The organism is Achromobacter sp. (genome assembly GCF_050285585.1).
In the GTDB taxonomy this organism is placed as follows: Bacteria; Pseudomonadota; Gammaproteobacteria; order Burkholderiales; family Burkholderiaceae_B; genus Achromobacter.
Genome location: NZ_JBLZXF010000002.1, coordinates 165,903 through 221,813 on the forward strand (window position 1 = coordinate 165,903; position 55,911 = coordinate 221,813).

Genomic DNA, 55,911 nt, shown 5'->3' on the forward strand with positions numbered 1-55,911 from the left:
GGAAGCTCTTCGACGGCTGGATCGCGCCGGTTTCCGACGCATTGCTGCAAGGAGTGCGCACGCATTTCGCGGCATTCGGCGCCAATCGGGACCAGGACGTATTGAATGAAACCGTGGCGCCCGCGCTGATGCGCGCCGGCATGCCGGTGATCCCCATGGAGGCCGCGCCTCCCGAACAGGACGCCCGCTCCATCGCGGGCGGCAAGGCCTTCCAGGCCTGGTTGCTGGACCTGCTGGAATGGAGCCTGGACGTGCCGCCGGCCCTGCCCTCGGCCGATGGCCAGCCCATCGCGAACGGCACGCCCAGCGACGCGGCGCCCGAACCCGCGATCCGGCTGGAAGGCGGCGTGGCGGGCCCCAGCGTCCGCCCCACGATCATTCCCATGCTCGCGCCCGAGCCCGATCCCGAACGCCTGCGCAGGCAACTGGCCCGGCGGCTCCATCGCTGGCACAGCAAGGTCGCCGACCAGGGCACGCAGTTCGCGGCGCTGGACATTCCCGCAAGACATGAATTGCGCAAGCGCGGCAAGCGGCTGCGCTACGGCCTGGCCTTCGCGGAATCCCTCCTGCCCGCCAACAAATTGCGCGGCTACCGCAAGCTGCTGTCGCGCGTGCAGGACATACTGGGCGAGATCAACGACCTCGCGGTCGCCAAAGACTACTACGAGTCGTGTACCGCCACCCACCCGCAGGCGTGGTTCGCGCTGGGCTGGATCAGCGCCCGCCTGCAGGAACTGGCGGAAGAGGCGCAGCAGGCGTTCGACGACCTGGCCGCAAGCAAGCCTTTCTGGAAGTGAACCGCTACGCCCGGCGCCTGGCGCCGGGCGTAGATCATTCCGCCAGCAACGCCCCGGCGAACTCGTCCGCGACGAAGGGCTGCAGGTCCTCCAGGCTCTCGCCCACGCCGATCCAGTACACGGGGATCGGGCGCACACCCTGGCTGCCCGCCGCCACCGCGGCCAGCGTGCCGCCCTTGGCGGTGCCGTCCAGCTTGGTCACGACCAGCCCCGTCAGGTTGATGGCCGCGTCGAAGGCGCGGATCTGCGTCAACACGTTCTGCCCCGTATTGCCGTCGACCACCAGCAGCACCTCGTGAGGCGCCGCAGCGTCCGCCTTGCCGATCACGCGGCGGATTTTCTTCAGTTCTTCCATCAGGTGCAGCTGCGTGGGCAGGCGGCCGGCGGTATCCACCATCACCACGCCCATGCCGCGCGCGCGCCCCGCATTGACGGCGTCGAACGCCACCGCCGCCGGATCGCCGCCATCCTGGGAGATCACCGTAACGTTGTTGCGGCTGCCCCATTCGATGAGCTGCTCGCGGGCCGCGGCGCGGAACGTGTCGCCCGCGGCCAGCAGCACGCTGGCGCCCTGGCGCTGGAACGTATGCGCCAGCTTGCCGATGGAGGTGGTCTTGCCCGCGCCGTTGACGCCGGCGATCATGACGACCAGCGGCTGCGTGCGCTTGAGATCGAATGACCGTTCCAGCGGGCGCAGGTGGTCGGCGAGCAATTGGCGCAGGGCGGCCTTCACCTTGGCCGGGTCCTCGATGCGTTCCTTCTTGACCCTGGCGCGCAGCGCGGTCAGCAGCTTCTCGGTGGCCTCCAGGCCGGCATCGGCCATAATGAGCGCCGATTCCAGTTCCTCGAACAGGTTCTCGTCGACCTTGACGCCGACGAAGATGCCGCCAATGCTTTGCCCCGTGCGCGACAGGCCCTGCTTCAGCCGCGCCAGCCACGACGCCTTTTTGGGCGCCTCGGCGGCCGGCGCCGGCATGGGCTCCGGTTCCTGCGCAGGCGCGGGAGCGGGCTCCTGAACCTGGGCCGCGGCCGCCGGTTCGGGCTCGGCAGGCGGGGCGGGTTCGGGCTCGCGCGCGGTATCGATGGCCGGCGCGGGCGCCGCGGCAGGCTCGGCGACGCGTTCGACGGGGGCCGGCGCGGGCGCCTCGGGTTGGGGTTGCGGCGCAGGCGGAGCCGGAATGGGCTCCGCGGCGGCGGGCTCCGCCGGCGCGGGAATGGGGTCTACTGCCTCCGGCGGCGGCGCGGGCTGGGCCGGCGCGGCGGGCGGAGGGGATTTTTTCTTGAAGAAGCGGCTGAACATGGGTAACAAGTATATTCGTATCGTAGGGGGCCAATACAGGCGCACCCCCATTGCCGTGCCCGACGTGGAATCGTTGCGCCCCACGCCCGACCGGGTCCGCGAAACGCTGTTCAATTGGCTGACTCATCTGTGGGGCGGCGAATTCGCCGACAAGCAGGTGCTGGACCTGTTCGCCGGCAGCGGCGCCCTGGGCTTCGAGGCAGCCTCGCGCGGGGTGGCGCATGTGCAGATGGTCGAGCGCGACAGAACCGCGGCGTCCGCGCTACGGACACTGCGCGACAAGCTCAAAGCCGACATGATACGCATCCATGTGGGCGACGCCATGCAGGTCACCGAGCGCATGGATGCGTCCCGATTCGACCTCATCCTATTGGACCCTCCTTTCGGCCAGGGCTGGCTGCCTCGCCTGTGGCCCCTGCTTCCGGGTATCCTGACCGAGCACGGACTGGTCTACGTCGAAGCGGAATCCCCCATCGAGGCCCCCGAAGGATTCACGATTTTGCGGCAGGACAAGGCCGGCGCGGTCCACTACCATCTTCTCGAATTTGCTGCATTGCGCAAATAGATCAATAATCCGAGCTTCGGAGGATGGTGTACACCACTTATAACGGTACGGAGCTCGCATGATCACCGCTGTATATCCCGGCACTTTCGACCCGCTGACCCGAGGCCACGAAGACCTGGTCCGCCGTGCGGCCACGCTTTTCGACAAAGTCGTGGTAGGGATCGCCATTAGCCGCAACAAGAAGCCTTTCTTCAGCATCGAGGAGCGCGTCGAGATCGCGCGCGAGGTGCTCGGCCACTATCCCAACGTGGAAGTGCAAAGCTTCGGCGGCCTGCTCAAGGACTTCGTGCGCGACCAGGGCGGCCGCGTCATCGTGCGCGGCCTGCGCGCCGTGTCCGACTTCGAATACGAATTCCAGATGGCCGGCATGAACCGCCACCTGTTGCCCGACGTCGAAACGCTGTTCATGACGCCCTCGGACCAGTACCAGTTCATTTCGGGCACCATCGTGCGCGAAATCGCCCAGCTGGGCGGCGACGTGAGCAAGTTCGTCTTCCCGTCCGTCGAACGCTGGTTGCAGGAAAAGGCCAAGGAACGCCGCGAGCAATCCTGGCCGGGCTGAGGGCCGGCGCCCGTTCTTCCCGGGGCGCTTGACGCGCCCTTTGCGCGCGGCATGGGCCGGGCGGGCGGCGGCGGTACAATGAAGACCGCCCCATCGCCCTACCGCAGCCCTGCCATGGCCCTGACCATCACCGAAGAATGCATCAATTGCGACGTTTGCGAGCCCCAGTGCCCGAACGAAGCGATTTCCATGGGCGAAGACTATTACGTGATCGACCCTGACCGCTGCACTGAATGCGTGGGCCACCACGACGAGCCGCAGTGCAAGGTGGTTTGCCCCGTGGAATGCATCGAGCTGCACCCGCAATGGCATGAAGGCCAGGAGCAGCTCATGGCCAAGTACCGCCGCCTCACCGGTGCCGCATGAGCGACGCGGCGCAATCCAGCATCGAACTCCCTCCCGCCCGCCACCACGCCCGCCGCGATATTTCCGCCTCGGCCGTCGCGGCCGGCCTGGTCGCCGTCCTGGTCAGCTTCGGCGGGACCGCCGTGCTGATGGTGCAGGCGGGCCACACCGCGGGCCTGGACTCGGCCCGGATCGGCTCCTGGATCGGCTCCCTTAGCCTGGCGTTCGGTTTCGGCGGCGCCCTGTACAGCCTGCGCACCGGCCTGCCCATCGTGATGGCGTGGTCCACCCCCGGCGCCGCGCTGCTCGTCACCGCGCTGGCCGGTGTCCCCTTCAACGAAGCCATCGGCGCCTTCGTGCTGGCGGCGGCGCTTACGCTGGCCTGCGGCCTGTTCGGCTGGATCGATCCCATCCTGCGACGGATTCCCGGCGAAATCGCCGCAGCCATGCTGGCCGGGGTGCTGCTCAATTTCGGCATGGGCATCTTCGGCAGCATCAACCAGCAGCCCGCGCTGGTGCTGGCGATGTGCGCCTCGTACCTCGTCTGCCGGCGCCTGGCGCCGCGCTATGCGGTGCTGGTGGTCATGCTGGTGGCGATCGCCATCGCATTCGCGCTCGGCCTGATACGGCTGGACCTGCTGGACTGGCGCTTCACCGAATTCGTCTGGACCACGCCGGCCTTCAGCACCCAGGCGGCGGTCAGCCTGGGCATTCCGCTGTTCGTCGTCGCCATGGCCTCCCAGAACCTGCCTGGGCTGGCCATTCTGCAGGCCGCCGGCTACCGGCCGCCCGCGTCCCGCCTAGTGGCGGCCACCGGGCTGCTGGGCCTGCTGGCCGCGCCCTTCGGCGCGCACAGCGTCACGATGGGCGCGATCAGCGCGGCCATCTGCACGGGTCCCGAGGCCCATCCGGACCCCAGCAAGCGTTATATCGCCGCCGCCACCTACGGCCTGGGCTACGTCGCGCTGAGCGTCGTGGCGGGCGCCGTCGCGGTGTTCTTCCAGGCCCTGCCGCCCGCCCTGCTGGCGGCCCTGGCCGGCCTGGCCCTGCTGGGCACCATCATGGGCGGCATGGCCGCGGCCATGGCGAATCCCCAACGCCGCGAGGCCGCGCTCATCACGCTGCTGGCCACGGCTTCGGGCTTCAGTTTCTGGGGGATCGGGTCGGCCTTCTGGGGCCTGGTGGCGGGCCTGCTTGCCCACGCGGCGTTCGAATACCGGCGCGCCGGCGCTCAAGTCTGACGGCGCCCCAGCCCATTGCCCGCTAGGCGGGCCAGGCGGCCACGGGCGTGTCCGGATGCACCTTCATGATGCGGCACGGCACCTGGATGAAGTTGGAGATCCAGGCCGCGGCCAATTCCCCTTCGTCGATCACGTCGATGGCCTGTTCGCCGACCTTCATGCCGTAGCGCACGCTGTCGTCGTCTTCGATGACGTCCAGGGGGATGTCCATGCGCAGCATGCCGGGCGCCTTCAGCACCAGGTAGCCCAGCCGCAACTCGACCGACACCTCGGCCAGCCGGGGGCACAACTCTCGGTTCAGCCACTGCCCCGAATCGTTGGCGACCAGCCATTGGCGATGGTAGCCGGCGGCCTCGGGCTGCGGCGTGAGGCCGCATTCGGCGATGGGTTGGAAGTGTCCGGCGTTCATCTGCCCAGCAGCCCCTTGAGCGCCTTGTCCACGGCGGTGCCGTTCTTGCCCTTGCCGGTAACGGCTTCGCGCAGCTTGTTTTCCAGGCTGCGCTTCAGGATGTCGCCAACGGCATTCTTCCAGAGCAGGGTGTAGGTCGGCTTCTGGAACGGCCCCTTGACGTGCACGGGAATGGTCACGTCCTTCAGGTCGATCAGTTCCTTGCCTTCGGGATCGGCGGCCGGATTCACGACGCGCGCGCGCGCCACCAGGTCCAGCTCGCTCTTCACGAAATCGATCGTGGCCGGCTCGCCCTGCGTCACGCGCAGCAGCGGGGACACGACGTTCAGGCGCTTCACGGCGGCGACGCCCTTGGTGAACGCCAGGTCCGCGTCCATTTCGGAGAACGCCGTCTGCTTGCTGGTGTCGGCGGGAACGGTCTCGTCCTGCGACTCCGGCTTGAACGCGGCCTTCAGTTCGCGCAGCGTCTGGGTAAGGTTGATGCCCTTGACGGCGCCATCGCGCAGGCGCAGCTGCATGGTGCCGCCCAGGCCGCTCTTCATGGCATAGGCGTTGGCGCCCGCCGTCTTCAGGTCCAGCGCCAGGCTGCCCGTGCCGCTCAGCACGTTCTGGTTCGCCAGATCCATCAGGAACGGCTCGATCGCGATGCCCGCCAGCGACATCTTGGTAGCCAGCTGGTTGCCCTGCGCGGCATCGATCGTCAGGGCGCCCGCCAGCTTGCCGCCGTAGAGGCCTGCCGTCAGGCTGGTGACTTCCAGCTTGCCCTTGTCCAGCTTCACCGACGCGCCAACATCGTCGGCCTTCAGGCCGCGCACCACCAGCTTGCCGACCTTCAGCGTGCCGTTGACGCTCGGGCCGATCAGCGCCGAGAGATTGATCGAATCATCGGGAGGCGCCGGCGCCGGCGCGGGTTGGGCGGGCTTGTTTTCGTCCTTCTTGCCTTCGGCGGGCGGCTTGGCGGCAGGCGGCGCCGCGGGCGGCACGAGCTTGTCCAGGTCCAGCGTATCCACGGCCAGCGCGAAATTCACGCGAGGCGCGTCGCTCAGCCGGGTGATGTCGGCGCTCAGGTCGAATTTGCCGCCCTCGAGCACCGCGTTGATCTTGCTGGTGGCCTGGTCCTTCAGCAGGTCGGCCGTCACGCTGCCGATCACGGGGATCTGCAGGCTGCCCTTGGGCAGCCCCGGATCGGTGATGTTCACGTCGCCGCGCAGGCCGGACAGGCCGCCGCTGCGCTGCAGGAGGTTCAGCGACAGCGGCGAGGCGAAGTTCAGCTTCACCACCCGCTCGCCGTTCTTGGACGTGCTGTCGAGCTTGGCTTCCTTGATGTCGAGCTCGCCGGCGTTGCCGCTGATGCCGTTCAGGCCGAAGCTGGCGTCCAGGCCGCTGATGCGCACGCGGCCGGTCAGGGCCTCGCCGGTGGCCGAGGCGGGAGAGATATTGAGCGCGGGCGCGTCCACGGCGAATTCGAACGGGCCGTCGGCCACGCCGCCCTTGGCGCGGATGGCCAGCTTCTCGATCTGCAGCTGGCTCTTGTGCGGATCGATCGACAGCTTGGGCATCGCCACGCTGGCGTCCACATTGGTGGCGCGCGCGGCGGGGTCGGTGATGTCGCCCTGGAACACGACTTCAAGGCCGGCCACGTCCAGCGCCGATTTCTGGCCGTCGAACGCCAGGTTGCCCCGCATGGCCAGGCTCTTGGCCTCGGCGCCAGGCAGCTTGCCGTCCATGCGCAGGTCGAGCTTTTGCGCCGCATAGCGCTTGACGGACGGATCCAGCGTCAGCAGGGCCTGGCCGGTCAGGTTGGCGTCCACGCGCGGATTGCCGCCCTCGACGCGGGCCGTCAGGCGCACGTCGAACGGCTGGTTGAAGGTAACCCGGCCGGTGTTGGCGTTGATCTTGGTGACGGCGACCGCCATGCCGCTGATCGCGTCCTGCAATTGCACCTCGCCGTCCTTCAGGTCCAGGCCGGCGATGTCGATCTGCATGTTGTTGCGGGGCTGCGGCAGGCTGCCGTTGGTGATTGCCTGCGCCGCGGTCTGGGCCGCGCCCACCAGCGCTTCCGCCGGATTGGACGGCACGGCCGTGACCGGCGACGTCCCGCCCACGAGATTGCTGAAATTGAACTGGCCCTGCTTGTCCCGGATCACGCGGGCCTTGAAACCGCTGATGGCCACGTGGTCCACCACGAAGCTGTTGGACAGCAAGGGCCAGACGGCGACCGCAAGACGGGTGCTGTCGATGGAAGCGAAGGTTTCGGAGCTATTCGGCTCGGACAACGACACGCCCTGCACCGACAGCCCGATGCGCGGAAACAGCGACAGCTCGATCTCGCCGTCGATCGTCAGCGTGCGGTGGTAGCGTTGCTGGACAAGCTCTTCCAGCTTGTACTTGTACGCGTTCGGGTCGAATGTCAGCAAGAAGATGGCCAGGCCAACGACGGCCACGACAACCAACACCACCAGGCCTATCAAAATGCGCTTGAACCACGTTTTCATTGCTGCCCCGTCGGTACCTCGACTGGAAATCCTCGAATGCCGCCCTCCGCGCCGCAACGCGGGGATGGTGCTTTACCGGTGGAAAAGACCGCCCGGCAAGTCGCGCCGTTGGCCTTTTGAGAGGTGAAGACGCTGGCCGGGCCAGCGTACAGATACCGCTATCGTAACAAATCAGGCCGGCTTCGCGCCGCCGCCGGACGATTCGCCCCTGGCAGGCCGCCGAACCGCGGGCGGACAGCCCCCGAACCGGCCGCGAAATCCTGACGGTTTTCTGTCTGGCGGATTGTAGGGCTAGAATAATTGATACATCAATCATTGATCTATCCAACAATGTCCGCCCCCGCTTCCGGCACCCCGCATTCCCCCGGCCAGGTGCTTCCCTTTCGACAAACCCTGCTCGCCATGCTCGGCATGTGCTTCGTCATGATGATGGTCGCGATCGACCAGACCGTGGTGGGGACCGCGCTGCCGACCATTGTGGCGGAACTGAAGGGCTTCGAACTGTATGCATGGGTAGCGACGTCTTACCTGCTGACCTCCGTCATCACGGTTCCCATCTTCGGGCGGCTGGGCGACTACTACGGGCGCAAGCCGTTCGTGGTGACGGCGATCGTGCTGTTCACCCTGGCCTCGGCGCTGTGCGGCGCGGCCGACAGCATGCTCGGCCTGGTGCTGGCGCGGGCGCTGCAGGGGATCGGCGGCGGCATGCTGGTAGGCACCGCGTTCGCCACCATTCCCGACCTGTTCCCCGATCCGCACGTGCGGCTGCGCTGGCAGGTGATGCTCAGTTCGGCCTTCGGCATCGCCAACGCCGTGGGCCCCACCCTGGGCGGCGCGCTGACCGAACACTACGGCTGGCGCTCGGTCTTCTACGTGAACCTGCCCATCGGCGCCCTCGGCCTCTGGTTCGTCGCGCGCTACCTGCCGCACCTGCGCAACCACACGTCCGGCCCCGTGCGGCTGGACTGGCAGGGCGCGCTGCTGATCGCGCTGGGCCTGGGCTCGCTGCAGCTGCTCGTCGAACTGCTGCCCAAGGAAGGACTCAGCGCGCCCATCCTGCTGCTCGGCGCGGGCAGCGCGGCGGCCTTCGCCTTGCTGTACTGGTGGGAAAGGCGCTGCCCGCACCCGCTGCTGCCCCTGGACATGTTCCGCAATCGCGGCCTGGCCATGCTGTTCACGCTGGCGCTGCTGGTCGGCGTCACCATGTATTCGCTGCTGTTCTACGCGCCGCTGCTATTGCAAGGCGGCTTCGGCCTGTCGCCCCAGGACGCGGGCATGCTGATCACGCCGATGGTCGTCTTCATTACCGTGGGCAGCATCGTGAACGGCCGCATCATCACCCGCATCCGCCACCCCAACCGCATGCTGTACGCGGGCTTCATCCTGATGGCCCTGTCGTGCCTGGGCATCGTCACCACCCACAACGACACCTCGCACGCCATCATCGCCGTTTACATGCTGATGGCCGGCCTGGGCATGGGCTTCATCATGCCCAACCTGACCGTCTTCGCCCAGCAGACCGCGGGCCGCAGCCACCTGGGCATCGCCACCGCGCTGCTGCAATCCCTGCGCATGATCGGCGGCATGGTGGGCACGGCCATTGTCGGCACCATGGTCAGCCACAGCTATTTCAGCGGCGTCGAATCCACGCTGCGCGGGGCCTCGGCCCGCTGGCTGCCGGAACTGAACGATCCGCAGATGCTGGTCAATCCCGAGGCGCAGACCCAGTTCCTGGCACAATTGGCGCACCAGGGCCAGGATGGGACATCGTTGATCGAGATTGCGCGCGTTGCGCTCGTCAGCGCCATCCACGAAGGGCAGCTCATCGCCCTGGCCGTCGCCGTCTTCGCACTATGGTGCGTGCGGCGCGTGCCCCCGGTTCAATTGGTCCGCCCCTCCAAGCCGGAGCCGGCCAGCGTCGGAGAATAGCTTTTGCCCAAACAGCAACAAGGCTTGCAGGTCATCCAGCACATGGGGCTGACCTATCGTGTCATGCAAAGCGCATTCAGCAGCAGGGTTGGCCACGCCCTGCCTCGCTGGCGCATCCTCCTGGCCCTGCATGAATGCGGCCAGTGCTCGCAGAAGCACCTGGCGGAGCGCTGCCGGCTGGACCCGGCCTCGCTCACGCGCCAACTGCAGGCGATGCAGAAGCTGGGCTGGATTTCCCGCGCCGTGGACCCTCAGGACAACAGGCTGACCAACGCCAGCCTGACGCCGGCCGGGCAGGCGGTCGTGAACGACGCCCTGCCCAGGCGGGCCGCCTTCTTCGAAGAATCGCTCAAGGGCCTGACGGCGGCCGACATCGACACCCTCAACCGCGTCCTCAGCGTGCTGGAACAGAATTTCCTGCATGCCGCCGGGGACAGACCCGCGCAGACCTGACGCGGCCCGGCTCACTCGGGCGGATTGCGGCGCTCGAACTGCGCGATGGCATGCAAGAGGAAGGGCGCGAACTTCGCCGCGTATGCCTCCCCCGTCCAGGCATTGGATGAACCCGACAGGTGCAGGGCCCCGTAGGGCGCGCCCTGCGCGTTCGTCACGGCCGCGGCCAGGCTGACCTCCCCCACGATGAACTCGTCGACGATCAGGGCATAGCCCTGCTCGCGGGCCTTTTTCACTTCGCTCTTGACCGCCTTCACCGTGGTCTGGGTCTTGGGCGTATAGGCCGCCAGCTCGGTGGACGCCAAGCGGGACGACGCATCGGCCTCATCGAGGCGGGACAGCACGGCCCGCCCGCCCGCCGTGCAATAGAGCGGCACGCGGCGCCCGACCAGCGATGCGTGATAGTGCTCGGTCTGGGTCTGGTGCCGCATGACGTGGACCAGTTCGTTGCCATCGAGCAATGACAGACTGATCTTCTCGCCCGTGGACTTCGACAGCTCCAGCATGATGGGGTTGAGCGCCTCGACCAGCGCATGCATGCGCAGGAAATGGAAGGTCAGGTTGAGCATGCCCGTGCCCAGCCGGTAGCGCCGCGTCTGCGCGTTCTGCTCGAGGTAACCCTCGGCGCACAAGGTGTAGGCGTAACGCTGGGCGGCGCTCTTGTCCAGGCCGCTCATGGCCATGATCTCCATCAGGCCGAGGTCGCCCGATGCGTTCTTGAAACAGTCCAGGACCCGGAAGGCCTTGCCCACGGACCCGACATACAGCGCGTTGGTCGTCATCGTTTTACCTAATGTACGGGTTTTCTCAAGTAGCACATAATAATACTAAGTATTAAATAACAATACCTGAGGAACGAACAATGAATCTCGAGGCCGGACTCACCGCTGCGCAATGGCTCGAAAGCCAACAGCCGGAAATGCTTGCGCTACTGGAGGATATCGTCAATATCGACTCCGGCAGTTTCGACAAACCCGGCGTGGCGCGCGTGTTCCGGCGGCTGGAGTCGTTCTTCGCGTCGCATGGGCTGGAAATCACCTCGCACTACGCCGGCGAGGTCGAGGCCGCGATCTCGGTCACCGTGAACCGCGGCAGCGCCGTGGGCAAGCCCGTGCTGTTGATGGGGCATTGCGATACGGTCTTCCCGGCGGGCGAAGCCGCGCGCCGGCCCTTCCGCATCGATGGCCCCCGCGCCTATGGCCCGGGCGTGGCCGACATGAAATCGGGCATCGTGATGAACGCCTTCCTGCTGGCCGCCTTTGCCCGCACCGGCGAAGCGGCGCCGGAAGTCACCGGCCTGTTCACCTGCGACGAGGAAATCGGATCGCCGCTCAGCAAGGACGTCATCGCGCATTTCGGCAAGCAGGCGGGCTTCGTGTTCAATGCCGAGCCGGGCCGTCCGTCGGGCAACGTCGTGACCGGACGCAAGGGCGGCGTGTTCTTCAACATGGAGATTGAAGGCAAGGCCGCGCACTCGGGCGCGAACTTCGCCGAAGGCATCAGCGCGATCTCGGAACTGGCCCACAAGGTGGTGGCGCTGGACGCCCTGACCGACCTCGACGCGGGCGTCACCGTCAACGTCGGCCTGGTAAACGGCGGCCTGTCCGTCAATACCTCCGCGCCCTCCGCCAGCGCCGCGATCGACCTGCGCATCTTCGACCTGGAGCAGCGCGAATCCCTGGTCGGCAAGATCCGCTGCATCTGCGACAAGTCCTTCATTACCGGCACCTTGTCGAAACTGGACATCACCGGCGAATTCAAGCCCTTCGTGCCCACCGCGCAATCCCGCAAGCTGTTCGAGCTGTACCAGGCCGAACTGGGCGCGATCGGCCACAAGGCGGAAGCCGAATTCAGCGGCGGCTGCGCGGACTCCGGCGTGACCTCCAGCCTGGGCGCCATCACGCTGTGCGGCACCGGTCCGGTCGGCGGCAAATTCCATACGCAGGATGAATATTGCGAGATCGGCACCATCGTTCCCCGCGGACAGGCCGTGCTCAACACGATACTGCGGCTTGCCCACACCCTGTGGTAAGCGGCGCAAACGTCGCGGCCCTTCCGCCCGGCATTCTCATCAGGTGCTTTTCATGACTACACACGCATTGCAGACACGCCGCGCCCTCCTCAAGGCCGGCACGGCGCTGGCGTTGGCCCCCGCCGCATGGATGAAGACCGCGTACGCGCAGGCCTATCCGTCAGGACCGGTCAGCATGATGGTCCCCTACCCCGCCGGCGGCCCCAGCGACGTCAGCGCCCGCATCCTGAGCGGCCCGATCGGCGACAGCCTGGGCGCGCGTGTCGTGGTCGAAAACCTGGGCGGGGCAACCGGCACGATCGCCGCGTCCAAAGTGCTGAACGGCAAGGCCGACGGCAGCGTGTTCTTCCAGGGCACGCAGAACGAACTGATTCTTCCGCCCCTGACCAACCGCGCCGTGCGCTACCAGCCGGATGCCTTCGAAAGCATCCAGCCCATCACCGTGACGCACCTGGTGCTGCTGGTGCGCTCCGGCCTGCCCGCCGGCAACGTGGATGAATTCCTGAAGCTGGCCGGCGAACGCGACGCGTCGAATTCGCTGACCTACGGAACGGTGGGCGTCGGCTCGCTCTACCACCTGATCACCGAATACCTGGGCAAGACCGTGAAGGTGCCCTTCACGCACGTGCCCTACAGCGGCACGGCGCCGGTCATCCAGGACCTGGCCGGCGGCCAGATCGATTTCAGCATCATGCCCTTCCAGGCCTCGATGCTGGAAATGATCCAGGGCGGCCGTTTCAAGGCGCTTGCGGTGCTGTCGCGGAACAAGCCGGCGGTGCTGGCCAAGGTCGCCAGCATCACCGAAACGCCGGCCCTGGCCAACTTTGAATACGCCAGCTACGCCGGCTACTTCGTGAAGAAGGGAACCCCGGCTCCGATCAAGCAAGCGCTGAACAAGGCGATCGGCGACGCCCTGGAAGACCGCGGCGTGGTCGCCAAACTGGAGGCGGACGGCCGCAACGTCTCGCGCCGCATGACCCTGGACGAGGCGGCGGCGGCCTATGCGGCCGAAATCGCGAAGCACAAGGAAATGATCCGCGCCACCGGCTACGTTCAGGCGGGCTGACGCGCCTCCTCGTTGAGCCACTCCACGAAGGCCGCGACTTCCGGGCGCCGCCCGGTGTCCGGCAGCATGACCACGTAGTAGGCGAACCGCGTGGGCCAGGGCCTGTCCAGCGCCAGCGCCAGGCGCCCCGCGGCGATCTCCTCCCGCGCATACATCTCCGGCACCAGGGCCAATCCCTGGCCGGCCTCGGCCGCGCGTATCAGCAGGTAGTCGTCCTCGAACGCGGTGCCGCGCCCGGCGCGCGGATCCTCCGCCACGCCATGCGCGGATAGCCACAGCCCCCAGTCCGCGCGACCGCCGTCCTGCAGCAGCGGATAGTCCAGGCAGTCGGCCGGCCCCCGGATGGGCGGACCCGACGCAAGCAGCGCCGGACTGGCGACGGGCAGCAGCACCGGGGCCATCAGCGGTTCCGACAACAGGCCGGGATAGCTGCCCAGCCCGTGGCGTATGGCGATATCGACCCGGTCGCGGCGCAGGTCCGCCAGGCTTGCCGCCGCCTCGACACGGATTTCGATGTCCGGATGCAGACGGGTGAAGCGCCCCAGCCTGGGCACCAGCCACGTCGCCGCGAAGGAAGCGATGGTGCTGATGGTGAGCGCCTTGCGCGCGCGGGCGGCTTCCAGGGTCCGCATCGCGCCTTCGATCTGGTCGAACGCCAGCAGCAGGCTTGGATGCACGCTGGCGCCGGCCTCGGTCAGCGTCATGCTGCGGGATCCGCGCACGAACAAAGGCAGGCCTGCCCGCTCTTCCAGCAACCGGACCTGCTGGCTGACGGCGCCCGAGGTCACCCCCAGCGCGGCGGCCGCGCGCTTGATGCTGCCATGGCGGCCGACCTCCGCGAACGCACGCAGGGCCAGCAGGGGAAAAACAGGATTCATGGTTTAGCCCAGCTAAACATAGCCGATAGATCAAATCGTTTCTTTTCCCGCCGCGCAACGTGCAGAATTTCCAGCAGGACACTCTCCAAGTTTAGCCGCGCTGCCACGCCAACGCATGCCGGCACTGCCGAATGGAAGCTGCGATGATCGACCTCTATACCGAAAGTTCGCCCAATGGCTTCAAGGCCACGATCGCCCTGGAAGAATTGGCGCTGCCCTACCGCCTGCACCACGTGCGCATCGGAGCGGGCGAGCACCGGCGCCCGGACTTCCTGGCGTTGAACCCGCATGGCCGCATCCCGGTCATCACCGACGACGAGACCGGCATCACGCTGTTCGAGTCGGCCGCCATCCTGCTTTACCTGGCCGAAAAAACCGGCCGGCTCCTGCCCGCCCCGGCCGCCGCGCGCTGGGAAGCGATCAAGTGGCTGCAATTCCACGCCTCCAGCGTGGGACCCATCATCGGGCAGCGCGTGCATTTCGAGCGCTTCGCCGACACGCGCATCCCCGCCGCCGTCGAGCGCTACCAGCGGCTGACGGAGGACGTCTTCGCCGTGCTCGACCAACGCCTGTCCGGACACGAATATCTGGCCGGAGACGAGTATTCCATCGCCGACATCGCGCACTTCGGCTGGACCCACATCGCGCGCATCATCGACTTCGGCTTCAGCAGGCACCGCCACTTGAGCGCCTGGCATGAACGCGTGGCGGCGCGGCCCGCCGTGCGCAAGGGCGTCACGCTGCCTGCGCCCGCCACGGACGCATGAAGCACCGGGACGGACACGCCATGGACAACATGCATTCCCTCCCGCACCCGACGGGCGCCTCGCACACCGCGTTCCAGGCGCATCCCGGCTACCGGCGCATGTTCGCCCCGGACCGGCTGACCTTGGGCATGTTCCTGCCGCTGCGCTTCTATGCCGGCGACATGCGCGTGCTGGCTGGGCAAGCGGAGCTGGTCGGCGAGATCGACCGGCGCGGCTTCGCCGCCGTCTGGGTGCGCGACGTGCCGCTATTCGACCCCTCGTTCGGCGATGCCGGGCAGGTCTTCGATCCCTTCACCTATCTGGCCTTTCTCGCCGCCCGGACCAAAACGGCCGCGCTGGCGACGGGCAGCGCCATTTTTTCGCTGCGCCATCCCATCGACCTCGCGAAGGCCGCGGCCACCATCGACCAGTTGTCGGGCGGCCGCCTGGTGCTGGGCATCGCCTCCGGCGACCGCCCCATCGAATTTCCCGCGTATGGCCTGGCGCACGGAGAACGCGGCGAGCGCTTCGCGCAGGCGGTGGCGTACTTCCGCCAGCTCATGCGGCCGGGTCCTCTTGCCGTGGATTCTCCGCTGGGACGCTTCGAGCGCGCCAGCTTCCTGCCACAGCCGGCAGCCGGTTCCGTCCCGTTGATCGTCACGGGCGCGTCCGGCCAATCGCTGGCCTGGATCGCCGAGCACGCGGACGGCTGGTTGACCTATCCCGACGCGACCCACACGGCTGAAGGACCGCGGCGCCTGGCCGACAAGATCCGCGCCTGGCGCCACCGGATTCCCGATGGCGGCTTCCGGCCGCACATGACCAATGAGTGGCTGGACCTGACGGACGACCCCGGGCATCCGCCCACGCCGCTGCAGGGCGGGTTCGTGCTGCGCACCGGACGCAAGGGCCTCATCGACCTGCTGCACGCCTGGCAGGCGGCGGGCGTCAACCATGCCGCGCTGGGCATCCAGTTCGCGCGGCGGCCCGCGGCCGAACTCATCCAGGAGCTGGCCGAAGACGTGCTGCCGCACTTTCCATCGCACCCGGGGCCGGCCGCGGCGCCCGTTTCATGGTGACCCCGGGACGCCCGCCCATCCACCCCTATTGCAAGAGGAAAGCGACATGAATCCCGAGACCCCGCGAAGCGCGGACGCCTTCACGATCAGGAACGTCGATCCGGCCGACCAGGACCAGTGGGCGGCGCTGTACCGGCAATACGCCGCCTTCTACCGCGCCGCCATGGATGACGAGATCCTGAGACGCACCTGGTCGTGGCTGATGCGGCCCGAGCATCCCGAGGAGGGCATCGTCGCCCAAACGGAAAGCGGCGAACTGGTGGGACTGGCGCACTACCGCTCCTTTCCCAAGCCGCTGCTCGGACGGGACGCAGGGTTTCTCGACGACCTCTACGTCGCGGACAAGCACCGCGGGCAAGGACTCGGCCGCGGCCTGATCGCCGCGGTAGCGTCCATCGCGCACGCCCGCGGCTGGCCCCTGGTGCGCTGGATCACCGCCCATGACAACCGCCCTGCGCGCCGGCTTTACGACGGCGTTTCGCAGGCAACGGAATGGATCACCTATGACCTCAAGCCGGGCGGATACCGCAAGCCCGGCGGCCTGGCCTAGGCCGCCTGCGCGCGCTGCCAGTCGCCGCGATGCCGTTCGATATGCTCGCGCAGATGATCCACTAGCGTGCGCGTCGCCACGGACGGAAAGCGATTGGGCGCGGTCAGCAGATAGATCGCATCGCCCACGCCTTCGGGCTCGAGTTCGGGCAGCACCTCAACCAGCGTCCCCTCGCGCAGCTGGCTCCACACGGCATAGCGCGGCAGCAACGCCACCCCCAGGCCCGCAAGCACGGCATCGCGCAGGAACGGATAGTCGCCGGATTGCAGCCGCGGCGCCACGCGCAGCAGCAGCGGGTCGCCATGGTCGCGCTTGCAGCGCAGATCGAACCGCCGTCCCAGCGATTGCGGCGCGATTAGCGTGCAGCCGCCCAATTGCTCCAGCTGCGAGATCGCCCCGTGTCCTTCCAAGAAAGCGGGAGTGGCGCACAAGCACCATTGCACGTCGCAGATGCGGCGCGCGACGTGGTCCTCCGGCGGCGCGGACGTGATCTTCAGCGCCATGTCGACCTCGGCCGACACCAGATCGCCGATGGCGTCGTTGATATGCACGCGCAATGAAATATCCGGGTAGCGGCGCGTGAAATCGAGCAGCACGGGCGCCAGGTACAGATGCCCCAGGCCCGTCGGCAGACGGATGCGGACATCGCCGCGCACGCTGCCGTCCAGGCTGTGGATGGAAGCCTGCGCCGCGCGCATTTCATCCAGCAGGCGCACGCCGTGCTGGTAGAGCAGCTGGCCGGCCTGCGTCAGTTCGACATGCCGGGTCGTACGCCGCAGCAGCTGCGAGCCCATCGCCAGCTCCAGCCGTTTCAACCGGTGCGACATGTTCGAACGGGTCATGCCGCAACGCTCGGCGGCGGCGCTGAGATTGCGCGATTCGACCATCGCGACGAACAGCCTGACGAGGTTCAGATCCAGCTCTTTGTCAATCATTGTTCACCATTCAAGGCACAACTACGCAGATTGTCCAGCTGATGGGCCGAGTCTACCATCGGCTCATCGACTTCCTTCCCTTGGATGCCATGGACGCCGCCGTTGCCGCCGATGTGAACTGTGGTCCCTTTTCCGGCCTGCGCGTGCTCGATATCAGCCAGGGCATCGCCGGCCCGTATTGCGCGCAGATGTTCTGGCAACAGGGCGCCGAGGTCGTCAAGGTGGAACCTCCCGCGGGCGACTGGGGCCGTCACGTGGGCACCGTGGCCGGCGCGCACAGCGCGCTGTCCGTAGCCTACAACGCGGGCAAGCGCGGCGTCTGCCTGGACGCCCGCCATCCGGCGGGGCGCGAGGCGCTGCGCCGCCTGGCGAACGGCGCCGACGTGCTGATCCAGAACTTCCGCCCCGGCGTGGCCGCGCGCATGGGCGTGGGCTACCAGGACCTGGCGTCCGCCAAGCCCGGGCTGGTCTACGTATCGATCAGCGGCTACGGCGAGGACGGCCCCTATGCCAGCGCCCCCGCCTCGGACTCCGTGATGCAGGCCGACAGCGGCCTGATGTACGCCAACCAGGACGAGGCCGGCGTGCCTCGCCGCATCGGCGTGCTGATGGCCGACATCGCCACCGCGCTCTACGCGGCGCAAGCGGCCATGGCCGCGCTGTACAGGCAGGCGCGGACGGGCCTGGGCGAACACGTCCGGCTGAGCCTGTTCCAGGCTTGCGCCGCGCTGCAGGTCAACGACATCCTGGCCCACGGCATGGCGGGCGCGCGCCGCGCGGGGCCGGTCAGCGCGCCCAACGGCGTATTCGACACCGCCGATGGGCGCCTGTCGGTGCTGGCGCTGAACAACGATCAGTTCGCCCGCCTCTGCCGCGCCCTGGATCGCCCGGCGTGGCTGCGAGAACCCGCTTATGCCGACAACGCCGGCCGCATGGCTCGGCGCGATGAATTGCACCGCGAGCTGGCCGCGCAACTCGCCACCCGGCCGTCTTCCCACTGGATCGAACGGCTGACACGAGAGGACGTGCTGCATGCCCGCGTGCGCGACTACGACGGTCTGGCCGCTCACGCGCAGGCCGGGCACGTGGACCTGCTGCAAACGCTGGTCCAGCCCGGCGTCGGCAGCCTGCCTTATGCGCCGCTGCCCGGCCTGGCGCGACGCCGCCCCGCCACCGCCTCGCCCGCTATCGGCCAGCACTCCTGCGAGGTGCTGCGCGATTGGGGCTGGAACGCATCCGACATCCAGGCACTGCTGGCGGCCGGCACACTGGTGCAGGACGGCGCCCACAAGGAGTCCCCCTGATGCGCGCCCTGCTCTGCGAACGATTCGGCCCCGTGAGCGACGTGGCCCTGGTCGATGCGCCCGATGCGCCGCCTCCCGGCCCTACCGAGGTCACCATCGCGGTGCAGTACGCAAGCGTCAGCCATGCCACCAAACTCCTGATCGAAGGCCGCTACCAGACCCGTCCGCCCATGCCTTTCGTGCCGGGCACCGAAGCGGTCGGCGTCGTGCTGGCCTGCGGCGGCGCGGTAACGCGGCTGCGCCCCGGCGACCGGGTCGTGGCGCTGGCGCGCTGGGGCTGCTATGCCGAACGGCTCACGCTGCCCGAATACACCGTCTATGCCGTGCCGGATGGCCTCGACCCGCTGCAGGCGCTACCCGTGCCCATCTCCTACGGCACCGCGTACGGCGGCCTGCTGTGGCGCGCGGCCATGCAGCCCGGCGAAAACGTGCTGGTGCTGGGCGCGGGTTCCGGCGTCGGCCTTGCCGCAGTGGAACTGGCCGCCCTGCTGGGCGCGCGGGTCATCGCCTGCGCCAGCACCGAGGCCAAGCGCCAGGCCGCGCGGGACGCCGGCGCCCTCCACGCGATGCCAGCCGACGACGGCATGGCGGCCGCCGTCAAGGCGCTGACCACAGGCCGCGGCGCAGACATCGTGTTCGACCCGGTGGGCGGCGCGGCATTCGGCCACGCCGTGCGGGCCGCGGCCGCCAACGCGCGCATGCTGTCGGTGGGGTTCGCCAGCGGCGACGTGCCGCCGGTCCCCTTGAACCTGCTGCTGGTCAAGAACATCGCATTGCACGGCTTCTTCTTCGGGCGCTACCTCGGCTGGACGCCAGCCGACGAGCGCGTGGTCCACGCCCCCGCCATGCAGCGGGCCATGGCCACCCTGTTCGACTGGACGCGCAGCCAGCGCATCCATCCTGCAGTAACGGCGGTCTATCCGATCGCCGAACTCGCCGCCGCGCTCCAGGCGTTGGAAAGCCGTCAGGTCGTGGGCAAAGTGGCGCTCAAAATAATATCGGAGACTCGCCCATGCAACCCCTCATCGCCCATCGCGGCAGCAGCACCGGACACAACATCCTGAACCTGCGCGCGGCGCTTGCGCTGGCCCTTGCATGCGCAAGCGCGCTGGCCGCCGCCCCCGCCCGCGCTGCGGACGACTATCCCAACCGCCCGATCACGATGGTGGTGCCCTACCCCCCGGGCGGCCCCACCGACATCGTCTCCCGGCTGGTTGCGGCCGAGATGTCCAAGACCATCGGCCAGAACATCGTCGTCGACAACAAACCCGGCGCCAGCGGCATGATAGGCGCCGACCTGGTGGCCCGCGCCGCGCCGGACGGCTACACCTTCCTGGCTAACGCCTCGCTGCACGTCATCAACCCGTACATCTACCGCTCCATGCGCTATGACGCATTCAAGGACTTCGCGCCGATCACGCAACTGGCCGACGTGCCGCTGGTGCTGGTGGTGCCCCAGACCAGCGCCGTCAAAACCCCGCAGGACCTGGTGGCGCAGGCGAAGTCCCAGCAACTGAATTTCGGCTCGGCCGGCAGCGCCTCGGCCCAGCAGCTTGCGGGCGAATCCTTCAAGGCGCGCACCGGCCTGCCGATGCAGCACGTGCCCTACAAGGGCAGCGCGCCCGCGCTCACCGACCTCGTCGGCGGACAGATCCAGTTCATGTTCGACTCCATGCCGTCCGCCACCCCGTTCATCAAATCGGGCAAGCTGCGCGCCGTGGCCGTCACCGTGTCGCAGCGCGTCGCGGAATTCCCCGACGTGCCCACCATGGCCGAGTCCGGCTTCCCCGGCTTCGACATCAGCACCTGGTACGGCCTCTGGGCCCCAAAAGGCACGCCGCCCGCCATCGTCGCCAAGCTCGCCGAGCACGCGGCCATGGCCCTGCGCCAGCCCAACGTGATCAGCCAGTATGCATCCATGGGCGCCAAGCCCGTCGGATCCACGCCCGCCGACTTCGCGCGGTTCAACGAAACGGAAGGCAAGAAGTGGCGGGAGATCGTGACGGCCGCGGGCATCTCGCCACAATAGCCGCAGTCATGGTCTGGCAGGACGAATGTCTCGCATGGACGAGCCTTCGTTGCTCGACAAGGCCGCCAAAAAAAATCCACGCGAGCAGCGGCGGCTTGCGTGGATTTTTCGCGGGACGCTACGGCATGTCCCGAAAGTGCGGTGGATGGATCAGACGTTGAACAGGAAATTCATCACATCGCCATCCTGCACGATGTATTCCTTGCCTTCGGCGCGCATCTTGCCCGCTTCCTTGGCGCCCTGTTCGCCCTTGTAGGTGATGAAGTCTTCGTAGGCGATGGTCTGGGCGCGGATGAAGCCGCGCTCGAAGTCGGTGTGGATGACGCCAGCGGCCTGGGGCGCGGTGGCGCCGATCGGCACGGTCCAGGCGCGCACTTCCTTCACGCCGGCGGTGAAGTAGGTTTGCAGGCCCAGCAGCTTGAAGGCGGCGCGGATCAGGCGGTTCAGGCCGGGTTCTTCCATGCCCATGTCGGACAGGAAGGCCTGGCGGTCGGCGTCGTCCAGGTCGACGATCTCGGATTCGATGGCGGCGCAGATGGCGACCACGGGCGCGTTGCGCTTGGCGGCGAATTCGGTCAGGCGGTCGAGCAGCGGGTTGTTGGTGAAGCCGTCGTCGGCCACGTTGCCCACGTACATCGCGCGCTTGGCGGTGATGAAGCAGAGTTGGGCGATGTCGGCCTTTTCTTCGGTGCTCAGGTCCAGCGCGCGGATGGGCTGGGCCTGGTTGAGCTGGGCCACGCATTTTTCCAGCACGGCGACGATGCGCTGCGATTCCTTGTCGCCGGAACGCGCGGTCTTCTGGTGGCGCAGCAGGGCCTTCTCGGCGGTCTGCAGGTCGGCCAGGGCCAGTTCGGTCTCGATGACTTCGATGTCGGCGATGGGATCGACCTTGCCCGCGACGTGGATCACGTTGGGATCCTCGAAGCAGCGCACCACGTTCACGATGGCGTCGGTTTCGCGGATGTGCGAGAGGAACTGGTTGCCCAGGCCTTCGCCCTTGCTCGCGCCGGCGACCAGGCCCGCGATGTCGACGAATTCGACGGTGGCGGACAGGATGCGTTCGGGCTTGACGATTTCGGCCAGCTTCTGCAGGCGCGGATCCGGCACTTCGACCACGCCGACGTTGGGCTCGATGGTGCAGAACGGATAGTTCTCGGCGGCGATGCCGGCGCGGGTCAGAGCGTTGAAGAGTGTCGATTTGCCAACGTTGGGCAGGCCGACGATGCCGCATTGCAGAGCCATGGGAATCCTGTGTAAGTACGGTATTGATCGTTAACGTTCTAGTTTACCCCGCCGGGCGGAATGGGTTTTCGCCGAAGCGGCGGGCATGCGGCCCCGCTAACCGGCGGCGGTCGGGGCCCAGCGCATGATCAGCCAGATCATCAAAATGGGGCCGGCATTGAAGATCGCGTGCAGCAGCATGGCCGCGCCGATCCCGCGCCGCACTCGGATCCAGCCCAGCACCAGCCCGGTCAGCCATTGCGGCAGGACCAGCAGGGGCAGGAGCCAGTATGGCGTCTTGGCGTAGACGAAATTGGTCAGGTGCACGGCGGCGAAGGTCAGCGCGACCAGGTGGAACACCAGGCCGAAGTGCCTCAGGTAATAGCGGCGCCAGGTCGTGTCCCAGGCTTTCAGGGGTTCGGCGCGCCGGCGCACGCCCCAACAGGCCAGGATCACGAATGCGACCAGCAGCAGACCCGTCCAGGCCTTGGGCCCCCACAGCACCACGGGCAGCATCGCGGGGATCAGCCACAAGGCCTGCTTCGGGCGGCGCAGGCCATAGCGGAACAGCATCTCCTCGACCAGCGGCGCCCACAGCACGGCGGTCAGCCAGGGAATGTTCGCGGGGTCGAGCCGGTGAGTGACGCCTCCCAGCCCGGCCGCGGCCACCGCCAGCGGCCCCAGCGCGAAAAGGTTCACGGCCCACAGCAGCGCGGCCCAGGCCAGCAAGCGCCCCGGCGAGATGCCCGGCCACCAGTCGGCTGCCAGCCCGGTGGCGGCCGCCCGTCCGGGCAGGCGCGCGACCGGATGAGGCCGGCGGATGAAGCGCCAGAAATCCACGACTTCGCTGCGCAAGCGCAGCTTGCCGCGTGGCATGGCGGGCCGGTCGCCAGCGTCCGCCATCAGGCGTCGTTGCCGCTGTGGAGCTGGCGGGTGGCCAGCGGAAAGTCTCCGGCCAGCATGGCGGGGACGACGGCGCGGCAGCGGTCGATGACGGCTTCGATCTGCTTCTGTTCTTCGCGGCGCGGCGAATGCAGGACGAAGTCCGCCACCTGCTGCGCCAGGCCGAGCGTGCGCGGATGGCCGATGCCGATGCGCAGGCGCCAGAAATTGGGGCTGCCCAGCGCCGCCTGGATGTCCTTCAGGCCATTGTGGCCGGCATGGCCTCCGCCCTGCTTGAGCTTCACCTGGCCGGGCATCAGGTCGAGTTCGTCGTGCAGCACCAGCACCTGCTCCGGCGTCAGCTTGTAGAAGCGGGCCAGCGCGCCGACCGCCTGGCCGGACCGGTTCATATAGGTGGCGGGCTTGAGCAGCAGCACGTTGTCCGCGCCCAGGCGAGCCTTGGCCACCAAGCCGAAAAAGGACTTCTCCAGCGCGAAAGACGCGCGCAGATCGTCCGCCAGATGGTCGGCGAGCCAGAAGCCGGCATTGTGCCGGGTGGTTTCGTAGTCGGGACCGGGATTACCCAATCCCACGATGAGGCGTATGGGAGTAGACATGATGGGGGTGTTTAAACCAAAAAACCCTGCGCATGCAAATGCACACGCAGGGTTTCGGGCTCAGGCCGCCTGCGGGCCCATGGGCCCGGCGGGGCGAGCTTAGGCGGCCGGGGCTTCGGCTTCGCCTTCCTCGGCGGCAGCGGCGCCGCCCTTGACGACGGCAGCAGCCACCAGCGGGTTGGCATCGCCACCGTGGGGGACGTACGTCACGCCCTTGGGCAGCTTGATGTCGGCCAGGTGGATCGAAGCGCCGGGCAACAGGTCCTTCAGGTCGACTTCGATGAACTGGGGCAGAGCGGCCGGCAGGCAGGTCACTTCCAGTTCGGTCAGGACGTGGCTGATGATGGCGCCGCCCAGCTTCACGGCCGGCGAGACTTCAGCGTTGATGAAGTGGAACGGGACCTTGGTGTGCAGGGCCTGGTTGGCGTCCACGCGCTGGAAGTCCACGTGCAGGACTTGCGGCTTGTAGGCGTGCCATTGAACCGAACGCAGCAGGACTTGCTCGTCCTTGGCCGCGCCTTCCAGCGCCATTTGCAGGATGGAAGCGTGGAACTCTTCCTTGCGCAGGGCGTGGTAGATCTCGTTGTGGTCGAGTTCGATGTTCAGGGGGGCAGCCGTACCGCCATAAACGATGGCGGGAACGCGGCCCGCGCGGCGCAGGCGGCGGCTCGCACTCGAACCCTGGACGCTACGCGCAGTGGCATTGAATTTCATGGATAACTCCAAAAACGATAAATGGCGAAGAGACTCCGCCGGTTGGTGCACGGCACGCGAAATGCGCGCCGTGTTTGTTGCGCCTTGCCGCGACCAGCAAGGCGCAAAACTCAGTATCCGGACTGCCCGTCCGAGGGACGCCGCGTCTTAATCGACGAACAGCGAGCTGACCGATTCCGCGTTCGAAATGCGCAGGATGGTCTCGCCCAGCAGCGCGGCGCACGACAGTTGGCGGATCTTGCCGCTGGCCTGGCCTTGCTCGGAGAGCGGAATGGTGTCGGTGACGACGAGTTCGTCCAGTTCCGACGCTTCGATGCGGTCGATGGCGCCGCCCGACAGCACGGGGTGCGTGCAATAGGCGTAGACGGCGCCGGCGCCGCGGTCCTTCAGGGCCTGGGCCGCCTTGCACAGCGTGCCGGCGGTGTCGACCATGTCGTCCATGATGATGCAGGTGCGGCCGTCGACTTCACCGATGATGTTCATCACTTCCGACACGTTGGCGCGCGGACGGCGCTTGTCGATGATGGCCAGGTCGGCTTCCAGCTGCTTGGCCAGCGCGCGGGCCCGCACCACGCCGCCGATGTCCGGGGACACGACGACCAGGTTCGAGAAGTTGCGGCGCCAGATGTCGCCCAGCAGGATCGGGCCCGCGTAGATGTTGTCCACGGGGATGTCGAAGAAACCCTGGATCTGGTCGGCGTGCAGGTCCATCGTCAGGACGCGGTCGACGCCGGCCACTTGCAGCATGTTGGCCACGACCTTCGCCGAGATGGCCACGCGCGCCGAACGCGGGCGGCGGTCCTGGCGGGCATAGCCGAAATAGGGAATCGCGGCGGTGATGCGGCCAGCGGAAGCGCGGCGCAGCGCATCGACCATCACCATGATTTCCATCAGGTTGTCGTTGGTGGGGGCACAGGTGGGTTGCAGGACGAAGACGTCCTTGCCGCGCACATTCTCGTTGATCTCGACCATCACCTCGCCGTCCGAGAAGCGACCGACGGTCATCTTGCCCAGGGACATATCGAGGTGGTTGACTACGTCCACGGCCAGCCGAGTGTTGGCGGTGCCCGTGAAAATCATGAAGCTATCGTTTGCCATGATGGATGATGCGATGGTCGTTTAAGACACTGACGAGGTGATGCGGGGTGAAACAAAACACCAGCCGATCCGGAAAATAAAAAAGCTGCTGAACCCGGGCCAGTGTCTTACAGGCGTGTTCAACAGCTTTGTTATGTATTCGGTTGGCTGGGGAGGAAGGATTCGAACCTTCGCATGCCGGAATCAAAATCCGGTGCCTTAACCAGCTTGGCGACTCCCCAACTATCTTGCAATCCAATTCCGCAACGGATGCTCAGCCAATCCAGTACAAGCCTGCACTAACCGAAACCGTGGATGCGTTTGGCTGATTTTTTTATCAGCGCCGCGCATTATAGCGGTAATTTCTGTTTTCGCCAAAACGGCTTCGGAAAGTTCGGAAAACTCGGCGTATAAACACGCGCCAGATCCCGACATGCGAACCGCGATGCCCTGAGGCTTCAGCTGTTCGGCAAGCCACCGCGATGCCCCAAGCACTTCTGGGTAAAGGCGGTAGACCACCGGCTCCAAATCGTTCCTGCCGAAGCAGAAAGTTGGCGAAGCAAGAAAGTCCGCTATTGTGATGTAAGAAGAATCTCTTGTCAAATCGGGTGCCGAAAATATTTCAGCGGTCGGCACGCTGGCATCCGGCTGCGCCACCAGATAGGCGCGTTCCGGCAGCGCGACCGCCGCCAGCTCTTCGCCCACGCCTTGCGCGAAGGCCGATTGCCCGAATACGAAGACCGGCACGTCGGCGCCCAGCGGCAAGGCCAGGGCCATCAGCTCGCGCCGCGACAGCCCCGTTCCCCAAAGCCGGTTCAATGCGATCAGCACCGTGGCCGCGTCGCTGGATCCGCCCCCCAGGCCGCCGCCCTGCGGAATGCGCTTTTCAAGCCCGATCTGCACCCCCTGCTTCGTGCCCGTGGCGCGCTGCAAGGCATGCGCGGCGCGCAAGGTCAGGTCCTGCTCGGGCGGCACGCCCGGCAGGTCCGTGGCGCGGCTGATGACGCCGTCGGCCCGCGCATCGAAATGCAGCGTGTCGCAAAGGTCGATGAACCGGAACGCGGTCTGCAGCAGATGGTAGCCGTCGGCGCGCCGGCCCACCACGTGCAGGAACAGGTTCAGCTTGGCGGGCGCGGGTACGTCGTAGAGAGTCACGGCGGCACTAGGGTTGGTTGACGACCAGCCGCAGCAGGATGCGGCGGCCCGGCTCCAGGCGCTCCAGGACCAGCAGTTGCGGGCCCAGCGCGTCGTAGCGCGACAGGCGCGCGCGCCAGCCGCCCTGCTCGAACGCCACGGGACGGCCCAGCTCATCGCGGGACACCTCGGTGGCTTCCGGCTGCGGAGCCAGCTTGCCGCGCAGCCAATCGCGCAAGCCGGATACGGGCACGCTGCTGCCCAGCGCCTCGCCCGCGAGGGCGTCGGGATTGTCGGCGACCAGGCGCGTGCCGTCCGATTTGGTGAGGCTGGCCGCGCCCGGCCGCCCTTCCACGCGGGCTTCGGTCGAGCCCAGCGGGTTGGTCAGGTCCAGCACATAGCGGCGTCCATCGTCGGCCCAGGAAAAGCCGCCCTGCACGGCATTCTGCTTGCCGCTTTCCTCGTTGACCGTGAGCGCGAAACGCCCGATGCGGGAAAACGCGTCGGCGCCGGCGCCTTCGATCGGCTTGGGCGTGGTGCAGGCCGCCAGGAATGCGGCCAGCATCGCCATCAACGCCCAGCGCAACAACATCGCGGCATTGCGCGGGCGCGGCACCGCCGGCGTCACAGGCCAACCCCCAGGCGCTTGATGACGTCCTGGACGGTCTTGTTCTTCGGATCCTTCCGCAGCGCGGCGCGCAGCAGGTCGACGGCCTGGTCGCGCTTGCCCTGGCTCCAGAGGACTTCCGCCAGGTGCGCGGCGATATCGGCTTCCGGACGCACGCTGTAGGCGCGGCGCAGGTAGTCGGCGGCCGCGGTGGAATCGCCCATCCGGTACTTGACCCAGCCCATGCTGTCCAGGATGAAGGGGTCGTTGGGGGACAGCTCGAGCGCCTGGGTGATCAGGTCCAGGGCCTCGGGCAGGCGCTGGTTGTGGTCGGCCAGCGTATAGCCCAGCGCGTTGTAGGCATGGGCATGATCCGGATCCAGCGCGATGACCTGGCGCAGCATGCGCTCCAGGTCATCGAGACGGTTCTGGCGCTCGTAGAGCATGGCCAGCTCGTACTTGATTTCGACCGTGTCGGGCATCGCCTGGTCGGCCGCCTCGAGCACCGATATCGCCTGCGGCACGCGGTCGGCGTCGCGCAGGATCTGGGCCTTGGTCAGCACGCCCAGCGTGCGCTCCTCGTCGTCCTGGGGACCGGCGGCGTCGATCATGGAGAGCGCGCTGTCGATCTTGCCGCCCTTGGCGCGCAGCGCGGCCTGGCGCATGCGCACGGAGTAGCGCAGGGTCGGGTCGTCGATGCGGCCCAGCTCGGCGATGGCATCGTCGTAGTGCCCCTGATCTTCAGCGATCCGGGCGAGCAGCACATGGGCATCGGCGGCCGCGGCGCCGGCGTCGGTCGCGCCCGGCACGGTGGCGCGCTGGCGCTGGTTCTGCACGTCCAGGTATTGCTGAAGCAGCGTCTTGGCCTGCGGCAGCTGCCCGGCCTTGTAGGCGAGTTGCGCCTGCATGAACAGCAGGTCGAAATCTTCCGGCGAACGGCGCGACATGGCCTGCAACTCCGCCAGGGCGCCGTTGTAGTCGCCGCTGTCGGCCAACTGGCCGGCCAGCATCAGGCGCACCTTGCGCGCATTGGGATGGCGGGCGATATAGGCGCGGGCCTCGGCCTGCGCACGCTGCGGATCCACCTTGGCGCCGTATTCCAGCACGCGCTGGGCGGCGGCCTCGGACTTGGGATCGGCGGCCAGCGCCGCGCGGGACTCCTGGGCGGCGCGTTCGTAGTCGCCCGCAGCGGAGGCCACGTCCGCCAGCGCCAGGTGCGCGGCGGGCAGCTTGCGCGCGCTGTCGCTCAGGGATTCGTCCAGGATGCGCAGGGCCAGGCGGCGATCGTTGAGCCGGCTCAGCACGGCCAAGGCCTGGCCGATGGCCGCCGGCTTGTCGCGGGAGGCGTCGATGCGGTTGCGCAGCGCCTGCGCCAGGCCCTTGGTCTGGCCATTGGCCGCGGCCAGCGCCAATTCGGTGGAACTGGCTTCCACGTCGTTGGGGGACAGGCGCGCCCAGACGCGGGCAGCCTCCAGCGCGCCCGGCAGGTTGCCTCCGGCGAGCTGGAATTCCAGGGCGCGGCGGGCCAGGCGCGGATCGCTGGTGTCCCGGGCCAGGCCGAGCATCGTGGTGGCGGCCGATCCGAACATGCCCCGCTGCGCGGCGATCTCGGACGCCAGCACGCGGTAAAAGATGTCGGCGGTCAGCGACACGTAGGGCAACTGGCCGGGACGCAGGCGGATCACCTCGGTTTCAGGCTGACGGCTCTGGGGCGCCATGCGAGGCCCGGTCGCATCGCGGGTCCGGCTGTCGGCGGCCTGCGCCGGCGGGGTCAGTATTGCTGCCAGCGCAAGCGCCAGCGCGGCAATCCCGATGTTCATTGGTTTGAAAGACGACTTCACGCGGCCCGTCCGGTTGATGGCACAATCTTCGTACACGCAATTGATGATCTTACACTGGCTCATGCCGGAACTGCCTGAAGTCGAAACCACGCGTCGGGGAATAGACGCCGTCATCACCGGCCGGACGCTCACGCGGCTGGTCGTCCACGAATCCCGCATGCGCTGGCCCATACCGCCGGATCTGCCGGCGCTGGTCGGCGGCCGGGCCGTGCTGGAATGCGCGCGCCGAGGCAAGTACCTGCTGCTGCGCTTCGAGCACGGCACCCAGATCGTCCACCTGGGCATGTCGGGATCCCTGCGCAGCGTCGCCCCGGGCGAATTCCTGCGCAAGCACGACCACGTCGAATGGATCTTCGAGCAGACGGTCCTGCGCCTGCATGACCCCCGCCGCTTCGGCGCGGTGCTGTGGCACCCCGGATCCGACGGCCCCATCGAGGCCCATCCCCTGCTGGCCAAGCTGGGCATCGAACCCTTCGACCCGCGCTTCGACGGCGCCTGGCTGCACCGCCATTTCAAGAACCACGGCGCCGCCGTCAAGCAGGTGCTGCTGGCGGGCATGGCGGTGGTGGGCGTGGGCAATATCTATGCGTCGGAAAGCCTGTTCCGGGCCCGGATCAACCCCAAGACCCCGGCAAACAAGCTGTCGCCGGCCCGCTGCGACCGCCTGGCGGACATGGTGCGCGCCACGCTGGCCGATGCCCTGACTTCAGGCGGCAGCACCCTGCGCGACTACGTCGGGGCCACGGGCGAGCCGGGGGCCTATTTCGAGATCCACGCGGCGGTCTACGAGCGGGAGGGCCAGCCTTGCCGGGTCTGCGCCACCCCGATCCGGCGCTTCGTGCAGGGCCAGCGCGCCACCTATTACTGCCCTAAATGCCAAAGGAACTAGGCCTGCGCCGCCCGAAAATCCCCGGGAAATCCCTGTAAAAACAAGGACGTTCGTTTATAGCAAACGTATTGCACAAACACTAACGGCGGGCTATATTCCTTCCACACCCCTTATTCCTATAAAAGTGGAAGGAGCCCCCATGAGCAAGCAATTCGCCTCGCACGCCGACCTGGACGACAAGGTCGTCTCGTTCGAAAAACTGTCCGACAATGCCTATGCCTACACGGCCGAAGGCGACCCCAACACGGGCGTGATCATCGGCGATGAGGCCGTCATGGTGATCGACACCCAGGCCACTCCCGTCATGGCGCAAGACGTGATCCGCCGCATCCGCGAAGTCACCGACAAGCCCATCAAGTACATCCTGCTGTCGCACTACCACGCGGTGCGCGTGTTCGGCGCGTCGGCCTACAACGCGCAGGAAATCCTGGCCAGCCGCGACACCTATGACCTGATCGCCGAGCGCGGCGAGCAGGACAAGGCCAGCGAAATCGGCCGCTTCCCCCGCCTGTTCCGCAACGCCGAATCGATTCCGCCCGGCCTGGTCTGGCCGACGATGACGTTCAAGGGCGAAATGACCGTCAACCTGGGCAACCTGGAAGTCAAGCTGCTGCAGGTGGGCCGCGGCCATACCAAGGGCGACACCATCGCCTGGCTGCCCGAGCAGAAGATCCTGTTCGCAGGCGACCTGGTCGAGTACCAGTCCACCCCCTACTGCGGCGACGCCTATTTCCGCGACTGGCCCACGACGCTGGACGCGCTGTCGGGCTTCGACGCCGAGAAAATGGTTCCCGGCCGCGGCCCGGCGCTGAAGAACGCCGCCGAAGTCCGCCAGGGCCTGGCCGGCACCCGCGCCTTCCTGACCGACCTGTATGGCGCCGTGAACCGCGGCGTGGCCGAAGGCAAGGACCTGAAGACCATCTACCGCGAGGTCTACGATTTCATGAAGCCGCGCTACAGCGATTGGGTGATCTTCGATCACTGCATGCCGTTCGACGTGTCGCGCGCCTATGACGAGGCCACCGGCTACAACGATCCGCGCATCTGGACCGACAAGCGCGACCTGGAGATGTGGGCTCAGCTGGAAGGCTGATCCCCGCAGGGGCCGCCGCTGGCGGCCCCGCCCCCGCCACGCAGGAACCGGAATCGCGCGCCGCCAGGCAGCGCGCGGCGTCGGCGCATAAAAGCAAAATGACCCACACAGGAGACAACCGTGGGAGACATCGATTTTCAGGCGATGGAATTCGCCTATGAAAAGCACGCGGACCAGGCCGCCAGCGCGCTCGCGCGGCATCAGGTCGTGATCGTGGGAGCCGGGCCGGTCGGGCTGACCACCGCGCTGGATCTGGCCCGGCAGGGCGTGCGCGTGGTCGTGCTGGACGACGATTTCCGCCTGTCGACCGGCTCGCGCGCCATCTGTTTCTCCAAGCGCACGCTGGAGATCTGGGACCGCCTGGGCGTCGGCCAGCGCATGATCGACAAGGGCGTGTCGTGGAATGTGGGCAAGGTCTTCTTCCGTGAACAGGAAGTATGGCGCTTCGACCTGCTGCCAGAGCCCGGCCACCGCCGCCCGGCGTTCATCAACCTGCAGCAGTACTACGCCGAAGGCTATCTGTACGAGCGGGCGAGCCAGGAACCCAACATCGACCTGCGCTGGAAAAACAAGGTCGTCGCCGTTACCCAGGCGGACGACGGCGTGGTCCTGGGCGTGGAAACCCCCGACGGCTCGTATCCGCTGCACGCGGATTGGCTGATCGCTTGCGACGGCGCGCGTTCGCCGGTGCGCAAGCTCATCGGTCAGGAAAGCCATGGCCGCATCTTCCGCGACCGCTTCCTGATCGCCGACGTGAAGATGCAGGCCGATTTTCCGACCGAGCGCTGGTTCTGGTTCGATCCGCCCTTCCATCCCAACCAGTCCGTGCTGCTGCATCGGCAGCCCGACAACGTCTGGCGCATCGACTTCCAGCTGGGCTGGAACGCCGACCCCGTCGAGGCCGTCAAGCCGGAAAACGTGCTGCCGCGCATCCGCGCCCTGCTCGGCCCCGACGCGCGCTTCGAACTGGAATGGGTCAGCGTCTATACCTTCGCGTGCGAGCGGATGGACAAGTTCCGCCACGGCCGCATCGTCTTCGCCGGCGACTCCGCGCACCGCGTTTCGCCGTTCGGCGCGCGCGGCGCCAACAGCGGCGTGCAGGACGCGGAAAACCTGGCGTGGAAGCTGAAGCTGGTGCTGGCCGGCCAGGCGCCCGAAACGCTGATCGACAGCTATGGCGCCGAGCGCGAGTACGCCGCCGACGAAAATATCCTGAATTCCTCGCGCGCCACCGACTTCATCACGCCCAAGAGCGACATCAGCCGCAGCTTCCGCAACGCGGTCCTGAATCTGGCGAAGACCCACCCCTTCGCGCGTTCGCTGGTCAACAGCGGCCGCCTGTCGCTGCCCGCCACCTACGCGGCTTCGCCGCTGAACACGCCGGACGCCGACGCCTTCGCCGGCCGCATGGTGCCCGGAGCCGTAGCGCTGGATGCGCCGGTGCAGACGCGCGGCGAACCGGAATGGTGGCTGTCGCAGCTGGACGGCGAATTCGTGCTGGCGCTGTTCTGCGGCGATGCCCTGCCCGGCCGCGACACGCTGCTCGCCCTGCAGGCCCTGCGCATGGCGCCCGTTCCGGTCAAGGCCGTGCTGGTGGCCAGCCCGCAATGCGATCCGTCATCGCTGCCCGCGGAACTGGCCGTGGTGACGGACGGCGAAGGCTGTCTGGGCAAGCGCTATGACGCGCAGCCCGGCACGGCCTACCTGATCCGCCCCGACCAGCACATCGCCGCGCGCTGGCGCGCCTTCGACGCCGGCGCCGTCGCCGCGGCCGTCAGCCGCGCCATCGGCCGCGCCTGAACTTCGAGATCACTCCATCATGCTGATTACCGAAACCAACCTGAGCTCGCCGGACGACTTCTACGAGGCGCTGATCGAGACCCACCGCGACCTGAGCAACGAGCAAAGCCAGGAACTCAACGCCGCGCTGATCCTGCTGCTGGCCAACCACCTGGGCGACATGGACGTGCTGCGCGAAGCCCTGCGCCACGCGCGCGCCTCGGTGGCGCCGTAGGATGGGTGCCGCGCGAGGGCCCTTGAGCAAGAACATGGCTCTCCGGCGCGCGAAACCCATGCGGCCGCAATCGATTGTTTTTCGGCCGATGCCAGGCCCAGTCTGCCCACGGCCGCATGGGTTTCGCGCGCTGGGCGGTTGCGTTCTTATGCAGAAACTCTCGCGCTGCACCCATCCTACGCCCCTCCTACCGCAAACGCATTGACGATCAGCGCGCGCAGCCACTGGTTGCCGCTATCGCGGTCCACCCTGCGCTGCCAGTACAGGTTCGTCTGCAGCGCGGGGACCCTCACCGGCGGCGTCATGAAGCGCAGGCCGAAGGGCGGCGCGGCGCTGGCGGCCAGCTTTTCGGGCACTGTGGCCAGCAGGTCCGTGGCGCTCACGATGTACGGCACCGCCGAGAAATGCGGCACGCTGAAGTGCTGCGCCAGCTCCACGCCCGCTCGCTCCATGGACTGGTTCACCTGCCCGTAGGGCGCGGCCCGCGAGACGATCAAGTGGCGCTCGGCCCGAAAGGCCTTGAGGCCCATGCCTGCATGGGCCGTCGGGTGCGCCTGCCGGAACAGGGTTGCGTACCCTTGGCGAAACAACATGCGTTGCAGGGTGCCCGCCCCCATGTCATCGAACGCGCCGATCGCCAGGTCCACGCGCCCCGCCTCCATTTCCCGCGCCAGGTCCGGCCCCTGGATGCGCACGGAATCGATGCGCACCTGCGGCGCAACCTGCACGCACACTTCCATCAGCCGGGGCATGAAATGGATCTCGCCCACATCCGTCATCGCCACCCGGAACCGCCGGGTGCTGGTGGCGGCGTCGAATACGTCCTGGTCCTTCAGCGCCTGCGACAGCACGGTCAGCGCTTCGCTGACGGGCCCCGCCAGGCGCTGCGCGCGCGGCGTGGGCAGCATGCCCTGGCCGGTGCGCACGAACAGGTCGTCGCCGAACGCTTCCCGCAGGCGGCGCAGCGCATTGCTGACGGCGGGCTGCGACAGGTCCATCCGACGCGCTACGGCCGACAGGTTGCGGTCCTCCAGCAGGTGCTGGAACAGCAGCAACAGGTTCAGGTCGACATCGCGCAGCTCGGCCACGGCTCTCTCCATTATTCACAAATTTTATAGTCTCTATTTTTACATTCCCGTAGCCGCGGAGGTGGATTTTTCCGACAATGGCGTATGGCCCGGGGGACTCCGTCCGGACGGGCGATCTGAACCAAGGCCGCGCGGCCAAGCACCGCGCAGCCGTCCAGGAGGATTCCATGGAACTGCAATACCAAACCGGATTCGGCAACGATTGCGCCACCGAGGCGCTGCCCGGCGCGCTGCCGGTGGGCCGCAATTCGCCCCAGCAATGCCCCTACGGCCTGTATGCCGAGCAACTATCCGGCACCGCCTTCACGGCGCCCCGCAGCGAAAACCGCCGCTCGTGGCTCTATCGCATCCGCCCCGGCGCGCAGCACAAGCCCTTCGAGGCCTTTGAAGGCGCCTCGGGCTGGCTCAGTTCGTTCGGCCATGCGCCGGTGACGCCCAACCAGCTGCGCTGGAGCCCGATGCCCATCCCGACCGCCCCCACCGATTTCCTGGAAGGCGTGAAGACCTGGGGCGGCAACGGCGGCCCCGACGAACAGAGCGGCGTGGGCATCCACCTGTATGCGGCCAACCGCTCGATGGAGGGCCGCTATTTCTACAACGCCGACGGCGAACTGCTGCTGGTGCCGCAGGAAGGCCGCCTGCGCCTGGCCACGGAACTCGGCCTGATCGACCTGGAGCCCCTGGAAATCGCCGTCATCCCGCGCGGCGTGCGCTTCCGCGTGGAACTGCTGGACGGCTCCGCCCGCGGCTACATGCTGGAGAACTTCGGGGCGGCGCTGCGCCTGCCCGAGCTGGGCCCGATCGGCTCGAACTGCCTGGCCAATGCGCGCGACTTCAAGACGCCCGTGGCCTGGTACGAGGACCTGGAAGGCGATTTCGAGCTGATCGCCAAGTTCACGGGCGGCTTCTGGCGCGCCTCCATCGGCCATTCCCCGTTGAACGTCGTCGCCTGGCACGGCACGCACGCGCCGTACAAGTACGATCTGCGCAACTTCAACACCATCGGCTCGATCAGCTACGACCACCCGGATCCCTCTATCTTCACGGTGCTGACCGCCCCGTCCGATACCCCGGGAACGGCCAACATGGATTTCGCGATCTTCCCGCCGCGCATCCTGGCCATGGAAAACACTTTCCGCCCGCCCTGGTTCCACCGCAACGTCGCCAGCGAATTCATGGGGCTGATCCAGGGCGTGTACGACGCCAAGGCCGACGGTTTCGCCCCCGGCGGCGCCAGCCTGCACAACTGCATGAGCGGCCACGGCCCTGACGCGGAAACCTTCGAAAAGGCTTCCCATGCCGACACCGGCACGGCCCATTACATCCGCGACACGATGGCGTTCATGTTCGAGACCCGGCGCGTCATCCGGCCGACGGAACAGGCGCTGGCCTCGGTAGAATTGCAGGGCGACTATTACCGGTGCTGGCAGGGCCTGGCCAAGCATTTCGACCCGAACAAGGCGTGACGCGAAAGCCCCGGCTTTCCACGCCCGCGGCGATGAGCGCAAGCTCATCGCCGTTTGGCATTTGGATTTATCACAACACTGAAAGAGACACGCAGCCATGACCACCACCATCAATGAAACCCACGACCCGTCCCTGAAGAGCTGGGTCGCCAGCGCCAACTCGAACGCGTCGGATTTCCCGGTGCAGAACCTCCCGTACGCCTCGTTCCGCCGCAAGGGCACGTCCGAACCGTTCCGCGTGGGCGTCGCCATCGGCGACCAGATCCTGGACCTGGCCGCGCTGGCCGCGAAGCAGCCTTTCGAAGGTCCGGCCGCCGAAGCCCTGGCGGCCTGCGCCGCCGACAGCCTGAACGGATTGATGGCGCTGGGCCAGGCCCGCTGGAGCGCGCTGCGCCTGGCGCTGTCTCGCGCGTTGCGCGAAGGCGCCGCCCTGCGCGATGCGATCGAGCCGCTGCTGGTTCCCCAGGCCGACGCGGAATACGCCACGCCGGCGCGCATCGGCGACTACACCGACTTCTACATCTCGGTGCACCACGCCACCTCGGTGGGCAAGCAGTTCCGCCCCGACAATCCCCTGCTGCCGAACTACAAATGGGTGCCCATCGGCTACCATGGCCGCGCCTCCAGCATCGGCGTGGACCAGAAGTTCCCCCGGCCCGTCGGCCAGACGCGCCCCGCCAATGAAGGCGAAACGCCGCAATTCGGCCCCTGCGCCCGCCTGGACTACGAACTGGAGCTGGGCATCTTCGTCGGCACGGGCAACGCCCAGGGCGAACGGATCCCGCTGGCGGACGCCGAATCGCACGTGTTCGGCCTGTGCATCCTGAACGACTGGTCGGCGCGCGACATCCAGGCGTGGGAATACCAGCCGCTGGGCCCCTTCCTGTCCAAGAACTTCGCCTCCACGATTTCGCCGTGGGTCGTCACCATGGAAGCGCTGGAACCGTTCCGCACGCAGTGGAATCGCGGCCCGTCCGAGCCGCAGCCCATGCCCTACCTGGCGTCCGACGCCAACCGCGCCAAGGGCGCCTTCGACGTGCAGATGGACGTGCTGCTGACGACCGAGAAATCGCGCGCCGAAAAACAGCCGCCCGCCCATCTGTCGCGCAGCAACTTCCGCGACGCCTACTGGAACGTGGCGCAGTTGATCGCGCACCACACGGTCAACGGCTGCAACCTGCAGCCGGGCGATATGCTGGGCACCGGCACGCTGTCCGGTCCGCAGGCCTCCGAAGCCGGTTCGCTGCTTGAACTGAGCAACGGCGGCAAGGCGCCGATCGAGCTGCCCTGGGGCGAAAAGCGCACCTTCCTGCAGGATGGCGACCAGATCATCATGCGGGCCGAATGCGTGAAGGCGGGCTACCCGCGGATCGGGTTCGGCGAAAGCTCGGGCACGGTGCTGCCGGCGCGCATCTGACCCAGCGGAATTGCCGGCGCGCCGCGCTCAACGGGCGTGGCGCGCCATCAGCCGTTCGATCTCGTCGTCCTTGGCCTGCCATTGCTGCCCCAGCCAGTGGTGGAATTCCGACCGGAACGCCTTGTCCCGGGTGTAGTCGGCGTCGCAGAAGGCCGGCGGCACCGGCAGTTGCCGCATGCGCACCACCACCTGGCCCGCGCGGCCGCAGGCCAGGTCCCAGAAGCTGGGTATGCCTTCCGGATAGGCGATGGTGGCATCGATCATCGAACGGAAGCGCGACCCCATCGCGTTCAGCGCCACCGCCAGCCCGCCCGCCTTGGGCTTGAGCAGATGGCGGTACGGCGAGGCCTGGGCGGCCCGCTTGGCCTCGGTGAACCGCGTGCCTTCGGCGAACACCATCACGCTGGTCGGCACCAGCGAAAACTTCTCGCATGCGCGCCGGGCGGCCTCCTGATCCTCGCGCCCCAGGGCGGGGTTGCGCCGCAGCTCGGCCTTGCCATGACGCTTCATGAACGGAAAATCCAGCGCCCACCACGCCAGGCCGATGACCGGCACGTAGATCAGCTGGCGCTTCAGGAAGAACTTCAGCAGCGGAATGCGCCGGTTCAGCGAACGCTGCAGCACGAAGATGTCCACCCACGACTGGTGGTTGCAGTTGACCAGGTACCAGTCCGCGTAGCGCAGTCCGGCATGGCCCTGGACGTCCCAGGGCGCCCGCTGGATTCGCGCGAACCAGCCGGCGTTGCCGGACACCCAGGCCGTCGCGATGGCGTTGAGCGCCGGGTCGACGCGCCGCCGGACCGCGGGCAAAGGCAGCAGCAGCTTGAGCAGCGCCACCGGGAACAGCAACAGGCACCAGAACACGGTGCTGGCGGACAGCAGAACCACGCTGAATGCGCCGGTCATCCAGGCGAACCGTCCGCGCGGCACCGGCCAGGCGCGGCGTTGCGGCCTGAGCGTGCCGGATTCGGCCGCGCCGGGCTGCACGGCGGCGGGGCCAGCGTTCTGGGATTGATCTGGAAAAGTCATGGCCGCCAGTTTGCGGCTCCCGGGCGGAAAACGGCTTGCGCAGGATCAAGGCGGCGGCATGGGGCCGGAACCGCCTTGACGGCGCGTCAGGGCAGCCGGTATTTCTCTTCGCGGTACGCCCAGCTCGCCCAGAGCGCGTGCGCCAGGGCCTCTTCCGTGAGCTTGGGATCGGCGGGCTCCACCGGCTCGTACACTTCATCGCGGCCCACCGGCGCCGCCTCGTACCGGAATTCCCGGGGCGGCTTGGACGGCTCCAGCACCAGCAGCTTGTCGCCCTGCAGGTAGCCGAAATTGTCCGCGTACTGCATCATCGCCCGGTTCGGGTCGCGCCGCGTCAGGTCCACGCCCAGCATCGGATTCACATTGTCCAGGCCGATCAAGGACAACAGGGTGGGAGCCATGTCGATCTGGCTGACCAGGCGGTCATCCTGGCGGGGCGCGATTCCCGCCCCCAGGATCAGCGCCGGGATCTGGAAATGCCGCACCGGCACCGGGATCGAGCCATACACCCGCGAATCGTGGTCGGCGATCACCAGGAACACCGTGTTGTTCCAATAGGGCGCCTTCCTCGCCTTATCGAAGAATTGGCCTAGCGCCCAATCCGCATAGCGCACGGTGTTGTCCACCGATGCCGGGTCCCCCACGGGCGTAATGCGGCCGGCCGGATACTCCCAGGGCGAATGGTTGGTGACCGAGAACGCCAGCGTGAATACCGGCTTGTCGCCATCGGCGCGCAGCAGTCGGTCCACCTGATTGAACATGTCCTCGTCCGATGCGCCCCACGATCCTTCGAACACCGGGTCCACGAACTTGGGACGGTCCACGATCTCGTCGAAGCCGTTGCCCAGGAAGAACGCGCGCATGTTGTCGAAGTGCGACTCTCCGCCGTACACGAAGCGCGAATGGTAGCCGTGCTTGCCCAGCAGCTGCGCCAGCGTGAAGAAGCCGGTCTGCGAGCGCGGCAGCTTCACGACGGCGTCGGCCACGCTGGGCAGGAAGCCCGCCGTGACGGCCTCGATGCCCCGCACGGAGCGCGTGCCCGTCGCGTAGGCGCGATGGAACATCCAGCCTTCCTTGCCCAGCCGGTCGATGTTGGGCGTCAGGTCGCGCCCGCCCAGGCTGCCCACGTACTGCGCCCCCAGGCTTTCCTGCAGGATGATCACGACGTTCAGCGGCTTGTCCCGGCGCACCGTGGCCTTCTGCGCATGCAGGCTGGGATAGCGCGGATCCAGCGGCGCACCCGCGATGCCGGCCTTTTCGCGCACGATCGCATTCATCTCGTCCACCGCCATCTTCGGATACATCGCGGCGGAGGAACGCTCGTCGCGCATGCGATAGGCCGCGTCGAACACGCTGTACAGGGAATTGAGCGCCAGGGCGTTGACCATCGCGTCGGAACTGAACGCAACCTTGGCGGGATTGATCGGCCGGTGCTCCAGCGTGCCGCGCGCGCCCAGGAACACCAGCGCCAGGATCACGAACGAGGCCACCGGCCGCTTCCACCACCCCATAACGGGGTCGCGCGCCCGGGTCGGGAACAGCCTGACCGCCATCCAAGCGGCAATCGCCAGCACCACGAAGGCCGCCAGCAGCACGCCCTTGTAGCCCTGCCACAGCATGGAGCCGACTTCCTTCGGATTGAGCAGGTAGATGAAATACAGGCGGTTCGGCCGCGTATCGTATTCGGCGATGAACTGGGGCGTTGAGACTTCCAGCAGCACGTAGAGCATCCACCAGACGCGGAACCACCACGCGGTGATGCGAGCGGCCAGCGGCCGGTGCCCGAACCAGGGCGAGAGCACGGCCGGCAGCGCGATCACCATCGACAGCAGGCATACGTCGATGCGCAGGCCGCCCAACAGCAACGGCGCGAGCCCGCCGGCGGCCTGCACGCGGTCCCACATCCAGAAGGCAAGGCCCAGGCGCGACAGCGTCAGCAGCGCCAGGATGGCAATGATGAAGCGTAGCGTCAGCCGGCGCATGAATCCGCCCTCCCCCGGCCGCGGGTAGCCTGCTCAGTGAAAAAAACGCTGCTTTGTATGCCGAGCAGAACCATGCCGCCTCGTCGTCGAAAAAAAGAAAACGGGCAAGAGTAACGCGGTTTGGCGCTGCCTACCCGCATGTTGCCTTCTTGCTATTGCGCGCGCCGCAGGCGTTCGCGGCTGTTGCTCAGGTGCGTGCGCATGGCCGCGCGCGCGCCCTCCGCGTCCTGGCGCAGGATGGCGCCGTAGATGTCCTCGTGCTCGAGGTTCACGCGCGCCAGGTAGGCCGCCCGGTCTTCATGGGCGAACTTCGCGGAATTGATGCGGGTGCGCGGGATGATGGCCGACCCCAGGTGCGACATGAGGTCCGCGAAATAGCGGTTGTCGGTGGATTGCGCGATCAGCAGGTGGAACTGGAAGTCCGGCGTGACCGTGTCGCCGCCGCCGTCCAGGGCGTGCTTGAACGCGTCCAGCGCCCTGCGCATTTCCTGCAGCTGCGTTTCGGTGCGCCTGCCGGCGGCCAGGCTCGCGGCCTCGCTTTCCAGGCAGATGCGCAGCTCCAGCAGGACCAGCACGTCGCGCACCGTGGCGATGTCGGCCGGATCCACCCGGAAGTCGCCGCCGCCGCTGGGCTCCAGCGCATACGTGCCCACGCCGTGATGGGTTTCGACCAGGCCCGAAGCCTGCAGCCGGGACAGGGCCTCGCGCACGACGGTGCGGCTCACGCCGAACTGCCGCATGATTTCGGACTCGGTCGGAAGCTTGTCCCCCGGCCGGATCTCGCCGCCGCGGATGCGTTCCGAAATGCTCTCGACCAGGCCCTGGGCCAGGTTCCGGGGACGACGCTGCGGCAAGACGGGGGATTCGGCGGGAGCGTTCATCAGAGGATCCGAAAGCGGTTGCACAAGGCGAGACGCTGAAAACTCGCGCCCGACGATTATACGTGTGGCCAGTTGTACGACGACACACCACTCAGGCCCCTTTTCCGGTGCCGGCGGCCTGGACACCGCCATCCCTGCGGCGCCGCCCGGCCCGCGTGCCGCCCGGATGGCCCACGATGAGCGGATAGAAGCACAATGCTGCCAGGAACCACAGCAAGGCCGCCGACCAGAGCGTCTGGCTCAGGAAATGGGCGCCCTGCAGGATGCGCACGGCCGAGAAGCCCGCGCCGGCGGCGATGCCGACGGCCAGCCCGCCCCAACGCCAGGCGGGCCGCCCCAGCGCCCAGCCCGCGAAATAAAGGGTCAGCATGGAATAGCCCGCGCCAGCGTGGCCGCTGGGCAAGGCGCCCCCCGCCCTGGCGCGCGCCCAGGTCCACCAGTGCAGCGGATAGGGGGTATAGCCGCCCAGCGTGTCCAAGTCGTAGGGCCGGGGCAGCGTCGTGTGGTGCTTCAGCTGCGTCACCAGCACCTGACCCGCCAGGCAGGTCGCCGCGACGGCCAGGGCCGGCCCGCGCCAGCGGCGCCAGGCCGGTATGCGGTAGCTGGCCGCCACCACGCCGACGGAGGCCAGCGCAATGCCGATCGGCAGGGCCAGCACCATGCGGTGGCCGATCAGGTCGAGCCAGCGGTTGGCCCGCAGGGGGAAATCGTCCAGGACGGTATCGAACAGCGCTTGCGCGATGCGCAGATCCAGCCCGGAGGCGTTGGCCCACCAGGCCAGACCGGCCAGGACGAGGGTCACCGCGATGACATGGCTGCACAGGTACGAGGCGGCCGTCGGCTTCCGAAGCTCGGGCGGCGATAAGGGCGGCATGGTCGATGGACAGGGGGGCGTCGGGCAAACGCAGAGCGTAAGCCGCGGACAGTCGAAATTTCGTCAAATTCGCGCTTGCGCGTCCATCGCCGCCGCTGCCGGCGCAGCCCCGGCCTCGAAGCGCAGCGTGAAACGGGTCCCCCTTGCCTCGCCTTCCCGGGAGGAAACCACGGTCAGCGACCACCCCTGCATGTCGCAGACGCGCTTGGCGATGGCCAGGCCCAGCCCCCGCGCCGCCTCGTCGGCCGCCCCAGGGCCGGAATCCCGCATGCGGCCGCTGTAGTAGCGGCGAAACAGGAACGGGAGGTCTTCGGCCGCGATACCCTTGCCGTCGTCGCCCAGTTCGAACCCGCCATCGTCGGCCAAACGGGCCGTCAGCGTAGCCGGCGCGGCGTGTTCCACCGCGTTGCGGACCAGGTTGCGCAGCACCGTCAGCAGGGCATAGCGGTCCAGGCTGCGGACATGGCCGGCCTGGATCTGGTTGTCGAACCGCAACTTCGCCAGCGCCGCCTTGGCTTCGTAGCCCCGCCAGGCATCTTCCATGCAGGCGGAAAGATCCACGGGCTCCGGCGGACGCAGTTGGTCGCGCGCCATGGCGCGGGCGCTCTCCAGACTGACGATGACGTCGTCCACGTTGTCCACCACGCGGGCGAGGCGCTCGCGCTGGTCTGGGGTCAGCGCCTGGGTCAGCAGCATCAGCTCGCTGTCCGAACGAATCGCGGCCAGCGGCGTGCGCACTTCATGGCTGAGGTTGCCCGCGAACTCGCGCTCGCGGGCGATCGACCTGTCCACCTGGTTCTGCACCCGATTGAACGCCTCGATCAGCCGGCCGGCCTCGTCGTCGCGGGTCACGGCCATGTCGGGCGAGCCGGGCGCCCAGGTCGCCAGCCGGTCCGTCAGGTCCAGCAGCGGACCGACCGCCACGGCGGCGACGCGCCGCGATAGCGCATAGGCCCCCACCACGCAGATGGCGCCCACGCCCAGCACGATCAGGCCGAAGTCATGGACCCGCTCTTCGTTGTCGGTGGCGTCATACAGCAGGTACACCTTGCTGCGGCCCGTATCGGCCACCATGACGTGCCAGGTGTAGGCGCCCGGCTCGATCAGGTGCAGCCCGCTGTCCAGGGACAGGATTTCGTCCGGGATGCCCGCGGGCCGGTTGCCGTCCGAGCTGACCCAGGCGCGCATGGAGCCGCCCAGTTCGCGCACGCCCTCGCGGGGCAGGAAGCCATCGCTGACGCGCGCATGCTGCACGAGCCGGTCCATCTCGGTGTTCAGAATGTCGTTGACCAGATCGTCTTCCATCTGGTCGAAGGTCAGGTAGGCCAGCAGGGCGAGCGCCGTCACGAACAACGCCACCGTTCCCGTCAGCGCCCACACCACGCGCTGAGTCAGGGTGCCGCCCGAAGCGACCGTCATGGCGCCGCCCCGCCATCCAGGGACAGGCGCCAGCCGGTCCCGTGTATGGTCTCGATGCCATCGAAGCCGGCGTCGGCAAGCGCGCGGCGCAACAGATGCACCTGGCTGCGCAGCGCGTCCGAGGACGGCGGCTCATTGCCCCAGAGCACCGATTCCAGCTCTTCGCGCGGCACCACCCTGCCCGGATCCCGCAACAGGGTTTCGATGATGAGACAGGCCTTGCGGGTCAGGTGCACGGGATGGCCGTTCACGGACACGGCGCGGCTGCGCGTGTCGTAGCACAGCGGGCCGAAGGTGCGCACGGAATCCACGGTAGCCCCCTTGGCCCGCTGGATCAACGCAAGCAGGCGCGCTTCGACCTCGAGCAGCGCGAAGGGCTTGGTCAGGTAATCGTCGGCGCCGTGCGAAAAACCGGCCAGCTTGTCCTCCAGGCTGTCGCGCGCGGTAAGCATCAGCACCGGCACGTCCAGCCGCCTTTCATTGCGCAGCGTGTGCAGCACGGCGTTGCCGTCCATGCCCGGCAGGCCGATATCCAGGATCAGCGCGTCGAAGCGCTGTTCCGCCAGCCGCTGCAGCGCGGCGGGCCCGGAATAGGCCGCATCGGGCAAAAAGCCGCGGGCCTCCAGAAAGGTGTACAGGTTGCCTGCGATGACGGGGTCATCCTCGACAATCAGGACCCTGCAATTCGCGCCCGCCCCGGGACTGGCTGCCATGGTCTGGTTCCCTATCCCTGCAGGACCTTGCCGGGGTTCATGAGCCCCTGCGGGTCGAGGGCGAGCTTGATCCTGCGCATCAGGGCCAGTTCCACCGGACTCTTATAGCGCGGCAGCTCGTCGCGCTTGAGCTGGCCCACGCCGTGTTCGGCGCTGATGGAACCGGCGTGGGCGTGCACGCTGTCGTGCACCACCCCATAGATTTCGCCCTGCAGCGCAAGTAGTTCGGCCTCGGTCTGGCCCGGCGCGTTGGCGACGTTGTAGTGCAGGTTGCCGTCGCCCAGGTGGCCGAAGATCACGTGGCGCACGCCCGGAAAACGCGCCTGCAGCAAGGCATTGGTCTTGTGCACGAAGCCCGCGATGGAAGAGATGGGAATGGACACGTCGTGCTTTACGGACTTGCCCAGCTCGGCCTCGGCCAGCGGGATGCTTTCGCGCAAATGCCACAGCGCCTTGCTCTGCGCCACGTTGGCGGCAATGGCCGCGTCATGCACCAGCCCGTCTTCGATGGCGGCGCCCAGCACGGCCTCGAAGCGTTCGCGCGCATGGGCCTCGCTTTCGCTGTCGGACAGTTCGAGCAGGGCGAACCAGGGCGAGGCCGCGGACTCGCCTTCGAACGGAAGGCGCTGCTGCGGAAACAGCCGCACGACCGCCTGCAGGCAGGCCCCGCTCATGAGTTCGAAGCCGGTCAGCGCGGCGCCGAAGCCCGAGCGGGCGCGCGACAGCAGCTCCACGGCTTGGTCTATGCCGTCCAGCGTCAGCAAGGCGGTGCAAGAGGCCACCGGCCTCGGAAACAGCTTCAGCGTGGCCGCCGTGATGATGCCCAGCGTTCCCTCGCTGCCGATGTACAGATCGCGCAGGTCGTAGCCGGTATTGTCCTTGCGCAGGCCGCGCAGGCCGTGCCAGATTTCGCCTTCCGCGGTCACGACTTCCAGCCCCAGCGTCAGGTCGCGCGTATTGCCGTAACGCAGCACCTGCGTGCCGCCGGCGTTGGTCGCGAGATTGCCGCCGATGGTGCAGCTGCCCTCCGCCGCCAGGCTCAGGGGGAACAGCCGGTCCGCCTGGGCCGCTGCCTCCTGCACGGCCTGCAGGAGGCAGCCCGCTTCCACGGTAATGGTGTCGTTGGCCGTATCCAGGTCGCGCACGGCGGTCAGGCGGGCCGTGGACAGGACGATCGCCGTGCCGGAATCGTCGGGCGTTGCGCCGCCGCACAGCCCGGTATTGCCGCCCTGCGGCACCAGCGGCACGCCATGCCTGGCGCAGAGCCTTACCGCCGCCGCCACTTCCTCCGTGGAGCCTGGGCGTATGGCCGCCCGCGCCGCGCCTCGATAGCGGCGGCGCCAGTCCAGCGCGTAGGATTCGGCGTCGACGCCGGTCAGCACGTGGGATGGGCCCAGGAGGGCCTGCAGTTCGCTCAGCAAGGTCATATGCGCCGCACAAGTAAGGCCTGGTCGCGCCCAGGCGCCGGATCGGGGAATGTGCGGCCTATTGTAGGGGCTGAAAGGCCCTAGCCGACAGCCTGGTCCAGGCGCGCGCCCGTCAGGCCGGAGCAGAATGCCCGCGAGGCGATGCGGTTCATCAGGAAAGCCCGGTCGATGCCGGCAGGGCCGGGCATTTCGGACAGCGCCCGGTAGGCTCGGCGCAGGGCTTCGCCCCGGGTCGCGCCGCACACCAGCAGCCGCGTGCACGGCAGGCGGCGATCCACGCAGCCGTCGATGCGGACTTCCAGCGCATGGCCGGCCGCGGGCTCGCAGTCGGCGACGGCCTCGCCCGAATGCGCCTGCGCCTCGGCGCTGATCACGCGGAACACGCCGCTGCGGTCGTCCAGCGCGAAAGCGACCGTGCCCATGCCCTGCCAGCCGTGATCGCGCGCCACATCGGCGGCGACGGCGCGCAGGGCGTTCTCGAGGGAGATCGGCAGGTGCGGCGCCGGACATTCGGCGACCAGGACCCGGGCCTCGCGCCAGACGCAGCGCTCCCAGGCTCGGCCCGTGACCAGGCGTCCCGATTCGGAGACGAACACATGGATGTCGAGCCGGCGCTCGCGGCCCGCGGCAGGCCCGGCATAGTCCGTAGGGGGGCCCCGCCGGCTGGTGGCGCCTCCCGATGACATGACAGTAGAAACTTTGGCTCCCATGGCCCCTCCCGGTCTTTCTGCTTGCATAGCAAGCGTATCACCTTCGAGAGCCGAGCAAGTTCCATGCCATGCGCCGCCCCCGTGGGAAAGCCGTCCGCCGGGGCGGCGGACGCACCGGAACAAGGCGGAATCGCCCCGTCTCGCGCACCAAGCGGGGGCCGCGCCGCCCCGATGCGGCCCCGGCGGCAAATGCCCTACGCCATCCGCCCGATGAAGGACGACCTCCGATGGGGGATAATTCCGCCTTGGCCCTTTGCCAAGCGCGCATCGGCACGCGGGTTTACCATTAACCAAACCCAGCGAGAACCCGCGCTGTAACCCCTTACCAAATGGAATCATCGCCGTGGGCAATAACACGCAATTTCCCGCCGCCGTCTTCAAGGCCTATGACATCCGCGGCACGGTGCCGGACCTGATCGACGCGCGCTTCGCCCGCGCGTTGGGCGCGGCGCTGGCCGCCCGCGCGCGCGAACAGGGCGTGCAGACGCTGGTCGTCGGCCGCGACGGCCGCCTGAGCAGCGAAATGCTGTCGGTGGCGCTGCAGGAGGGCATGCTGGAAGGCGGGGTGGACACCCTGGACATCGGCATGGTGCCCACGCCCCTGGTCTATTTCGCCGCCAACGTCATGCAGACCGGCTCGGGCGTGGCGATCACGGGCAGCCACAACCCGCCCAAATACAACGGGTTCAAGATGATGATGGGCGGGCGCGCCCTCTATGGCGACGACGTGCAGGCCCTGGCCGCCGCCATGAACGGCCCCGCGCCGGCCGCGGCGGCGGCCCCCGGCACGCGCCGCCAGCTGGACCTGGTGGCGGCCTACGTCGCCCGCGTGGCCTCGGGGGTCAAGCTGGCGCGGCCCATGAAGATCGCCATCGACTGCGGCAACGGCGTGGCCGGCGCCGTCGCGCCCGCGCTCTTTCGCGCGCTGGGCTGCGAGGTCACCGAACTTTTCTGCGAGGTGGACGGCAACTTCCCCAACCACCATCCCGATCCCGCCGAACCCAAGAACCTGCAAGACCTGATCAAGTGCGTGGCCGAGACCGACTGCGAGCTGGGCCTGGCGTTCGACGGCGACGGCGACCGCCTGGGCGTGGTCACGAAGTCCGGCCAGATCGTCTGGCCCGACCGCCAACTGGTGCTGTTCGCCCGCGACGTGCTGGAGCGCAATCCCGGCGCCACCATCATCTACGACGTGAAGTGCAGCCGCCACGTCGGCCTCTCGGTCGAAGCGGCCGGCGGCGTCCCGCTCATGTGGAAAACCGGTCATTCGCTCGTGAAGGCCAAGCTGGCCGAGACCGGCGCCCCGCTGGCCGGCGAGATGAGCGGCCATATCTTCTTCAAGGAGCGCTGGTACGGCTTCGACGACGGGCTCTACACGGGCGCCCGCCTGCTGGAGATCGTGTCGCGCGCGGCCGATCCCTGCGCCATGCTGGAAGCCCTGCCGCAGGACGTCTCGACGCCGGAACTCAAGCTCGAAATGGAAGAGGGCCAGCCTTTCACCCTGGTCCAGGCCCTGCAGGAACAGGGACAATTCCCTGGCGCAAAGCGCGTCATCACCATCGACGGGGTGCGCGCGGAGTACCCGGACGGCTTCGGCCTGGCACGTCCCTCGAACACCACGCCCGTCGTCGTGCTGCGGTTCGAAGCGCAAACGGCCGAAGCGCTGGCGCGCATCCAGGCCGACTTCCGCCGCGAACTGAGCAAACTCGCTCCGCAAGCCAATCTGCCTTTCTAGACTGCCCATGTCCTTATCCACCAGCCCAGCGTGGCAACAGTTCATCGCCGCGGCGCGCTCCGCCTCCCGGCGGGGCGAGCACTTACGCCTCATCAACGCTCCGGGGCTGCGCCTGGACCTGAGCGCCCAGGCGTATTCACCTGAGCTGCAGAAGGCCGAAGAGGCGTTGCTGGCGCAGCAGGGATTCGATGCCGCCCGCGCCCGCCTGTTCGACGGGGGCAACGCGAACTGGACGGAACAGCGCGCCGCCTGGCATACCGCGCTGCGCGCGCCCGAACCGCCGGCGATGGTGGCCAAGGCCGTGCTGGCCGAGCGCGAGCGCCTGCGGGAATTCGTCCGCGAGGCCGATGCGGCCGGCCGCTATGGCTGCGTGCTGCATCTGGGCATCGGCGGCAGCGATTGGGGGCCGAGGCTGGTCACACGGGCATTGCGCTATGGCGGCGTCCGCCGCGAGGTGCGCTTCGCCTCCAACGTGGACTCGCATTCCGTCGCCGACGCGATGAGCCGCCTGGATCCGCACGATACCCTGGTCATCGTCGCCTCCAAATCGTTCACGACCACCGAACCGCTGGCCAACGCCGAAGTGGCCATGAACTGGCTGCGCGACGCGGGCGTGGCCGACCCGATCAAGCAGGTCGTGGCCGTTACCGCCAACGTCGAGGCCGCGCTCAACCTGGGGATACTGCCCGATCACATCTTTCAGATATGGGATTGGGTGGGCGGCCGCTATTCATTGTGGTCGGCGATCGGCCTTCCTATCGCGCTGGCGCTGGGCAATGACGCTTTCGACCAGTTGCTGGCGGGCGCAGCCGCCATGGACGAGCATTTCCGCACCGCGCCCTTCGAGGAGAACGCGCCCGTCCAGCAGGCGCTGGCCGGCGTGGTCAACCGCAACGTCCTGGGCTATGACTCGCTGGTGATCGCGCCCTACGACTCGCGGCTCTATCACATCGTTCCCTGGGCCCAGCAGCTGGAAATGGAGTCGCTGGGCAAGGTCGCGACGGCGGACGGCAGCCCCGCGGGAGTGCCCACCGGCCCGGCCGTGTGGGGCATGTCCGGCACCGACTGCCAACACACGTTCTTCCAATGGCTGCACCAGGACACCGCGGGCGCGCCTGTCGATTTCATCCTGTGCGAGCAGCCCGCCCATGCCTACACGCGGCATCACGAACTGCTGATCGCGAACTGCCTGGCGCAACGCTCGGCGCTGCTGCGGGGCAAGACCTACGAACAGGCGCTGGCCGAAACCTCGGCCATCGAAAGCGATCCTGAACGCGCGCGGCTGCTGGCGCGGCACCGCGTCCACCCGGGGGGCCGCCCGTCCTCGCTCATCGTGCTTCCCCGCCTGGAAGCCTATACGCTGGGCGCGCTGCTGGCGCTGTACGAGCACAAGGTATTCACACAAGGCGTGATCTGGGGCATCAACCCCTTCGATCAATGGGGAGTCGAGTTCGGCAAGGCCCTGGCCAAGGGCATCATGCACGAACTGGATACGCCGCAGACGATCGAACAGGACCCGTCCACGCGCTACTGGATCGACGCCATCGCGCGCCGCCGCTGATTCTCCTGGCGTCCGCCTCCCGCAAGGCTGTCCGCCATTCGGTGGCCCCCACGAGGGGGTCAGGCGCCCGGAGGGTCGAGCCGGTCGTAGATCTCGACATGAATGCGCGCGACGCGTTCGATATCGAACTCGCGCTCGGCAAGCGCCCTGCCCGCCGCGCCCATGGACTGCCGCAAGAAAGCATCGCCCGCTAGGCGGGCGATGGCCTCCGCCAGCGCCTGCGCGTCGCGCACCGGCACCAGCAGGCCGGTCTCGCCGGGCTCGATGGCATCGCGGCAACCCGGCACGTCAGTGGTCACGACCGCGCGCGCGCAGGCCGCGGCTTCTATCAGGGATTTGGGCAGGCCCTCGCGGTAGGACGGCAGCACGGCGATGTGCGAGGCCGCGTACAGCTCGGCCACGTCCGAGCGTTCGCCCAGCGCGCGGACGCAGCCTTCGCGCTGCCAGGCGTCCACGTCCTCCTGCGTCGCCGATGCGGGATTGCCGGCGTCCACGCCGCCCACCAGCTGCATCGTCACCGGCACGCCGCGCTCGCGCAGCAGCCGGGCCGCCTGCACGAACTCCTGCACGCCCTTGTCTCGCAGCAGGCGCGCCACCATGGTGGCGACGACCGGCGGCGCGGGCGGCTCGGGCAACGCCCGGTACGCTTCCAGGTCCACGCCGGCGCCCCGGATCATCACGACCTGGGCGTCGCGCACCGCGCCCAGCGATTTGAGCAGGTCGCGGTCGCTGGCGTTCTGGAAGATCACGCGGCTATTGGGATGCCCCAGCGCCAGGCGGTACAGGCGCGCCACCACGGCGCGCACCAGCTTCATCTTGAGCGAATTCGACAGGAATACGAAGCCCAGGCCCGAGATCGCCGCGACCATGCCCGGCACGCGGGTCAGGCGCGCGGCAATCCCGCCGTAGAGCACGGGCTTGATCGTGACCAGATGCACGATCCCGGGGCGCAAGCGGCGGAACAGGCGTATCAGGGCCAGCAGCGTGCCCAGCTCCTGCAGGGGATGCTTGCCGCTGCGCGTCATGGGGATGGCGTGATGCGTCATGCCCAGCGCCTGGATGTCGGCAACCGCCGGCCCTTCCATGGTGGCGACATGAACCTCGTAGCCGGCCCGCTGCGCCGCCAGCGCCACGGGGACGCGATGCGACATGAAGAACGCCGGGTTGTTGACGACGAACAGCAAACGGCGTCCGGCGCTCATGCCTGCGCTCCTGAAATCCGGCGCCAAACGGCGATATAGCCCTGCACCATGCGCGCAAGGTCGAAATGCTCCAGCACCCGGGCCCGCCCAGGCCCGCCGGCGCGTTCCCGGCCGCGGGCGGCCACCTCGCGCAGGCCGGTCTCGATGCCGCGCGCCAGCGCCTCGGCCTGCTCGGGCGGCACCACCACGCCGGTCTCGCCCACGATATAGGCCGCGTCTCCGACGTCCGTCACGACGCAATAAACGCCGCAGGCCATCGCCTCTGCGACCACATTGGGAAACCCCTCGGCGCAGCTGGACAGGACGTGCAGGTCCAGGCCGTTCATCGCGGCGGGCACGTCGTCGCTGGGGCCGGCCAGCACCAGCCGGTCGCGCAGGCCAAGCCGGTCGATGAGGGCTTCCAGCTCGGGATTTTCGGCCGTCATGCCCCGGCCGATCAGCACGCAGCGCAGGCCCGCGTCACGGCCGTCGCGAACCAGGGCGGCGACGGCCCGCAGCAGGTTGGCGTGGTCCTTGAGCGGGTCCCAGCGCGCCACGCAGCCGATCACCGGCGCGTCGCCCGTCAGGCCCCATTGCGCGCGCATGCGCATGCCGGATCCGCTGTCGGGCGAGTAGCGCGACAGGTCGTAGCCATTGGATATCACCACCAGCCGCTCGCGCCGGTAGCCTTTGTCGGCATGGCGTTCCGCGGCCTTCTGCGCGGCGCACACGATGGCCCTGGGCACGCTGCCTGACAGCAGCGCGCACGCGCGCAGCACCAGGCGGGCCGACCGGCTGCTGCGCTCGAGATGTTCGCCGGAATTGCGGATGCCCCAGGCGATGGCGCGCACGCCCGCCAGGCGGGCGGCCAGGCCGCCGATCAGGTCGGCGTGGTACATCCAGGTCTGCACCGCGTCCGGGCGCGCCGAGGCGATGAGCCGGCGCAAGGCCATGAAGCCGCCAAGGCTGACCCGCCCGCGCTTCATGCCCAGCGCGTGCACGGCCACGCCGGCGGCGCGCAGGCGCTCGCCGTAGATGCCTTCGTCGGTCAGCGAAACGACGATGTGCTCCACGCCCGCGTCCGGATAGGTGGCCAGCCGGAACAGCACGGATTCCGCGCCGCCCTGCCCCAGGCCAGTAATGACATGCAGGACCCGCAGCGCTGCGGCGCTCATCGCCCCTCCCTCACCGCTTCGAAGAGCTCGTCCCATTCCGCCAGCACGCTGGCCAGCGCATAGCGTTGCCGGACGGCCGTCGAGCCGCGCATTCCCAGCTGTTCGCGCAGGGCGATGTCACTCATGAGACGGTGCAGGGCGTCGCGCAGCGCCTGGCGATTGCCGGCTTGCACCAGTAGCGCATCCTCGCCGTCCCGGGTCATTTCACGGGGGCCGCTGGGGCAGTCGAACGCCACGCACGGCAGGCCCAGCGACATGGCTTCCAGCAGCACGTTGGGAAACCCTTCCACCAGCGAGCTCAACACGAAGGCCTGGCCGCGCGCCAGCTCATCCCAGGGCGCTTCGGTGCGGCCGGGAAGGCTGACACGGGATTGCAGTCCCAGGCGCGCGATCTGCTGTTCCAGCGCGCCGCGCTCGGGGCCTTCGCCCCAGATACGCAGGTTCCAGTCCGGGAAATCGGGCGCCAGCTGGGCGAACACATCGATCAGCAGGTCGAATTGCTTGTCCGTGACGAGCCGCCCCATCGCAAGCAGTTCGCGGGGGCCGTCCTCGTGTTGCCGCACGCGCGGCGCGTCCAGCAAGGGCGCGGGCAAGGGATTGGGAATGACCGCCAGCCGCTTGATGCCGGGCACCTGACGCGAGAACGGGCCCGCGGTGTCCTCCGCCTGCACCGTCACCATGTCGGCGCGCGGATAGAGCAGGCGGCGCAGCCTGCGCCACACGGAGCCCGTGGTGGTCTCGGCCACCGGATTCGTGCGCTCGCAGACGATGAGCGGGACGCCCAGGCCCCGCGTGGCCAGAATGGCGGCCACGTTGACGTTGGTCAGGAACGACACCACGACGTCCGGCCGGGTGTCGCGGATATGCCTGCGCAGCGCCAGAAGGCGCTTGAACGCGGCCATGGCGCCCGAGGCGCGCGTGCCCGCCAGATCGGCCAGCCACGCCAGTTCCACCTTGTCCGACAGCGGATAGAAGCAGGTTCCCTTGGAGGAATAGGTAGGCGTCAGGGTGACGGAGTTTCCGCGCTCGGCCCAGGCGTTGACCAGCGTCGCCGCGACGCGCTCGGCGCCGCCCGCATGCATGGAACTGACCAGCATCAGTATTTTCATTCGTCAAAGACTCCCAACCGTTCCTCCCTGGTCCGCGCCGTTGCGATAGCGGTCCAGCCAGGCCTGCATCATCAGCACGCCCCAAAGATGGCTGTCCCAGTTGCGGTGCCCGGACGAATGCTCCCGCCATTTGCGCAGGATGGGTTCGGGTTCGAACCAGCCTTCCTGGCGCAGCCGCGCCGGATCGAGCAGCGTGTCGGCCCATTCGCGCAGCGGGCCGCGCAACCAGGCGGCCAGCGGCACGGCGAACCCCCGCTTGGGCCGGTCCACCAGCGACTGCGGCACGTGCCGGTACAGCACCTGGCGCAGCAGCCACTTGCCCGTATTGCCGCGCACCTTGTAGCGGTGCGGCAGGCTCCAGGCGAACTCGTACACGCGATGGTCGATCAGCGGCACCCGCGTCTCCAGGCTGACCGCCATGGCGGCGCGGTCCACCTTGACCAGGATGTCGTCCGGCAGGTAGGTCACCGTGTCGAGCTTCATCATGGACTCGAACGTGGTTCCCTGCATGGCCCGCGCGAACTCGGACTCGGGCTCCACGCCGCCCTTCACCACGCTCGACGGATCGGCCCAATACGATACGAAATGGCGGTAGAACTCGCCGCGCGTATCGGCGCGCAGGAGTTCCCCCAGCTTGCCGACCTTGCCGCGCCAGGCGCCGCGTCCGGGCAGCAGGGCCGATGCGCTGAGCAGGGCCCCGGCCGGTTTGCGCACCACGGCGGGAATCCGCTCGCACTGGTGCCACCATTTGTTCACGCGGAAATAGCGCGAATAGCCGCCGAAGAGTTCGTCGCCGCCGTCTCCGGAAAGCGCCACCGTGACGTGCTGGCGCGCCATGTGCGTGACCAGCGAGGTCGGGATCTGCGACGAATCCGCGAACGGTTCGTCATACATGTCGGCCAACTTGGGCACCACGGCCAGCGCGTCTTCCGCCGTCACGTACAGTTCGGTATGGTCGGTGCCCAGGTGCGCGGCCACCGCCTTGGCATGCTGCGCCTCGTCGTAGCCTTTCTCGTGGAAGCCGATGGCGAAGGTGCGCACGGGCTGCGAGCTCTGGGCCTGCATCAGGGCGACGATGGTCGACGAATCGATGCCGCCGGAAAGGAAGGCGCCCAGGCTGACGTCGGCCAGCATCTGGCCGCCCACCGCCTTGGACAGCACGCCTTCCAGCGCGTCCGACGCCTGCGCGTCCGTCTCGAACGACAGCGGCGATCGCGCGGCGGTGTCGGCGGCCTCGCGGGCCGACCAATACACCCGCGGCTCCGGCATGCGGCGGCTGCGCGTATCGTCGGCGGCGAACTCGATCCAGGTGCCCGGCGGCAGCTTGGCGATGCCTTGGTAGATCGATTGCGGCGCCGGAATATAGTTGTGCCGCATGAACGACGCCAGGGCGTTGCGGTTCAGCTCGCGGCCGAAGCCGGGAATGGGCATCAGGCCCTTGAGCTCGGAGGCGAACACGAGCTCTGCGCCCGAATAGCCGTAATACAGCGGCTTCTCGCCCATGCGGTCGCGCGCCAGGACCAGCTTGCGCGAAGCGCGGTCCCACAGCGCAATGGCGAACATGCCCACCGCGGCCTGCAGCGTGGCCTCGATGCCCAGGGCGGTAAAGCCCGCCAGCAGGGTCTCGGTGTCGGAATGGCCGCGCCAGGACGGCGCCAGCGCCGATTGCTCGAGCTGCTTGCGGATGTCGAGGTGGTTGTAGATTTCGCCGTTGAACACCATGACGTAACGGCCGCAGGCGGAGGTCATGGGCTGGTGGCCCGCTTCGGTCAGGTCCAGGATCGCCAGGCGCACGTGCGCCAGCGCCAGCTCGGCCTCGGGGTCTTCCCAGAAACCATTGCTGTCGGGCCCGCGATGGCGGATGCGGCGGCAGCTTTCCGCCAGCACTTGCGCCTTGTTCCCGATGGGGCCCCAGATACCGACTATTCCGCACATGATGATGTTCTCGTTGTCACCGTAGCGACGGCGCGCCGCGCAAACAGGCCCTAGCGGCCCTGTGCGCGCACGCCGTCAAAAAGTTCTTGCCATTTCTGCAACACGCGCGCGGCCGAAAAGCGGTCGCGCACTTCGATTGCCGCCTGCGCCATGCGGCGGCGCTCCTCGGCGTCGCTCATGACGGCGTCCAACGCCTTGCAAAGCGCGGGCACGTCGCCATTGGGCCGGACCAGCACGCCGTCCACTCCTTCCCGCACGATTTCGCGCGGGCCGGTATCGCAATCGAACGAAACCGCGGCCAGGCCGCTGGCCATGGATTCGAGCAGGGTATTCGACAGGCCTTCGAAGCGCGAGGTCAATACATAGAGATCGGCGCTTTCATACCAGTCGCCGACGTTTCCCGCGCGCCCCGGCATGAAGACGCGCCGCTCCAGGCCGGCCTCGCGCACCTGCGCCTCGAGCGCGCGCCGCTCGTCGCCCTCGCCCAGGATAACCAAGTCCCAGTCGGGATGCGATGGTGCGAGTTGCGCGTAGGCCTGGATCAGGAGGTCGAACCCCTTGTCCGCATGCAGCCGGCCCACCGCCAGCAAACGCTTGCGGCCGTCGTCCGTCATCGGGGTCAGGATGGGTTCGGCGCGCGGCAGCGGGAAATGCACCGGATTGGGGATGACGGCCAGGCGGCAGCCCGGCACGTGCCGGTCCAGCCAGTCCGCGGTGCCGCGGGTCAGGGCGACCACGCTCGCGGCGCGCGGGTAGGTCAGGCGCCGCAGGCGCTGCCAGAAGCCCGACAGGGTCTGCGAAGGAGGATGCGTGTGCTCGGTGGCGATCACCCGGCAGGACAGCCCCGCGCAGGCCAGCACGGACAGCACGGACGCCGTCGTCATCATGCCCAGCACGATATCGGGGCGAAACGCGCGGACCACGCGCCGCAACGCGCGCACGCGCTGCACGTTGCCCCAGACGCCCCGCAGGCCGCCGCCCTCGCCCGCCGTGTGCAGCACTTCACGCCGGACGCCGGGATGCAGCGCGTAGACGTCGCCCTCGGCGCTCGCCTGCGTGACGACCATGACGTCGCGGCCCATTGCGGCCCAGTGCGCGCTCAGATCGGCGGCCACCCGTTCAGCGCCGCCGCCATGCAGCGAATGGATGAACAGCAATACGCGCAGGGGCCGGCCAGAGTCGGTCGGGGCCATTCAATCTGTCTCCTTGGGTTCGGCCCTGCGCATCGCCACCGCCAGGTAGCAGGCGAAGGACAGCACATACATGCAACTGGTCGCCAGCATGATGCCCGCTGCCCCCATCCGGGGCGCCAGCACCGTATTCAGCACCGCCTTCAGCGCGAAGTTGCCCACGGCGATGGCGGCCATGATGCGATAGCGGTTCTGGCTGGCCAGCAACTGCACCA

General features: G+C 67.9%; 52 protein-coding genes and 1 tRNA gene (2 of these 53 running past the window's edge). 23 read left to right on the forward strand and 30 right to left on the reverse strand.

The window, feature by feature from the left end; all coding sequences use genetic code 11:
* Positions 1-797 carry the end of a CYTH and CHAD domain-containing protein gene (locus ACN6PJ_RS04025; protein ID WP_427994618.1) on the forward strand. Its footprint begins 862 nt before the window's first position, so only the last 797 of its 1,659 coding nucleotides appear in the window; its start codon lies off the left edge, out of view; its stop codon occupies positions 795-797.
* Between the two features lie 34 nt (positions 798-831).
* Here ACN6PJ_RS04025 and ftsY read toward each other — a convergent pair whose 3' ends face one another.
* The gene (gene ftsY, locus ACN6PJ_RS04030; RefSeq protein ID WP_427994619.1) at positions 832-2,097 is read right to left on the reverse strand and encodes a signal recognition particle-docking protein FtsY; all 1,266 of its coding nucleotides are present in this window, start codon (positions 2,095-2,097) and stop codon (positions 832-834) included.
* Here ftsY and rsmD point away from each other — a divergent pair.
* The 4 genes from rsmD to ACN6PJ_RS04050 all read left to right on the forward strand — a co-directional run bounded on the left by rsmD (position 2,096) and on the right by ACN6PJ_RS04050 (position 4,810).
* The gene (gene rsmD, locus ACN6PJ_RS04035) at positions 2,096-2,662 is read left to right on the forward strand and encodes a 16S rRNA (guanine(966)-N(2))-methyltransferase RsmD (protein WP_427994620.1); all 567 of its coding nucleotides are present in this window, start codon (positions 2,096-2,098) and stop codon (positions 2,660-2,662) included. The genes ftsY and rsmD overlap by 2 nt on opposite strands.
* A gap of 58 nt (positions 2,663-2,720) precedes the next feature.
* The gene (gene coaD / locus ACN6PJ_RS04040) at positions 2,721-3,224 is read left to right on the forward strand and encodes a pantetheine-phosphate adenylyltransferase (RefSeq protein WP_043546238.1); all 504 of its coding nucleotides are present in this window, start codon (positions 2,721-2,723) and stop codon (positions 3,222-3,224) included.
* A 114-nt stretch (positions 3,225-3,338) separates the two neighbouring features.
* On the forward strand, positions 3,339-3,590 hold the full coding sequence (locus ACN6PJ_RS04045; RefSeq protein WP_043547072.1) for a YfhL family 4Fe-4S dicluster ferredoxin: 252 nt from the start codon (positions 3,339-3,341) through the stop codon (positions 3,588-3,590).
* A complete protein-coding gene (locus ACN6PJ_RS04050) occupies positions 3,587-4,810 on the forward strand; it encodes a benzoate/H(+) symporter BenE family transporter (RefSeq protein ID WP_427994621.1) in 1,224 nt (407 codons plus the stop codon). The genes ACN6PJ_RS04045 and ACN6PJ_RS04050 overlap by 4 nt, the downstream gene beginning before the upstream one ends.
* 22 nt (positions 4,811-4,832) lie before the next feature.
* On the opposite strand, the gene ACN6PJ_RS04055 is transcribed toward ACN6PJ_RS04050, so the two are convergent.
* Together ACN6PJ_RS04055 and ACN6PJ_RS04060 are read right to left on the reverse strand one after the other, a co-directional pair.
* Positions 4,833-5,219 carry an MOSC N-terminal beta barrel domain-containing protein gene (locus ACN6PJ_RS04055; RefSeq protein ID WP_427994622.1) on the reverse strand — a complete coding sequence of 129 codons (387 nt, stop codon included), beginning with the start codon at positions 5,217-5,219 and terminating at the stop codon, positions 4,833-4,835.
* Positions 5,216-7,714 (reverse strand): AsmA family protein, encoded by a 2,499-nt coding sequence (locus ACN6PJ_RS04060; protein ID WP_427994623.1) that lies wholly within the window; start codon positions 7,712-7,714, stop codon positions 5,216-5,218. The genes ACN6PJ_RS04055 and ACN6PJ_RS04060 overlap by 4 nt, the downstream gene beginning before the upstream one ends.
* Before the next feature lie 330 nt (positions 7,715-8,044).
* Here ACN6PJ_RS04060 and ACN6PJ_RS04065 point away from each other — a divergent pair, with 330 nt between their 5' ends.
* Positions 8,045-9,643: an MDR family MFS transporter gene (locus ACN6PJ_RS04065; RefSeq protein ID WP_427994624.1), complete on the forward strand. Its 1,599-nt coding sequence runs from the start codon at positions 8,045-8,047 to the stop codon at positions 9,641-9,643.
* 3 nt (positions 9,644-9,646) lie between these two features.
* Positions 9,647-10,096: a MarR family winged helix-turn-helix transcriptional regulator gene (locus ACN6PJ_RS04070; protein ID WP_427994625.1), complete on the forward strand. Its 450-nt coding sequence runs from the start codon at positions 9,647-9,649 to the stop codon at positions 10,094-10,096.
* Between the two features lie 11 nt (positions 10,097-10,107).
* Here ACN6PJ_RS04070 and ACN6PJ_RS04075 read toward each other — a convergent pair whose 3' ends face one another.
* Positions 10,108-10,878, reverse strand: coding sequence for an IclR family transcriptional regulator (locus ACN6PJ_RS04075; protein WP_427994626.1), 771 nt, complete (start codon positions 10,876-10,878; stop codon positions 10,108-10,110).
* Between the two features lie 80 nt (positions 10,879-10,958).
* Here ACN6PJ_RS04075 and ACN6PJ_RS04080 point away from each other — a divergent pair, with 80 nt between their 5' ends.
* Positions 10,959-12,128, forward strand: a complete 1,170-nt coding sequence (locus ACN6PJ_RS04080) for a M20 family metallopeptidase (RefSeq protein WP_427994627.1) — start codon at positions 10,959-10,961, stop codon at positions 12,126-12,128.
* A 52-nt stretch (positions 12,129-12,180) separates the two neighbouring features.
* Positions 12,181-13,194, forward strand: a complete 1,014-nt coding sequence (locus ACN6PJ_RS04085) for a Bug family tripartite tricarboxylate transporter substrate binding protein (RefSeq protein ID WP_427994628.1) — start codon at positions 12,181-12,183, stop codon at positions 13,192-13,194.
* Here ACN6PJ_RS04085 and ACN6PJ_RS04090 read toward each other — a convergent pair.
* A complete protein-coding gene (locus ACN6PJ_RS04090) occupies positions 13,182-14,072 on the reverse strand; it encodes a LysR substrate-binding domain-containing protein (protein ID WP_427994629.1) in 891 nt (296 codons plus the stop codon). The two genes, ACN6PJ_RS04085 and ACN6PJ_RS04090, sit on opposite strands and share 13 nt — an antisense overlap.
* 143 nt (positions 14,073-14,215) lie before the next feature.
* Between ACN6PJ_RS04090 and ACN6PJ_RS04095 the strand changes: the two genes are divergently transcribed.
* The 3 genes from ACN6PJ_RS04095 to ACN6PJ_RS04105 are packed head-to-tail and all read left to right on the forward strand — an operon-like array spanning position 14,216 to position 16,447.
* Positions 14,216-14,839, forward strand: a complete 624-nt coding sequence (locus ACN6PJ_RS04095) for a glutathione S-transferase family protein (RefSeq protein ID WP_427994630.1) — start codon at positions 14,216-14,218, stop codon at positions 14,837-14,839.
* Positions 14,840-14,859: 20 nt separating this feature from the next.
* On the forward strand, positions 14,860-15,897 hold the full coding sequence (locus tag ACN6PJ_RS04100) for an LLM class oxidoreductase (RefSeq protein WP_427994631.1): 1,038 nt from the start codon (positions 14,860-14,862) through the stop codon (positions 15,895-15,897).
* 46 nt (positions 15,898-15,943) lie between these two features.
* Positions 15,944-16,447 (forward strand): N-acetyltransferase family protein, encoded by a 504-nt coding sequence (locus ACN6PJ_RS04105; protein ID WP_427994632.1) that lies wholly within the window; start codon positions 15,944-15,946, stop codon positions 16,445-16,447.
* On the opposite strand, the gene ACN6PJ_RS04110 is transcribed toward ACN6PJ_RS04105, so the two are convergent.
* Entirely contained in the window at positions 16,444-17,382 is a 939-nt protein-coding gene (locus tag ACN6PJ_RS04110; protein WP_427994633.1) for a LysR family transcriptional regulator, read from the reverse strand. The two genes, ACN6PJ_RS04105 and ACN6PJ_RS04110, sit on opposite strands and share 4 nt — an antisense overlap.
* Positions 17,383-17,471: 89 nt before the next feature.
* Between ACN6PJ_RS04110 and ACN6PJ_RS04115 the strand changes: the two genes are divergently transcribed.
* From ACN6PJ_RS04115 to ACN6PJ_RS04125, 3 genes are read left to right on the forward strand one after another with little or no spacing between them, the layout of a single operon-like run.
* Complete coding sequence (locus tag ACN6PJ_RS04115; protein ID WP_427994634.1) at positions 17,472-18,686, forward strand: CaiB/BaiF CoA transferase family protein; 1,215 nt, start codon at positions 17,472-17,474, stop codon at positions 18,684-18,686.
* On the forward strand, positions 18,686-19,750 hold the full coding sequence (locus ACN6PJ_RS04120) for an NADPH:quinone oxidoreductase family protein (protein ID WP_427994635.1): 1,065 nt from the start codon (positions 18,686-18,688) through the stop codon (positions 19,748-19,750). The genes ACN6PJ_RS04115 and ACN6PJ_RS04120 overlap by 1 nt, the downstream gene beginning before the upstream one ends.
* Positions 19,699-20,715, forward strand: coding sequence for a Bug family tripartite tricarboxylate transporter substrate binding protein (locus ACN6PJ_RS04125; protein ID WP_427994636.1), 1,017 nt, complete (start codon positions 19,699-19,701; stop codon positions 20,713-20,715). The genes ACN6PJ_RS04120 and ACN6PJ_RS04125 overlap by 52 nt, the downstream gene beginning before the upstream one ends.
* A gap of 150 nt (positions 20,716-20,865) precedes the next feature.
* Here ACN6PJ_RS04125 and ychF read toward each other — a convergent pair whose 3' ends face one another.
* The 9 genes from ychF to ACN6PJ_RS04170 all read right to left on the reverse strand — a co-directional run bounded on the left by ychF (position 20,866) and on the right by ACN6PJ_RS04170 (position 28,871).
* Positions 20,866-21,957, reverse strand: coding sequence for a redox-regulated ATPase YchF (gene ychF / locus ACN6PJ_RS04130; RefSeq protein ID WP_427994637.1), 1,092 nt, complete (start codon positions 21,955-21,957; stop codon positions 20,866-20,868).
* Between the two features lie 96 nt (positions 21,958-22,053).
* Positions 22,054-22,839 carry a CPBP family glutamic-type intramembrane protease gene (locus ACN6PJ_RS04135; RefSeq protein ID WP_427994638.1) on the reverse strand — a complete coding sequence of 262 codons (786 nt, stop codon included), beginning with the start codon at positions 22,837-22,839 and terminating at the stop codon, positions 22,054-22,056.
* The gene (gene pth, locus ACN6PJ_RS04140) at positions 22,839-23,435 is read right to left on the reverse strand and encodes an aminoacyl-tRNA hydrolase (protein ID WP_427994639.1); all 597 of its coding nucleotides are present in this window, start codon (positions 23,433-23,435) and stop codon (positions 22,839-22,841) included. The genes ACN6PJ_RS04135 and pth overlap by 1 nt, the downstream gene beginning before the upstream one ends.
* A gap of 99 nt (positions 23,436-23,534) precedes the next feature.
* Positions 23,535-24,149 carry a 50S ribosomal protein L25/general stress protein Ctc gene (locus ACN6PJ_RS04145; protein WP_427994640.1) on the reverse strand — a complete coding sequence of 205 codons (615 nt, stop codon included), beginning with the start codon at positions 24,147-24,149 and terminating at the stop codon, positions 23,535-23,537.
* Positions 24,150-24,296: 147 nt separating this feature from the next.
* A complete protein-coding gene (locus ACN6PJ_RS04150; RefSeq protein WP_006227587.1) occupies positions 24,297-25,247 on the reverse strand; it encodes a ribose-phosphate pyrophosphokinase in 951 nt (316 codons plus the stop codon).
* A 144-nt stretch (positions 25,248-25,391) separates the two neighbouring features.
* A tRNA-Gln gene (locus tag ACN6PJ_RS04155) sits at positions 25,392-25,468 on the reverse strand.
* A gap of 1 nt (position 25,469) precedes the next feature.
* A complete protein-coding gene (ispE, locus tag ACN6PJ_RS04160) occupies positions 25,470-26,381 on the reverse strand; it encodes a 4-(cytidine 5'-diphospho)-2-C-methyl-D-erythritol kinase (protein WP_427994641.1) in 912 nt (303 codons plus the stop codon).
* Between the two features lie 7 nt (positions 26,382-26,388).
* On the reverse strand, positions 26,389-26,952 hold the full coding sequence (lolB, locus tag ACN6PJ_RS04165; RefSeq protein WP_427994642.1) for a lipoprotein insertase outer membrane protein LolB: 564 nt from the start codon (positions 26,950-26,952) through the stop codon (positions 26,389-26,391).
* Between the two features lie 32 nt (positions 26,953-26,984).
* The gene (locus tag ACN6PJ_RS04170; protein WP_427994643.1) at positions 26,985-28,871 is read right to left on the reverse strand and encodes a tetratricopeptide repeat protein; all 1,887 of its coding nucleotides are present in this window, start codon (positions 28,869-28,871) and stop codon (positions 26,985-26,987) included.
* On the opposite strand from ACN6PJ_RS04170, the gene mutM reads away from it, so the two are divergent.
* From mutM to ACN6PJ_RS04190, 4 genes are all read left to right on the forward strand, one after another.
* Complete coding sequence (mutM, locus tag ACN6PJ_RS04175) at positions 28,870-29,697, forward strand: bifunctional DNA-formamidopyrimidine glycosylase/DNA-(apurinic or apyrimidinic site) lyase (protein WP_427994882.1); 828 nt, start codon at positions 28,870-28,872, stop codon at positions 29,695-29,697. The two genes, ACN6PJ_RS04170 and mutM, sit on opposite strands and share 2 nt — an antisense overlap.
* A gap of 139 nt (positions 29,698-29,836) precedes the next feature.
* Positions 29,837-30,790: an MBL fold metallo-hydrolase gene (locus ACN6PJ_RS04180; RefSeq protein WP_427994644.1), complete on the forward strand. Its 954-nt coding sequence runs from the start codon at positions 29,837-29,839 to the stop codon at positions 30,788-30,790.
* Between the two features lie 120 nt (positions 30,791-30,910).
* Positions 30,911-32,590, forward strand: a complete 1,680-nt coding sequence (locus tag ACN6PJ_RS04185; protein ID WP_427994645.1) for an FAD-dependent oxidoreductase — start codon at positions 30,911-30,913, stop codon at positions 32,588-32,590.
* A gap of 19 nt (positions 32,591-32,609) precedes the next feature.
* Positions 32,610-32,804 (forward strand): DUF2783 domain-containing protein, encoded by a 195-nt coding sequence (locus ACN6PJ_RS04190; protein ID WP_043546277.1) that lies wholly within the window; start codon positions 32,610-32,612, stop codon positions 32,802-32,804.
* Between the two features lie 176 nt (positions 32,805-32,980).
* Here the strand turns inward: ACN6PJ_RS04190 and ACN6PJ_RS04195 are convergent, their stop codons facing one another.
* Complete coding sequence (locus ACN6PJ_RS04195; protein WP_427994646.1) at positions 32,981-33,892, reverse strand: LysR family transcriptional regulator; 912 nt, start codon at positions 33,890-33,892, stop codon at positions 32,981-32,983.
* 167 nt (positions 33,893-34,059) lie between these two features.
* Here ACN6PJ_RS04195 and hmgA point away from each other — a divergent pair, with 167 nt between their 5' ends.
* Together hmgA and fahA are read left to right on the forward strand one after the other, a co-directional pair.
* Complete coding sequence (gene hmgA, locus ACN6PJ_RS04200; RefSeq protein ID WP_427994647.1) at positions 34,060-35,358, forward strand: homogentisate 1,2-dioxygenase; 1,299 nt, start codon at positions 34,060-34,062, stop codon at positions 35,356-35,358.
* Between the two features lie 97 nt (positions 35,359-35,455).
* Entirely contained in the window at positions 35,456-36,775 is a 1,320-nt protein-coding gene (gene fahA / locus ACN6PJ_RS04205) for a fumarylacetoacetase (protein WP_427994648.1), read from the forward strand.
* A 27-nt stretch (positions 36,776-36,802) separates the two neighbouring features.
* Here fahA and ACN6PJ_RS04210 read toward each other — a convergent pair whose 3' ends face one another.
* The 8 genes from ACN6PJ_RS04210 to ACN6PJ_RS04245 form a co-directional block, all read right to left on the reverse strand.
* The gene (locus ACN6PJ_RS04210) at positions 36,803-37,705 is read right to left on the reverse strand and encodes an acyltransferase (protein WP_427994883.1); all 903 of its coding nucleotides are present in this window, start codon (positions 37,703-37,705) and stop codon (positions 36,803-36,805) included.
* A gap of 185 nt (positions 37,706-37,890) precedes the next feature.
* Complete coding sequence (locus ACN6PJ_RS04215; protein ID WP_427994649.1) at positions 37,891-39,786, reverse strand: LTA synthase family protein; 1,896 nt, start codon at positions 39,784-39,786, stop codon at positions 37,891-37,893.
* A gap of 152 nt (positions 39,787-39,938) precedes the next feature.
* Positions 39,939-40,667, reverse strand: a complete 729-nt coding sequence (locus ACN6PJ_RS04220) for a FadR/GntR family transcriptional regulator (RefSeq protein WP_427994650.1) — start codon at positions 40,665-40,667, stop codon at positions 39,939-39,941.
* Positions 40,668-40,758: 91 nt separating this feature from the next.
* A complete protein-coding gene (locus ACN6PJ_RS04225) occupies positions 40,759-41,541 on the reverse strand; it encodes a phosphatase PAP2 family protein (RefSeq protein ID WP_427994651.1) in 783 nt (260 codons plus the stop codon).
* A gap of 63 nt (positions 41,542-41,604) precedes the next feature.
* A complete protein-coding gene (locus tag ACN6PJ_RS04230; protein ID WP_427994652.1) occupies positions 41,605-42,960 on the reverse strand; it encodes an ATP-binding protein in 1,356 nt (451 codons plus the stop codon).
* Positions 42,957-43,673 (reverse strand): response regulator transcription factor, encoded by a 717-nt coding sequence (locus ACN6PJ_RS04235; RefSeq protein ID WP_427994653.1) that lies wholly within the window; start codon positions 43,671-43,673, stop codon positions 42,957-42,959. The genes ACN6PJ_RS04230 and ACN6PJ_RS04235 overlap by 4 nt, the downstream gene beginning before the upstream one ends.
* An 11-nt stretch (positions 43,674-43,684) precedes the next feature.
* Positions 43,685-45,100 carry an FAD-binding oxidoreductase gene (locus ACN6PJ_RS04240; RefSeq protein WP_427994654.1) on the reverse strand — a complete coding sequence of 472 codons (1,416 nt, stop codon included), beginning with the start codon at positions 45,098-45,100 and terminating at the stop codon, positions 43,685-43,687.
* Positions 45,101-45,180: 80 nt separating this feature from the next.
* Positions 45,181-45,810, reverse strand: a complete 630-nt coding sequence (locus ACN6PJ_RS04245) for a BPTD_3102 family carboxylase-like protein (protein ID WP_427994655.1) — start codon at positions 45,808-45,810, stop codon at positions 45,181-45,183.
* Between the two features lie 343 nt (positions 45,811-46,153).
* Here ACN6PJ_RS04245 and ACN6PJ_RS04250 point away from each other — a divergent pair, with 343 nt between their 5' ends.
* Positions 46,154-47,545 (forward strand): phosphomannomutase/phosphoglucomutase, encoded by a 1,392-nt coding sequence (locus tag ACN6PJ_RS04250; RefSeq protein WP_427994656.1) that lies wholly within the window; start codon positions 46,154-46,156, stop codon positions 47,543-47,545.
* 7 nt (positions 47,546-47,552) lie between these two features.
* Positions 47,553-49,106 (forward strand): glucose-6-phosphate isomerase, encoded by a 1,554-nt coding sequence (gene pgi, locus ACN6PJ_RS04255; protein WP_427994657.1) that lies wholly within the window; start codon positions 47,553-47,555, stop codon positions 49,104-49,106.
* Between the two features lie 59 nt (positions 49,107-49,165).
* Here pgi and ACN6PJ_RS04260 read toward each other — a convergent pair whose 3' ends face one another.
* The 6 genes in view from ACN6PJ_RS04260 to murJ are tightly spaced (at most 50 nt apart) and all read right to left on the reverse strand, a layout consistent with a single transcriptional unit that may run on beyond the window.
* On the reverse strand, positions 49,166-50,308 hold the full coding sequence (locus tag ACN6PJ_RS04260; protein ID WP_427994658.1) for a glycosyltransferase family 4 protein: 1,143 nt from the start codon (positions 50,306-50,308) through the stop codon (positions 49,166-49,168).
* Entirely contained in the window at positions 50,305-51,462 is a 1,158-nt protein-coding gene (locus ACN6PJ_RS04265; protein WP_427994659.1) for a glycosyltransferase family 4 protein, read from the reverse strand. Before ACN6PJ_RS04265 ends, ACN6PJ_RS04260 begins: the two co-directional genes overlap by 4 nt.
* Positions 51,459-52,571 carry a glycosyltransferase family 4 protein gene (locus ACN6PJ_RS04270; protein WP_427994660.1) on the reverse strand — a complete coding sequence of 371 codons (1,113 nt, stop codon included), beginning with the start codon at positions 52,569-52,571 and terminating at the stop codon, positions 51,459-51,461. Before ACN6PJ_RS04270 ends, ACN6PJ_RS04265 begins: the two co-directional genes overlap by 4 nt.
* Before the next feature lie 3 nt (positions 52,572-52,574).
* Complete coding sequence (asnB, locus tag ACN6PJ_RS04275; RefSeq protein ID WP_427994661.1) at positions 52,575-54,506, reverse strand: asparagine synthase (glutamine-hydrolyzing); 1,932 nt, start codon at positions 54,504-54,506, stop codon at positions 52,575-52,577.
* A 50-nt stretch (positions 54,507-54,556) separates the two neighbouring features.
* Entirely contained in the window at positions 54,557-55,699 is a 1,143-nt protein-coding gene (locus tag ACN6PJ_RS04280; RefSeq protein ID WP_427994662.1) for a glycosyltransferase family 4 protein, read from the reverse strand.
* On the reverse strand, positions 55,700-55,911 hold the 3' portion of the coding sequence (murJ, locus tag ACN6PJ_RS04285) for a murein biosynthesis integral membrane protein MurJ (protein ID WP_427994663.1). Its footprint extends 1,138 nt past the window's final position; only the last 212 of its 1,350 coding nucleotides appear in the window; its start codon lies beyond the right edge, outside the window — the gene reads right to left on this strand; it ends in the stop codon at positions 55,700-55,702.

Bases quoted from the DNA above. Each gene is read 5' to 3' on its own strand.
- ACN6PJ_RS04045 (WP_043547072.1), top strand. From the start codon at position 3,339: ATGGCCCTGACCATCACCGAAGAATGCATCAATTGCGACGTTTGCGAG.
- ACN6PJ_RS04145 (WP_427994640.1), bottom strand. From the start codon at position 24,149: ATGAAATTCAATGCCACTGCGCGTAGCGTCCAGGGTTCGAGTGCGAGC.
- ACN6PJ_RS04240 (WP_427994654.1), bottom strand. From the start codon at position 45,100: ATGACCTTGCTGAGCGAACTGCAGGCCCTCCTGGGCCCATCCCACGTG.
- ACN6PJ_RS04135 (WP_427994638.1), bottom strand. From the start codon at position 22,839: ATGGCGGACGCTGGCGACCGGCCCGCCATGCCACGCGGCAAGCTGCGC.
- ACN6PJ_RS04260 (WP_427994658.1), bottom strand. From the start codon at position 50,308: ATGAGCGCCGGACGCCGTTTGCTGTTCGTCGTCAACAACCCGGCGTTC.
- ACN6PJ_RS04100 (WP_427994631.1), top strand. From the start codon at position 14,860: ATGGACAACATGCATTCCCTCCCGCACCCGACGGGCGCCTCGCACACC.
- ACN6PJ_RS04080 (WP_427994627.1), top strand. From the start codon at position 10,959: ATGAATCTCGAGGCCGGACTCACCGCTGCGCAATGGCTCGAAAGCCAA.
- ACN6PJ_RS04230 (WP_427994652.1), bottom strand. From the start codon at position 42,960: ATGACGGTCGCTTCGGGCGGCACCCTGACTCAGCGCGTGGTGTGGGCG.
- ACN6PJ_RS04095 (WP_427994630.1), top strand. From the start codon at position 14,216: ATGATCGACCTCTATACCGAAAGTTCGCCCAATGGCTTCAAGGCCACG.
- ACN6PJ_RS04105 (WP_427994632.1), top strand. From the start codon at position 15,944: ATGAATCCCGAGACCCCGCGAAGCGCGGACGCCTTCACGATCAGGAAC.
- ACN6PJ_RS04125 (WP_427994636.1), top strand. From the start codon at position 19,699: ATGCAACCCCTCATCGCCCATCGCGGCAGCAGCACCGGACACAACATC.
- ACN6PJ_RS04090 (WP_427994629.1), bottom strand. From the start codon at position 14,072: ATGAATCCTGTTTTTCCCCTGCTGGCCCTGCGTGCGTTCGCGGAGGTC.
- ACN6PJ_RS04270 (WP_427994660.1), bottom strand. From the start codon at position 52,571: ATGAAAATACTGATGCTGGTCAGTTCCATGCATGCGGGCGGCGCCGAG.
- ACN6PJ_RS04150 (WP_006227587.1), bottom strand. From the start codon at position 25,247: ATGGCAAACGATAGCTTCATGATTTTCACGGGCACCGCCAACACTCGG.
- coaD (WP_043546238.1), top strand. From the start codon at position 2,721: ATGATCACCGCTGTATATCCCGGCACTTTCGACCCGCTGACCCGAGGC.
- ACN6PJ_RS04065 (WP_427994624.1), top strand. From the start codon at position 8,045: ATGTCCGCCCCCGCTTCCGGCACCCCGCATTCCCCCGGCCAGGTGCTT.
- ACN6PJ_RS04085 (WP_427994628.1), top strand. From the start codon at position 12,181: ATGACTACACACGCATTGCAGACACGCCGCGCCCTCCTCAAGGCCGGC.
- ACN6PJ_RS04075 (WP_427994626.1), bottom strand. From the start codon at position 10,878: ATGACGACCAACGCGCTGTATGTCGGGTCCGTGGGCAAGGCCTTCCGG.
- ACN6PJ_RS04245 (WP_427994655.1), bottom strand. From the start codon at position 45,810: ATGGGAGCCAAAGTTTCTACTGTCATGTCATCGGGAGGCGCCACCAGC.
- mutM (WP_427994882.1), top strand. From the start codon at position 28,870: ATGCCGGAACTGCCTGAAGTCGAAACCACGCGTCGGGGAATAGACGCC.
- ACN6PJ_RS04055 (WP_427994622.1), bottom strand. From the start codon at position 5,219: ATGAACGCCGGACACTTCCAACCCATCGCCGAATGCGGCCTCACGCCG.
- ftsY (WP_427994619.1), bottom strand. From the start codon at position 2,097: ATGTTCAGCCGCTTCTTCAAGAAAAAATCCCCTCCGCCCGCCGCGCCG.
- ACN6PJ_RS04220 (WP_427994650.1), bottom strand. From the start codon at position 40,667: ATGAACGCTCCCGCCGAATCCCCCGTCTTGCCGCAGCGTCGTCCCCGG.
- rsmD (WP_427994620.1), top strand. From the start codon at position 2,096: ATGGGTAACAAGTATATTCGTATCGTAGGGGGCCAATACAGGCGCACC.
- ACN6PJ_RS04110 (WP_427994633.1), bottom strand. From the start codon at position 17,382: ATGATTGACAAAGAGCTGGATCTGAACCTCGTCAGGCTGTTCGTCGCG.
- ACN6PJ_RS04265 (WP_427994659.1), bottom strand. From the start codon at position 51,462: ATGAGCGCCGCAGCGCTGCGGGTCCTGCATGTCATTACTGGCCTGGGG.
- ACN6PJ_RS04215 (WP_427994649.1), bottom strand. From the start codon at position 39,786: ATGCGCCGGCTGACGCTACGCTTCATCATTGCCATCCTGGCGCTGCTG.
- ACN6PJ_RS04120 (WP_427994635.1), top strand. From the start codon at position 18,686: ATGCGCGCCCTGCTCTGCGAACGATTCGGCCCCGTGAGCGACGTGGCC.
- hmgA (WP_427994647.1), top strand. From the start codon at position 34,060: ATGGAACTGCAATACCAAACCGGATTCGGCAACGATTGCGCCACCGAG.
- ychF (WP_427994637.1), bottom strand. From the start codon at position 21,957: ATGGCTCTGCAATGCGGCATCGTCGGCCTGCCCAACGTTGGCAAATCG.
- ACN6PJ_RS04170 (WP_427994643.1), bottom strand. From the start codon at position 28,871: ATGAGCCAGTGTAAGATCATCAATTGCGTGTACGAAGATTGTGCCATC.
- asnB (WP_427994661.1), bottom strand. From the start codon at position 54,506: ATGTGCGGAATAGTCGGTATCTGGGGCCCCATCGGGAACAAGGCGCAA.
- ACN6PJ_RS04060 (WP_427994623.1), bottom strand. From the start codon at position 7,714: ATGAAAACGTGGTTCAAGCGCATTTTGATAGGCCTGGTGGTGTTGGTT.
- ACN6PJ_RS04235 (WP_427994653.1), bottom strand. From the start codon at position 43,673: ATGGCAGCCAGTCCCGGGGCGGGCGCGAATTGCAGGGTCCTGATTGTC.
- pth (WP_427994639.1), bottom strand. From the start codon at position 23,435: ATGTCTACTCCCATACGCCTCATCGTGGGATTGGGTAATCCCGGTCCC.
- ACN6PJ_RS04280 (WP_427994662.1), bottom strand. From the start codon at position 55,699: ATGGCCCCGACCGACTCTGGCCGGCCCCTGCGCGTATTGCTGTTCATC.
- ACN6PJ_RS04180 (WP_427994644.1), top strand. From the start codon at position 29,837: ATGAGCAAGCAATTCGCCTCGCACGCCGACCTGGACGACAAGGTCGTC.
- ACN6PJ_RS04050 (WP_427994621.1), top strand. From the start codon at position 3,587: ATGAGCGACGCGGCGCAATCCAGCATCGAACTCCCTCCCGCCCGCCAC.
- ACN6PJ_RS04115 (WP_427994634.1), top strand. From the start codon at position 17,472: ATGGACGCCGCCGTTGCCGCCGATGTGAACTGTGGTCCCTTTTCCGGC.
- ACN6PJ_RS04225 (WP_427994651.1), bottom strand. From the start codon at position 41,541: ATGCCGCCCTTATCGCCGCCCGAGCTTCGGAAGCCGACGGCCGCCTCG.
- ACN6PJ_RS04190 (WP_043546277.1), top strand. From the start codon at position 32,610: ATGCTGATTACCGAAACCAACCTGAGCTCGCCGGACGACTTCTACGAG.
- pgi (WP_427994657.1), top strand. From the start codon at position 47,553: ATGTCCTTATCCACCAGCCCAGCGTGGCAACAGTTCATCGCCGCGGCG.
- fahA (WP_427994648.1), top strand. From the start codon at position 35,456: ATGACCACCACCATCAATGAAACCCACGACCCGTCCCTGAAGAGCTGG.
- lolB (WP_427994642.1), bottom strand. From the start codon at position 26,952: ATGTTGTTGCGCTGGGCGTTGATGGCGATGCTGGCCGCATTCCTGGCG.